This window comes from Pseudoalteromonas sp. SWXJ133, assembly GCF_015864365.1.
In the GTDB taxonomy this organism is placed as follows: domain Bacteria; phylum Pseudomonadota; class Gammaproteobacteria; order Enterobacterales; family Alteromonadaceae; genus Pseudoalteromonas; species Pseudoalteromonas arctica.
On the sequence record NZ_JADYXJ010000015.1, the window covers coordinates 1 to 57,671 of the forward strand.

At 38.0% G+C, this 57,671-nt stretch carries 53 protein-coding genes and 1 pseudogene; 26 read left to right on the top strand and 28 right to left on the bottom strand.

What is annotated here, in order from left to right; translation table 11 throughout:
- Positions 1 to 637 (top strand): IS3 family transposase (locus I6F40_RS12085; protein ID WP_197192978.1); only part of this gene is annotated, 637 nt, incomplete at its 5' end.
- 476 nt (positions 638 to 1,113) lie between these two features.
- On the opposite strand, the gene I6F40_RS12090 is transcribed toward I6F40_RS12085, so the two are convergent.
- The 7 genes from I6F40_RS12090 to I6F40_RS12120 all read right to left on the bottom strand — a co-directional run bounded on the left by I6F40_RS12090 (position 1,114) and on the right by I6F40_RS12120 (position 6,458).
- The gene (locus I6F40_RS12090; protein ID WP_197192979.1) at positions 1,114 to 1,779 is read right to left on the bottom strand and encodes a hypothetical protein; all 666 of its coding nucleotides are present in this window, start codon (positions 1,777 to 1,779) and stop codon (positions 1,114 to 1,116) included.
- 135 nt (positions 1,780 to 1,914) lie between these two features.
- On the bottom strand, positions 1,915 to 2,814 hold the full coding sequence (locus tag I6F40_RS12095) for a haloalkane dehalogenase (protein ID WP_165728953.1): 900 nt from the start codon (positions 2,812 to 2,814) through the stop codon (positions 1,915 to 1,917).
- 20 nt (positions 2,815 to 2,834) lie between these two features.
- Positions 2,835 to 3,533: a DNA alkylation repair protein gene (locus tag I6F40_RS12100; RefSeq protein ID WP_197192980.1), complete on the bottom strand. Its 699-nt coding sequence runs from the start codon at positions 3,531 to 3,533 to the stop codon at positions 2,835 to 2,837.
- 79 nt (positions 3,534 to 3,612) lie between these two features.
- The gene (locus I6F40_RS12105; protein ID WP_133011386.1) at positions 3,613 to 4,257 is read right to left on the bottom strand and encodes an SDR family oxidoreductase; all 645 of its coding nucleotides are present in this window, start codon (positions 4,255 to 4,257) and stop codon (positions 3,613 to 3,615) included.
- Positions 4,258 to 4,337: 80 nt separating this feature from the next.
- Positions 4,338 to 5,078: an SDR family oxidoreductase gene (locus I6F40_RS12110; protein WP_197192981.1), complete on the bottom strand. Its 741-nt coding sequence runs from the start codon at positions 5,076 to 5,078 to the stop codon at positions 4,338 to 4,340.
- A 10-nt stretch (positions 5,079 to 5,088) separates the two neighbouring features.
- Positions 5,089 to 6,000 (bottom strand): haloalkane dehalogenase, encoded by a 912-nt coding sequence (locus tag I6F40_RS12115; RefSeq protein ID WP_197192982.1) that lies wholly within the window; start codon positions 5,998 to 6,000, stop codon positions 5,089 to 5,091.
- A 77-nt stretch (positions 6,001 to 6,077) separates the two neighbouring features.
- Positions 6,078 to 6,458 (bottom strand): hypothetical protein, encoded by a 381-nt coding sequence (locus I6F40_RS12120; RefSeq protein WP_197192983.1) that lies wholly within the window; start codon positions 6,456 to 6,458, stop codon positions 6,078 to 6,080.
- A gap of 153 nt (positions 6,459 to 6,611) precedes the next feature.
- On the opposite strand from I6F40_RS12120, the gene I6F40_RS12125 reads away from it, so the two are divergent.
- From I6F40_RS12125 to I6F40_RS12140, 4 genes are all read left to right on the top strand, one after another.
- Positions 6,612 to 7,220, top strand: coding sequence for a TetR/AcrR family transcriptional regulator (locus I6F40_RS12125; protein WP_197192984.1), 609 nt, complete (start codon positions 6,612 to 6,614; stop codon positions 7,218 to 7,220).
- A gap of 88 nt (positions 7,221 to 7,308) precedes the next feature.
- Complete coding sequence (locus tag I6F40_RS12130) at positions 7,309 to 7,740, top strand: hypothetical protein (protein ID WP_197192985.1); 432 nt, start codon at positions 7,309 to 7,311, stop codon at positions 7,738 to 7,740.
- Positions 7,741 to 7,821: 81 nt separating this feature from the next.
- Positions 7,822 to 8,190, top strand: coding sequence for an MmcQ/YjbR family DNA-binding protein (locus tag I6F40_RS12135; protein WP_197192986.1), 369 nt, complete (start codon positions 7,822 to 7,824; stop codon positions 8,188 to 8,190).
- Positions 8,191 to 8,282: 92 nt separating this feature from the next.
- Positions 8,283 to 9,485, top strand: a complete 1,203-nt coding sequence (locus tag I6F40_RS12140; RefSeq protein ID WP_231609357.1) for a winged helix-turn-helix domain-containing protein — start codon at positions 8,283 to 8,285, stop codon at positions 9,483 to 9,485.
- A gap of 468 nt (positions 9,486 to 9,953) precedes the next feature.
- Here the strand turns inward: I6F40_RS12140 and I6F40_RS12145 are convergent, their stop codons facing one another.
- Both I6F40_RS12145 and I6F40_RS12150 read right to left on the bottom strand, forming a co-directional pair.
- The gene (locus I6F40_RS12145; RefSeq protein ID WP_197192988.1) at positions 9,954 to 11,537 is read right to left on the bottom strand and encodes a tetratricopeptide repeat-containing sulfotransferase family protein; all 1,584 of its coding nucleotides are present in this window, start codon (positions 11,535 to 11,537) and stop codon (positions 9,954 to 9,956) included.
- Positions 11,538 to 11,650: 113 nt separating this feature from the next.
- Positions 11,651 to 14,068, bottom strand: coding sequence for a TonB-dependent receptor (locus tag I6F40_RS12150; protein WP_197192989.1), 2,418 nt, complete (start codon positions 14,066 to 14,068; stop codon positions 11,651 to 11,653).
- A gap of 477 nt (positions 14,069 to 14,545) precedes the next feature.
- On the opposite strand from I6F40_RS12150, the gene I6F40_RS12155 reads away from it, so the two are divergent.
- Both I6F40_RS12155 and I6F40_RS12160 read left to right on the top strand, forming a co-directional pair.
- Positions 14,546 to 15,640 (top strand): NADH:flavin oxidoreductase/NADH oxidase, encoded by a 1,095-nt coding sequence (locus I6F40_RS12155; protein ID WP_166379578.1) that lies wholly within the window; start codon positions 14,546 to 14,548, stop codon positions 15,638 to 15,640.
- 74 nt (positions 15,641 to 15,714) lie between these two features.
- Positions 15,715 to 16,911, top strand: coding sequence for an MFS transporter (locus I6F40_RS12160; RefSeq protein WP_166379576.1), 1,197 nt, complete (start codon positions 15,715 to 15,717; stop codon positions 16,909 to 16,911).
- 82 nt (positions 16,912 to 16,993) lie between these two features.
- On the opposite strand, the gene I6F40_RS12165 is transcribed toward I6F40_RS12160, so the two are convergent.
- The 4 genes from I6F40_RS12165 to I6F40_RS12180 form a co-directional block, all read right to left on the bottom strand.
- Positions 16,994 to 17,857, bottom strand: coding sequence for an EamA family transporter (locus I6F40_RS12165; protein ID WP_024591885.1), 864 nt, complete (start codon positions 17,855 to 17,857; stop codon positions 16,994 to 16,996).
- 236 nt (positions 17,858 to 18,093) lie between these two features.
- Positions 18,094 to 18,837 (bottom strand): FadR/GntR family transcriptional regulator, encoded by a 744-nt coding sequence (locus tag I6F40_RS12170; protein ID WP_166379574.1) that lies wholly within the window; start codon positions 18,835 to 18,837, stop codon positions 18,094 to 18,096.
- A gap of 443 nt (positions 18,838 to 19,280) precedes the next feature.
- Complete coding sequence (locus I6F40_RS12175) at positions 19,281 to 20,267, bottom strand: Gfo/Idh/MocA family protein (RefSeq protein ID WP_166379572.1); 987 nt, start codon at positions 20,265 to 20,267, stop codon at positions 19,281 to 19,283.
- 40 nt (positions 20,268 to 20,307) lie between these two features.
- A complete protein-coding gene (locus tag I6F40_RS12180) occupies positions 20,308 to 21,318 on the bottom strand; it encodes an AraC family transcriptional regulator (RefSeq protein ID WP_166379570.1) in 1,011 nt (336 codons plus the stop codon).
- Positions 21,319 to 21,420: 102 nt separating this feature from the next.
- Here I6F40_RS12180 and I6F40_RS12185 point away from each other — a divergent pair, with 102 nt between their 5' ends.
- A complete protein-coding gene (locus I6F40_RS12185) occupies positions 21,421 to 23,025 on the top strand; it encodes a GMC family oxidoreductase (protein ID WP_197192990.1) in 1,605 nt (534 codons plus the stop codon).
- Between the two features lie 27 nt (positions 23,026 to 23,052).
- Here I6F40_RS12185 and I6F40_RS12190 read toward each other — a convergent pair whose 3' ends face one another.
- The 3 genes from I6F40_RS12190 to I6F40_RS12200 form a co-directional block, all read right to left on the bottom strand.
- On the bottom strand, positions 23,053 to 23,868 hold the full coding sequence (locus I6F40_RS12190; protein ID WP_166377096.1) for a class I SAM-dependent methyltransferase: 816 nt from the start codon (positions 23,866 to 23,868) through the stop codon (positions 23,053 to 23,055).
- Between the two features lie 3 nt (positions 23,869 to 23,871).
- Positions 23,872 to 24,273 (bottom strand): hypothetical protein, encoded by a 402-nt coding sequence (locus tag I6F40_RS12195; protein WP_002960599.1) that lies wholly within the window; start codon positions 24,271 to 24,273, stop codon positions 23,872 to 23,874.
- Between the two features lie 67 nt (positions 24,274 to 24,340).
- On the bottom strand, positions 24,341 to 24,760 hold the full coding sequence (locus tag I6F40_RS12200) for a DUF3429 domain-containing protein (RefSeq protein WP_166377097.1): 420 nt from the start codon (positions 24,758 to 24,760) through the stop codon (positions 24,341 to 24,343).
- A gap of 282 nt (positions 24,761 to 25,042) precedes the next feature.
- On the opposite strand from I6F40_RS12200, the gene ahpC reads away from it, so the two are divergent.
- Both ahpC and ahpF read left to right on the top strand, forming a co-directional pair.
- On the top strand, positions 25,043 to 25,612 hold the full coding sequence (gene ahpC, locus I6F40_RS12205; RefSeq protein ID WP_007581822.1) for an alkyl hydroperoxide reductase subunit C: 570 nt from the start codon (positions 25,043 to 25,045) through the stop codon (positions 25,610 to 25,612).
- Between the two features lie 154 nt (positions 25,613 to 25,766).
- Positions 25,767 to 27,341: an alkyl hydroperoxide reductase subunit F gene (gene ahpF / locus I6F40_RS12210; RefSeq protein WP_166377098.1), complete on the top strand. Its 1,575-nt coding sequence runs from the start codon at positions 25,767 to 25,769 to the stop codon at positions 27,339 to 27,341.
- A 117-nt stretch (positions 27,342 to 27,458) separates the two neighbouring features.
- Here ahpF and I6F40_RS12215 read toward each other — a convergent pair whose 3' ends face one another.
- The 4 genes from I6F40_RS12215 to I6F40_RS12230 form a co-directional block, all read right to left on the bottom strand.
- Positions 27,459 to 27,719: a hypothetical protein gene (locus I6F40_RS12215; RefSeq protein WP_166377099.1), complete on the bottom strand. Its 261-nt coding sequence runs from the start codon at positions 27,717 to 27,719 to the stop codon at positions 27,459 to 27,461.
- A gap of 40 nt (positions 27,720 to 27,759) precedes the next feature.
- On the bottom strand, positions 27,760 to 29,781 hold the full coding sequence (locus tag I6F40_RS12220; RefSeq protein WP_166377100.1) for a GAF domain-containing hybrid sensor histidine kinase/response regulator: 2,022 nt from the start codon (positions 29,779 to 29,781) through the stop codon (positions 27,760 to 27,762).
- A gap of 541 nt (positions 29,782 to 30,322) precedes the next feature.
- Positions 30,323 to 30,544, bottom strand: coding sequence for a hypothetical protein (locus tag I6F40_RS12225; RefSeq protein ID WP_007581825.1), 222 nt, complete (start codon positions 30,542 to 30,544; stop codon positions 30,323 to 30,325).
- Between the two features lie 9 nt (positions 30,545 to 30,553).
- A complete protein-coding gene (locus I6F40_RS12230) occupies positions 30,554 to 31,324 on the bottom strand; it encodes an undecaprenyl-diphosphate phosphatase (RefSeq protein WP_010555290.1) in 771 nt (256 codons plus the stop codon).
- 236 nt (positions 31,325 to 31,560) lie between these two features.
- On the opposite strand from I6F40_RS12230, the gene I6F40_RS12235 reads away from it, so the two are divergent.
- From I6F40_RS12235 to I6F40_RS12245, 3 genes are read left to right on the top strand one after another with little or no spacing between them, the layout of a single operon-like run.
- Complete coding sequence (locus tag I6F40_RS12235) at positions 31,561 to 31,848, top strand: hypothetical protein (protein WP_033026460.1); 288 nt, start codon at positions 31,561 to 31,563, stop codon at positions 31,846 to 31,848.
- Positions 31,845 to 33,440: a PepSY-associated TM helix domain-containing protein gene (locus I6F40_RS12240; RefSeq protein ID WP_197192991.1), complete on the top strand. Its 1,596-nt coding sequence runs from the start codon at positions 31,845 to 31,847 to the stop codon at positions 33,438 to 33,440. Before I6F40_RS12235 ends, I6F40_RS12240 begins: the two co-directional genes overlap by 4 nt.
- Entirely contained in the window at positions 33,437 to 33,682 is a 246-nt protein-coding gene (locus I6F40_RS12245; RefSeq protein ID WP_166377101.1) for a hypothetical protein, read from the top strand. Before I6F40_RS12240 ends, I6F40_RS12245 begins: the two co-directional genes overlap by 4 nt.
- Positions 33,683 to 33,691: 9 nt before the next feature.
- On the opposite strand, the gene I6F40_RS12250 is transcribed toward I6F40_RS12245, so the two are convergent.
- A complete protein-coding gene (locus tag I6F40_RS12250) occupies positions 33,692 to 34,528 on the bottom strand; it encodes a patatin-like phospholipase family protein (protein WP_166377102.1) in 837 nt (278 codons plus the stop codon).
- Between the two features lie 155 nt (positions 34,529 to 34,683).
- Between I6F40_RS12250 and I6F40_RS12255 the strand changes: the two genes are divergently transcribed.
- Entirely contained in the window at positions 34,684 to 35,556 is an 873-nt protein-coding gene (locus I6F40_RS12255) for an SMP-30/gluconolactonase/LRE family protein (RefSeq protein ID WP_010555294.1), read from the top strand.
- A gap of 34 nt (positions 35,557 to 35,590) precedes the next feature.
- On the opposite strand, the gene I6F40_RS12260 is transcribed toward I6F40_RS12255, so the two are convergent.
- From I6F40_RS12260 to I6F40_RS12270, 3 genes are all read right to left on the bottom strand, one after another.
- The gene (locus I6F40_RS12260) at positions 35,591 to 36,046 is read right to left on the bottom strand and encodes an NfeD family protein (RefSeq protein WP_166377103.1); all 456 of its coding nucleotides are present in this window, start codon (positions 36,044 to 36,046) and stop codon (positions 35,591 to 35,593) included.
- Between the two features lie 21 nt (positions 36,047 to 36,067).
- The gene (locus tag I6F40_RS12265) at positions 36,068 to 37,021 is read right to left on the bottom strand and encodes a slipin family protein (RefSeq protein ID WP_166377104.1); all 954 of its coding nucleotides are present in this window, start codon (positions 37,019 to 37,021) and stop codon (positions 36,068 to 36,070) included.
- Between the two features lie 129 nt (positions 37,022 to 37,150).
- On the bottom strand, positions 37,151 to 38,590 hold the full coding sequence (locus I6F40_RS12270; RefSeq protein ID WP_166377105.1) for a diguanylate cyclase domain-containing protein: 1,440 nt from the start codon (positions 38,588 to 38,590) through the stop codon (positions 37,151 to 37,153).
- Between the two features lie 218 nt (positions 38,591 to 38,808).
- On the opposite strand from I6F40_RS12270, the gene I6F40_RS12275 reads away from it, so the two are divergent.
- Positions 38,809 to 39,702 (top strand): cation diffusion facilitator family transporter, encoded by an 894-nt coding sequence (locus I6F40_RS12275; protein WP_166377106.1) that lies wholly within the window; start codon positions 38,809 to 38,811, stop codon positions 39,700 to 39,702.
- 74 nt (positions 39,703 to 39,776) lie between these two features.
- Here I6F40_RS12275 and I6F40_RS12280 read toward each other — a convergent pair whose 3' ends face one another.
- The gene (locus I6F40_RS12280; RefSeq protein WP_166377107.1) at positions 39,777 to 44,276 is read right to left on the bottom strand and encodes an EAL domain-containing protein; all 4,500 of its coding nucleotides are present in this window, start codon (positions 44,274 to 44,276) and stop codon (positions 39,777 to 39,779) included.
- A gap of 153 nt (positions 44,277 to 44,429) precedes the next feature.
- On the opposite strand from I6F40_RS12280, the gene I6F40_RS12285 reads away from it, so the two are divergent.
- From I6F40_RS12285 to I6F40_RS12295, 3 genes are all read left to right on the top strand, one after another.
- The gene (locus tag I6F40_RS12285; protein ID WP_166377108.1) at positions 44,430 to 44,981 is read left to right on the top strand and encodes a hydrolase; all 552 of its coding nucleotides are present in this window, start codon (positions 44,430 to 44,432) and stop codon (positions 44,979 to 44,981) included.
- 117 nt (positions 44,982 to 45,098) lie between these two features.
- Positions 45,099 to 46,565 (top strand): methyl-accepting chemotaxis protein, encoded by a 1,467-nt coding sequence (locus I6F40_RS12290; protein WP_197192992.1) that lies wholly within the window; start codon positions 45,099 to 45,101, stop codon positions 46,563 to 46,565.
- Entirely contained in the window at positions 46,549 to 47,073 is a 525-nt protein-coding gene (locus tag I6F40_RS12295) for a DUF6436 domain-containing protein (protein WP_166421143.1), read from the top strand. The genes I6F40_RS12290 and I6F40_RS12295 overlap by 17 nt, the downstream gene beginning before the upstream one ends.
- 61 nt (positions 47,074 to 47,134) lie before the next feature.
- Here the strand turns inward: I6F40_RS12295 and I6F40_RS12300 are convergent, their stop codons facing one another.
- A complete protein-coding gene (locus I6F40_RS12300; RefSeq protein WP_076924201.1) occupies positions 47,135 to 47,692 on the bottom strand; it encodes a TMEM165/GDT1 family protein in 558 nt (185 codons plus the stop codon).
- Positions 47,693 to 48,346: 654 nt separating this feature from the next.
- Complete coding sequence (locus tag I6F40_RS12305; protein ID WP_197192993.1) at positions 48,347 to 48,916, bottom strand: peroxiredoxin family protein; 570 nt, start codon at positions 48,914 to 48,916, stop codon at positions 48,347 to 48,349.
- A gap of 34 nt (positions 48,917 to 48,950) precedes the next feature.
- Between I6F40_RS12305 and I6F40_RS12310 the strand changes: the two genes are divergently transcribed.
- On the top strand, positions 48,951 to 49,097 hold the full coding sequence (locus I6F40_RS12310) for a hypothetical protein (protein WP_197192994.1): 147 nt from the start codon (positions 48,951 to 48,953) through the stop codon (positions 49,095 to 49,097).
- Between the two features lie 161 nt (positions 49,098 to 49,258).
- Here I6F40_RS12310 and I6F40_RS12315 read toward each other — a convergent pair whose 3' ends face one another.
- Positions 49,259 to 50,113, bottom strand: a complete 855-nt coding sequence (locus tag I6F40_RS12315) for an alpha/beta fold hydrolase (protein WP_197192995.1) — start codon at positions 50,111 to 50,113, stop codon at positions 49,259 to 49,261.
- A 274-nt stretch (positions 50,114 to 50,387) separates the two neighbouring features.
- Here I6F40_RS12315 and I6F40_RS12320 point away from each other — a divergent pair, with 274 nt between their 5' ends.
- The 7 genes and pseudogenes from I6F40_RS12320 (at position 50,388) to I6F40_RS12345 (ending at position 57,378) form a co-directional block, all read left to right on the top strand.
- Positions 50,388 to 50,972, top strand: coding sequence for a TetR/AcrR family transcriptional regulator (locus tag I6F40_RS12320; protein ID WP_197192996.1), 585 nt, complete (start codon positions 50,388 to 50,390; stop codon positions 50,970 to 50,972).
- A gap of 22 nt (positions 50,973 to 50,994) precedes the next feature.
- Positions 50,995 to 51,233 (top strand): annotated as a pseudogene (locus tag I6F40_RS19895) (transposase); the annotation flags it as partial.
- A gap of 277 nt (positions 51,234 to 51,510) precedes the next feature.
- A complete protein-coding gene (locus tag I6F40_RS12325; RefSeq protein WP_197192997.1) occupies positions 51,511 to 52,089 on the top strand; it encodes a hypothetical protein in 579 nt (192 codons plus the stop codon).
- A 322-nt stretch (positions 52,090 to 52,411) separates the two neighbouring features.
- Positions 52,412 to 54,109 carry an ATP-dependent nuclease gene (locus I6F40_RS12330; RefSeq protein ID WP_197192998.1) on the top strand — a complete coding sequence of 566 codons (1,698 nt, stop codon included), beginning with the start codon at positions 52,412 to 52,414 and terminating at the stop codon, positions 54,107 to 54,109.
- 2 nt (positions 54,110 to 54,111) lie between these two features.
- Positions 54,112 to 55,722, top strand: a complete 1,611-nt coding sequence (locus tag I6F40_RS12335; protein ID WP_197192999.1) for a UvrD-helicase domain-containing protein — start codon at positions 54,112 to 54,114, stop codon at positions 55,720 to 55,722.
- Between the two features lie 487 nt (positions 55,723 to 56,209).
- Positions 56,210 to 56,641 (top strand): hypothetical protein, encoded by a 432-nt coding sequence (locus I6F40_RS12340; protein ID WP_197193000.1) that lies wholly within the window; start codon positions 56,210 to 56,212, stop codon positions 56,639 to 56,641.
- Between the two features lie 224 nt (positions 56,642 to 56,865).
- On the top strand, positions 56,866 to 57,378 hold the full coding sequence (locus tag I6F40_RS12345) for a hypothetical protein (RefSeq protein ID WP_197193001.1): 513 nt from the start codon (positions 56,866 to 56,868) through the stop codon (positions 57,376 to 57,378).
- Positions 57,379 to 57,671: the final 293 nt, after the last annotated feature.

The window sequence follows — 57,671 nt, forward strand, 5'->3', positions numbered from 1 at the left end:
TGCTGCTAAGCTAATGGTTAAATTAAAGCTTGAAAGCTGCCAAGTACCTCAACATTCATATAAACGCGGCGGTAATGAACACCTTGAAATTCCAAACCTGCTTGATAGACAATTTGATGTTGTTGAGCCAGATACCGTGTGGTGCGGTGATGTGACGTATATTTGGGTAGGTAATCGCTGGGCTTATTTAGCCGTTGTTGTTGATTTATTTGCACGTAAAGTAGTTGGCTGGGCCATGTCGTTGTCGCCAGATACTAATTTAACGCTAAAAGCGCTTGAACTCGCGTATGAAAGCAGAGGAAAACCAACAGGACTGATGTTTCATTCAGACCAAGGTAGTCATTATACAAGTTTAAAATATCGCCAACGTTTATGGCGTTATAAAATTACGCAAAGTATGAGTAGGCGTGGAAACTGTTGGGATAATGCACCAATGGAGCGATTTTTTAGAAGCTTTAAAACGGAATGGATGCCAAAGGTTGGATATGGAAATTTTATAGATGCTAAATATAGCGTAAGTGATTACATAAATGGATATTACAACAACGTTAGGCCGCATCATTATAATGCCGGCTTAGCGCCAAATGAATCTGAGGTTAGATATCAAGATTCTAAAACTGTGGCCAAATTTTATTGACCACTACATGGCGCATTTATTGGCGGGATAACCGAAATACTATTTACGCTAGTGATATTTGCCCAATCGAAAGGACTGGTTTTTAAAACTGAATAACCCCCGATCATGATGGTAAAAATAGTGTGCTGTTGGCGGTGTTTGTCAAACTAGTTGTCGCGATCACTTCGTTATGCACTCTCCACTTTAACGGTTTCACTTTCAGGGTTTAGGTGCACTTCTTCTGGTAAATCACATTGCAAAAACGCCAGTAGATAAACCTTTTCAAAAATTTGCTTGGGAAAAGTAGTCTTTATTATAGCTAATTAATATTAGCTATAATTTTTTTGTTTTTTAGGCACTTTGGAGCGACTGTGGATTAGCTTCCTAAGGCCGAAATGGGCATAAAGCGACTTGAAAATTCATCTCTAAATGAGTAGCCAGACCTATGATTTAATTCAAATGATACTATTTTAAAATTACGTAAGTATCGTTTTTCTCTAGCCAAGTTCTAGTATTAAATTACGGAGCTTATCAGCTAGCTCAGGTGATTTAATTAAAGCACCATGACAAGGCAGTAAAATTTTAGGCGGTGAAATTTCAATAAGTTGCATTACCGCGCTGGCAAAGACTTTTCGATCTTTAATACCAAAATTAGGAAATACTTTAACCATTTTTACTATGTCACATATTGGGCCTTCAGTATGTTTTTGGCCAGCAAAGGCATCCACAACATGCCAAATATGGCCTATCTGCGCTGATTCGATGAGCCAAACCTCACCATTTTTCAAACCCCTGGGTTCTTCTAGGGTAAGTCCTTCTGGTAGTGCATTGGCTAGCGATGATAATTCTTTGAACGTTAGTCCTGTCTTGCTAGTCAAGCGTGCATGAGCACTCTCAGATGCCACCAGATGAGCTTTGGGGTAGGCTTTTGAGTACTCTACCAAACCAGCATTATGGTAGGTATTTGGGGCGAGTAGATATTGGGCTTCGCCTAATTCGATTAGGCTATCTTTAGCCTCTTCACTGAGGCCTGACACTGGACTATATAAACAAACACCACCTGTTCTCAGTTTAATAGCCGTGCATCTAAGGCTATTTTTGGTGGCGGTATATAATGTAGCAGAGCCATCGACTGCTTCAAACGTGGATAATTTAGCTGCCATCGGTACTTTCTTTGTCGTGGTCAAATTATAGTGTCAAATTATAGCGGTCAAATAAATCTGCTCATGGTTCCGTAGTCTACCCAATATAACGCTTAAGCATTTTTTCTATTTGACCACTAGCCCTATAATTAGTGTTTATTTAATAACTTTTTTATACCAATCGACAATACCTTCACCAATTTCGTGTGGATGCGACTCTTGTAGATAATGCTTTCCTTCACCTAAATCTACTGCAGTAATATTTTTCCACGTTTCAGCGATATGCTCACCTAATTCTCGATTAATAATTAGTCCTGGCTCTGCATAAAATAACAACTTAGGCACATCTGAATTTTTGTGGTATTCATTATATGAATTAACAATGTCAGTGGTAAATTTTGGGACGCCATCAAACGAAATTTGACCAGGCCACATAAGCAGTGGTTTACGGCTCTTTTCTTCCAAATAAGGCGCTCGGTAATGGTCCATTTCTTCTTGAGTTAATTCTCTGCCCGCCATCATGGGTAGCATAGCCTCAATAAAGAAGTTGTTTTTAACAATCATTTCATGCCCTTCTGCAGGGTCACGAAATTTTTTAAATAATGTTTCTGTCTCTTTAGTCGTATTTTTCCAATAAGAAACTTGAGACATAGCTTCAAAAAAAACAATCCCTTTTATATTTTCTCTATGCTGATTGGCATAGTTAAAACCTAAAGCAGAACCCCAATCTTGAATGACTATAATGATATTTTTTAAGGCTAACTTTTCAATAAACGCATCTAAATAGGTAATATGGTCTTCAAATGTATAGTCTATATCGGGCTTGTCAGACTTACCCATTCCAATAAGATCGGGAACAACTACACGACCTAACGGACTTACATGCGGAATGATGTTTCGCCATAAATAACTTGATGTAGGGTTTCCGTGTATGAGTAAAAAAGTATCTTTAGAACTTTTGTCTCCTTCATCTACATAATGCATTTTAGAATCTAATACAGCTTGAAATTTAGATTCAAAAGGAAACGCTGCTGATATTGGTTTGTTGTTTGACATATTTATTCCTTTTTAAATGTTTAAATTGAATTTTTGCGATTTAAAACTCTTGCTGCTTTTCTAATTTGCTTCAGTTTTTCCCGTTTTGTTTTATCCCATTTTTCTGTACCTGCACTATATCCATAAGCACATATTTTAGTTGCGTTTTCAAATAGAAATTCTTCCTGCTCTTTAGGGTATATATTTCCTATTTCTCTAAGTGTCCAACCCACTCCTTTTTCAACATAATAAGCGTGGTCAGAAATTAAAGGTGCTACCAAATCTATAAGTACTTGAAAAGGTAAATAGTGTTTTCTATGAGCGCTGTAATAAAGTAAACCCACTATGCTTTGTCTTCTATGCCATGGGTTTGTAGACGTATTCCATTTTTTATACATTGGCAAAATTAATGCTGCATCATATTCTACTAATTGAGCATATATTTTTGAAATGCCATCGCTTGTTTCCCATCGATTAATTTTGTCTTGCCATAATTTAATCGTTGGCCAAGCGGCCAGCATTTCATCTTTGTTTTTAATATGCTCCTCCAAGAAATACAAACAAAACATTTCTGCTCTATACACTTTTGTGTTAGTCCAGATATAACTCCATATCGCTAGTTGTTCATAAAAAGACATGTGTTTAAAAGAAAAACCTCTTTCAAAAGCTTTTCTTTGTAAAGGAACGGTTTCACCTGCTTTAGAAGTGATTGTATCTATTTCTTGAAGGTAGTTTTGCATATTATTTAAAACTCTAATATTAATAGCTTCTTTCGCTAATATATTATTTTATAGTGGTTAGCGAATCGTTGGTTATAAATTAATTGCTAGCGGTTAATGCCGAGCTAATTACTTCATTACCATGATAAAGTTCAAATATCTGGTTACTGACTTCGTCACGATTAATGTAATACTCTATTGATTTAGCGACATCTTCTCTGCTAATGAATAAATCATTCGTAGAAGTCGAACGCGTGGTTGTTATGAGCCCATTGCCTTTATCATTAGTAAGGAGTCCCGGTCTAAGAATGGTGTAATTTAGGCCACTGGATAATAGGTACTGATCGGCAAAATACTTTGCCACCAAATAGGGTTTTATTTCTGATTCAAATTCGTCAGGGTCTTGTGCGCCTAAACCACTTACCATTACAAAATGTTGTATACCTTCCTTTAAAGAATAATCAACTGCTTTTTTTGCTGCCCATAAATCTATTAGAAGTGTTTTATCGTCGCCTGTATTACCGCCAGAACCTGCACTAAATACTACTTTATCGCAGTCCTTAAAAGCGTGTTCAAAATCAGTTTCAAGATCGCCAACAACAGCCTCTACACCCATATTTTCTAACTTCTCAGCTTGTAGTTTGCTACGAACCATTGCGAGCACTGGGCGATCCTGATTGTGAAGCAACTCAACCACTATTTTACCAATCTGGCCATTAGCGCCAATAACGAGTGTTTTTTTCATTTTTTATACCTTTTAAAGCAACTGTTTCACGTTGACCTGCCAAACAAAATACAAAAAAGGCAGGATCCACTCACATTAGATTAGAAGTCTTGAATTGTTGGTCTGATAATAATTTCGTTAATATCGACATCATCTGGTTGTTCAATCGCATAGGCGACAGCTTTGGCAATAGATAAAGCTGGAATGGCGACTTTATAAATATCTTGAACAAACTTAGAGGTGGCTTCATCCGAACTACCGAATTTTAATTCAGAATCAATTAAGGCGGGTGATAATAGCGTTGTACGTATATTGCCACCCACTTCCGCTCTCAATCCTTCAGTTATCGCTTTAACCGCAAATTTTGTACCGCTATAGACAGCCGAACCCGGTGAAACTTTATGTGCAGCAACGGAAGCAAGATTAATAAAGTGACCACTATTTTGTTTGGTAAACACGGGAAGTGCAGCGGCGATACCGTAAAGTACCCCTTTGATATTAATGTCAACCATGCGATCCCATTCATTAACCTTAACCTCAGCCATTGGGGCAATCGACATCAAGCCAGCATTATTGACCATGACATCTAAGCGTCCAAAAGTCTCAATCGCCTTGTCGACAAGCATTTTAACCTGATCGGATTTGGTGACATCCATCGTGACATATTCAGCTTCGCCACCCTGAGCACGAATATCGTTTACGATAGCTGCTAGTTTTTCACTACGACGCGCACCCAATACGACTTTAGCGCCTTTTTGAGCCAGAAAACGCGCAGTTGCTTCACCTAAACCACTGCTAGCACCCGTTATAACAATCACTTTATTTTCTATATTTGTATTCATTGGATATAGCCTATTTATTATTCATTTCTAAGTGAACAAGCGCTTTTTCTGCAATTTCAACACCGTATTCCTGAACAAAGTGTCCTGCCTCTGCAATTTTTAAGGGCTCAGGGCAGCCTTTAATAAAGCTTCTTAAGTACTCCATCGGGCCTTCGCCTAAAGCTGTATCTTTCATGCCAATCGCCATGAAGCTTTGACCGTTCCAGTCTTTTGACCAAAACTCTCTTGCGCGTTTTCCGTGCTCAACACCATCCATCGTTGGCTCGACAGGCACCATGGCGGGAAAGCGTCTTACGCCTGCTTTATAGCTGTTATCTGGAAATGGCGCGTCATAAGCAACAACATCCATCACAGATACGGCTGGCCCTGCGTCACAGGCAAATAAACCACCGACAGGTATTTCAGGCATATTTGCGCAGAAATCTCGCCACTGATAAAACCCTTCAGGGGCGGTTTCACCCACCGATATTGCCGTGTTCATGACAATCAAGTTTTTAAATCGGTCTTGCATATCCATTGGGATTGTTAACCCTAGAATTCCGCCCCAATCTTGACAGACCAGCGTAATATTTTTCAGATCAAGGCGTTCAATAAATTGCATTAAACTGTCACGGTGAAAATCAAAGGTATAAACTGATTCATCAACGGGTTTATCTGAACGACCAAAGCCAAACAAATCAGGCGCAACAACACGATGACCAGCGCCCGTAAATATAGGAAGCATTTTTCTATATAAGTAGCTCCATGAAGGCTCACCGTGTAAACATAAAAAAGTGTTTTCAGATGAGGAATCACCCTCGTCGATGTAGGCCATGCGTAAAGACTCAAAACCAGCTAAATCATCAATGTAGTTAGGTTGGTAAGGAAAAGCCGGTAATACAGAGAATCTTTCTTCTGGTGTTCTTAATGCTTTAATCGTCATCGTATTTCTCCTGAAAAGTAATTAGTTTAAGTTTGCTTAAGTTAATGTTATCAATGCTAAAATTATTAATTTATAAGCTACTGGGTTTTGCCTAAAAATAGCGATTTAAAAGACAGTCCAGATATGCGCATACTGCCAATGATGTAAACAAAGGCGGTAATAAGATCCATGACTGAAATAAAGATAAATACCTTTGGAGCCAAGCCTAATGAAGCGGCATATGTAACAATGATAAAGCCGACCATTCTTACCAATCCGTTCCAAACAATAAGAGGGGCACGGGTTTTAATGTCTGAAGTAGCCCAAAGTAACGCAGCGCCCATAAGCATAAAAGATACGCCCAATACCACTGTGATAATTAACGTGTCTGCTTGAGGTGCCATCAGCGCTGAAATAATCATGCCTAGTGCGATTGGAAAGTTGAATAGCGCCGTAATTTGTACGAATTTTTTAAACATTTTTAGTTCACTTATTTTATTTTTATGAAGTGATCGCTTCAGAATTTAGTTGATTGTGAAGCGATCACTTTGTAATGTCAATAGGGCGAATTGACATTTTGAAGTGACTGCTTCAAAATAGAGTTAATTAATATTATTTTTAAGGGCCACAGAGTGAAAGCAGGACGAAAAAGAGCGTTTGATAAAGAAGTCGTTTTAGATAAAGCGATGCGGTTATTTTGGGCCAATGGATATTCAGGTACTTCTGTTGCCAATCTTTCTTCTGAGCTTGGCATTAATACGTCGAGCTTGTACGGCACGTTTGTCAATAAAGAGCAATTGTTCAAAGATGCATTGGCACATTATCAAAAACAATATGTAGAAGTTAACTACAGCCATCTAGTAGAGCCATCAAATGCAACATTAAAGGATCGGTTACAAGCTTGTTTCTATGGACTTATTGAGCTATTCACCAGCGATGAAACGCCCCGTGGATGTTTGCTTGTAAAGAGTTTTAATGAATCAGATAGTGTTGCGTTTCCAGAAGATGCGGTTGTTTATATGAAGAAATTAGGAACAGAAACTCAGCAAACATTGACAGGTTTATTCGCGTCTGGCATTGCGAAGACGGATATGCCCCAAGGCCAGACGGCTGAAAAACTGACTAACTATCTCTTATCAGTAAGTTATGGACTGGCTGTTCAAGCAAAAGTAGGTCTGGTTGAAGATGAATTAAAGTCAGTCCTTGATCATGCTTTGAATTCTATTTTTGGTTACTCTTAGTTCAATATTTCGCATTGTTTCATGCACTACAGAATCTATTTTTTAATTACCCACAGTTAACCAATAACCTAGGAAGTACAGGATATTTATGAATAGCACATTCAAATTTAAGCAATTTATCTTCGTGATGTTACTAACGAGTATTTGGATCCACGTCGCCGAGGTAGCAAGAGCTATTTTAGTCGCGTTTCCTATGATGGAGGCCTTCTATGCCGGAAAGTTAGTCGTTGGGCCAATGGCTGTCAGTAATGCATTGATATGGGGAATATGGGATACCATACTGGCGAGTACCTTGGTATTTATTTACTGGTTGTGCGCTCAAAGCTTTGGTCACAATGTAAAAACGATTGTTATATCAGCCACTGTTACTTGCATGGCAACGCTGGGGGTATTTTGGATAGGCTCTGTGAACTCAGGATTAGGAACGTGGGAAATGGCAGTTACTTTGGTCCCAATCGCATGGTTTGAAATGCTCATTGGCGCATTTTTAGCCAGTAGGTTATATGCGCGTTATCGCTAAAATATAAAGCGAGCTCATATATTTATAAGTCCATATAATGGGCTCTATAGCCAATAGACTATACAAACGAAGATCGACAAGATGAACTATAAACAATTTAATGATTTTTGCCGCGGACTATCAGCGACTACTTATGTTATCCAATGGCATAATTCTCATGTATGGAAAGTCGGCGGAAAGGTTTTTGCTATCGGCGGATTGGGAAAAGATGACAACCCAGCATTTATTTTTAAAACATCTGAACTTAACTTTCATTTTCTCAGTGAAATACCTAGCTATAAGCCTGCACCGTATTTTGCTTCTCGTGGAATGAAATGGATACAACACTACGAAAGCAACGATGATACTGATGACGACTTATCATATTACCTTAAAGAGTCTTATCGGCTTGTTTCATTAGGCCTGACAAAGAAAAAACAAAAAGAGCTCGGTTTAAACCAAACCCCTTAAAATAGGTTTAGGTTTACACGTTGCACGGATACTCGTTAATTATCTCTTAGGCAAATATGATTAAAATTAAACACCCTCAACAGCTAGCGCGTTTGCGTCGCCTTGCCCTGTCAGCACAAGGTTTGCTACAAACACAAGCTTTTGGCCGTGGTTTGGCTGGTGCGTGTAATGCGATTAACCATATAGGTTACGTACAAATTGATGCTATTTCGGTGGTAGAGCGTGCTCATCATCATATTCTTCATGCTAGAGTACCTAATTTCAAACCCGCTATGACCAATCAGTTATTACTCAATAAAGACATTTTTGAGTACTGGTCTCACGCTGCCGCTTTTTTACCGATTAAAGATTTTCGCTTCTCATTACCTTATAAACACGCGATTAAAAATGGCCAAATTCATTGGCATAAAGAGCGTGATAGCAAGCTGATGCAAGAATTATTAACACGCATACGTATCGACGGTCCGTTGCGATCTCGAGATTTAGAGTCCAATACAACAAAACGTGCGGGTTGGTGGGATTGGAAGCCTACAAAAAAAGCACTTGAACAGTTGTATATGGAAGGCGACCTGATGGTTAGTAACCGAGAAGGTTTTCAAAAAACGTATGATCTAACTGAACGGGTATTACCTTCTGAGGTAAACTTAAAAATGCCCAGTATGGATGAGTTGGCCACGCACATTGTCGATCAACAGTTCCGCTGCTTGGGGGTTACCTCACTTAAAGGCTTGACTTATTTACGTCGAGATAACGAATTGCGCAACGCAGTGAAAAACTTGGTCAATGAAAGATTAGCGCAGAACATTTTACAACAAGTGCAAATGAGTAGCGGTGAAATATTGTTAGTGGAAACCGAGGCGATTGAACGACCCCTTCCTCGTCTGAATAATCGAATGTTGATCCTTTCGCCATTCGATAATAGTGTCATTCAACGTGATCGGCTCAAGTTGCTTTTTCAATATAACTATCAACTAGAATGTTATGTTCCTGCAGTGAAACGACAGTATGGTTACTTTTGCTTACCGCTACTTTATCGCGGTGAATTTGTTGGTCGTATGGATTGTAAAGTGCATAGAAAAACGTCTCATTTAGAAATTAAATCACTACATTTTGAGCAGCATAACTTTGAGCAAGCGTTAGTTATTACAGCCTTTGTAGACGCCATTATACCATTTTGTAGTTTTCAGAAATGTGACTCCGTTTCTTTAACTGAAGTCTACCCGAAACAGTTAAATGAAAAGTTACAAAGTGCATTAAAATCTATTATTAACGTTAATATAGGACCCATAATATGAGTGCGCTGTTTGTCCTAGTTGTAAATCAACGTCTATCAAGGTTATAAGTGCAGTAACACTTTGTTCGTTTGACTCATTTACACTTTTAATCAAGCAGGATAATGGGGTCGCGTCTTGCCTTTTGCCACTTTCAGTTTATGGCACTTTCTGGCCACTCGACAACATAAACGCGGTAAGTCGTGTTGTTGCTAGTCAATTCATCATTTTTTTCGAATGACGTGGCTTCGCCACTTATCCGACCTACGTCAAAAGGTAGGTTGGTTAAGCCGAAGGCGCCACCCAACAGAATTTCAGATTTACGCCTTGAAGGTTCGCTATTGGCACTCTCTATTCACTCGACAACATAAAATATTGATAATAATTGGCCAGGTGTTTTACTGTGTCGGATGGCGCTTCGCTTATCCGACCTACACTTGCACAAGCGGGTTATTCAAGGTTCACACACCTAACTCCTAAGCTATAAAACCTTTACTCAAAACTGATATTTTGCTTTAAAAAGTAATCTTCAATTTCATCAGTATTCGGCTTAAACGCTTTCCAACGGCCAATTGCTTTATTGTTAAGTGGTTGGCGTACTTGCACCTTGCTTGCGGTAGAAACCGGTGCGGTGTTTAAGTGAAAGTCTATACACTGTTCTTGCCACTCTAGGTTACAAAAGCTGACTAACTCTTTTATTTGTGTTTCGGGCTTTGCTACTAACTCTTCGTATTTTACTAATTTTATATTGCTGTGCAGGGCGCTAAAGTGCTGCATTAGTTTGTAAAAACGGCTGTAAAATTTTGCTGTGTCGAGTAAATCGAGCGAGTACGCGTAGTAGGGGTTATTAATTGTGAATAACTGGCGATAGTTGCCAATACAGGTGTCCATTGGGTCGCGCAGCATACAAATTATTTTGGCGTTTGGCAGTGCTTTGGTTATTAAGTCGATATAAAAAAAGTTAAACGGGAGCTTATCAATAAAGTGTTTATGGCTGCCTGTTATTACGCGTGTTGCGTTTAAATAGGTTGACCCAAGCTGATTAAAATCAAGCTCGTAGGCTTTACTGAGCGTTTGAGAGTCGAGCACGTGAGGTGTTTGCGTTTGGCTTAGCTTTTTAACACTTAAGCCAAAGTCTTGTAATTCACCAGCTGATTGCACGTCGCTGTGGCTCGATATTATACGCTCAACTAATGTGGTGCCAGAGCGGGGCATGCCTAATACAAAAATAGGTTCTGCCGTTTGGTTACCTTGTACTCGCGCCTGTGTGTGCTGTTCACTTAAGCGTTTAATATGTTCAAATAACGCAGTTGAGCTTTTATGATCAAACGGCTGCACAGCACGTTTTGCTAGTTTACCTTGCTGTAACGCGTTAAAAGCCTGAGTAAACTCACCTATGTCTTGATACTCTTTTGCCAAAGCATGGCCAATATGCAGTTTTTCATCAGGGTGTGTTACTTGCTCAAATACATTTTTTAAGCGTTCAATATGATTGTTTTGTGCGGTTGCTTTAGTTAAGTCGCTTAGCGCAAAATGACTTTGATGATGAAGTGGGCTAAGCGCTATGGCATGTTCGAACGCATCTTGTGCTTTATCAAATAATCCTAAAAACTTAGCGCTTACACCGTAGTTATAATAAAACTGTGGCTGGGCTTTGTGAGCTACTTTAGCCAGTTTAATAGCGTATTCAAAATAGTTAATTGCGTGTTCGTGCAAGCCGGCTTGCGTAAGGGCTACGCCTAGGGTGTCGGCATCAAGCGGTTTTTGTATTTGTTGAATGGGTATAGTTAAGGCGGTGTGTTTTGCTTTTTGTAATTCGCCCGTTAGCGCATAACACTTTGCAAGTTGCGCGGTGTATTCAATACTTTGGCCAAGCGTTAGGGCTTTTTCGATGAGCTTAATTGCTTTGTGTATTTGCCCAACAGTTAAATTAACCATTGCTAGCAAAAAATACCCATCAGCAAAGTCGGGCTTTTGTGTAACTAACTCCACTAGGGCTTTGTGTGCTTGCTCTATTTTACCTTGGTTTAGGGACTGTATTGCGCTTTGATGAAGTTGCTTTAAATTTGGCTGCATGGTTTTAGGCAATTATTATTGTTTAGTTACGCGTTAATAAAATAAAAAGGCTCAAATAAATTTGAGCCTTAAAACAGTGTTTAAAAAGTGAGACTGTTTAAAAGTCGCTTAAATTATATTTCAAATTTGTAGTTAAATTTAACACCTACCGTAAGCGGGCGATTAATGTAATGGCCGTAGTTACGTTGTATGTCGGCGCCATTAGCTGATGTTATATCGGCATCTGAACGACGAACTGACGTAACCGCGTATTTGTTGAATAGGTTATCAACATATAGGGTAGTTGACCATACATCGGCTGTTAATTTAGCTGATATATTACTTAAGCTGTAACCTGGTAGTGTTTCGCCGTTATCACGAAGCCCTACTCTTGAAAGCACGTCGCTTTGCGCGGTTAAACCGTAGTTAATATCAAGCGTTTTGTCGTTAAACACGTCTGTTTGATAGTTTACACCCATCGAAAATTGGTTTTCGGGTGAGCCAGGTAAACGGTCGCCGTCTTCTGCGCCACCGGTGCCATCGGCGTTAAACAAAAATGGTGCGTCTGATGTTAGCTCTGCTTTTGTGTAGGCATAAGTTGCATAAACTGAAAATGAGTCAGATAAAATAGCGCGGGTTGAAATTTCTACCCCTTTTGCATTAGCGCTGCCTGCGTTTGAAATATATGTTAATTGGCCTATATCTGTAGCGCCCGTAATTTGTGCATCATCCCAATCTACGTTAAATAATGCGGCGTTAAAGTGAAGTTGGCTTCTAAACCATGTACTTTTAAAGCCTAGCTCGTAGTTTGTTGTGGTGTCGGCTTCATATAATAATTCGTCAGGTTTACCACAACCTGTTTGTTGATCCTCAACAATTGGATCTGGACAAGACACTAAACCGTTTGAACCACCAATTCTAAAGCCTTCACTTACGGTTACATAACCCATTACTGAGTCAGTGAACTGGTATTTAGCATTAAATTTAAATAAGTTACCGTTATCGCCTGCTTCGTCTTTTTCGTATGCAACGGTGATTTTGTCAGGATCTACTCCACCATACAATGTATTTGCTAGCGGGAAGTCAAAAGCCGCTTGCGACTCTATATCGTATTTGTAAAAACGGGCACCAATGGTCACATCTAATTTGTCGGTAACTTGGTAGCCAACTTCACCAAATAGTGCAGATTCAGTGACGGTACTTTTTGTAAGCTCTAAGTACTCTAATGAGTCAGGTCTTAGCTGCTCGCCACCAAAGTTATCGATAGCGAATTGGTCAAACCCAGGGGTAAACTCTCGGCTTGATGCTTCGGTTTCTGTTTTGTTGTAAAAGCCACCCACAATCCAGTTAAAGTCGCTGTCGCCTTGCGACACTAAGCGAATTTCTTGAGTAAAGGTATCTTCTTCGTCAATTTCACGGGTAAACGTTGAAAACGAAGGAAACTCTTCATAACCGTAATCAAGACGAATAAGTAAATCTGTTTGGTCGCGTTGACCGTCGGCATCAAAGCTCGAAATACCGGTTGCCGATACTAGCTCTGCAAAACCTAGGTCGGCTTTTAGTTCGAGGCTTAGTAATTGATCTTTTTTCTCGCGAGGCTCTTCAAAGCGATAAGCTGATTCGTATTTACCTATTACGTCGCTTAAACCGTTGTTTGCATTAAGGCTGTTGTAATGAACAATCGAGCGGCCTTCGCTGTCTTGGTTTTGATAAAAGTAGTTAAGCGTACCTTCAAATGATTCATTTGGTTTAAAGCGTACAGAAATATGACCTGTAGTGGTGGTTTCGCCGTTGGCGTCTTTTACATTTTTAAGGTTGTTGTTAACTGCTGAGCTGTCGCTCCAATCTGGATCAGGCAGTGATACGCCTGGCTCGCGTACTACGTAGCCGTAATCGATAAAACCTGGGTCTTCATATACGTTTAAGCTGGCGCGAACTGCAAGCTTGTCTTCAATTAGTGGAAGGTTAAATATAAAGCCGCCTTCGCCACCTAAAGAGTCACTTTCTTTTGTTTGAAATAGGTCGCCGTAAACTTCAAGCGATGTAAAATCAAGCTCAGGCTGTTTAAGCATGTAACGAATTGCACCACCTAATGTACCTGCACCATAAAGCGTGCCTTGTGGCCCAATTAATACTTCAACACGCTCAATATCTACAAGGCGCATATCTACCGAAACCGGAATTTCGTTTATATAAGTAGATACCGTGCCGCCATCTGACGATGGACCCGATGAATTTGTATTTAAACCACGAACAATAATAGGCGAGCCTGAGCGGCCACCTTGATCGGTAATTGTTAAACCAGGGACCCAGCGCGCTACGTCTGCAAGTTCGCTAATATTTTGATCTTTCATTATATCAGCGTCAAGGGCGGTAATATTTAACGGTGCGTTTTGCACAGAGCCGCTGCGTCTTGTTGCTGTTACTTCAATTACTTCGAGTGATTTGTTTTTAGCGGCAACTTCTTCTTGAGCAAGTGCGGCATTAGGCAATAAAAATACGCTAGAAACAGCGCTCGAAATAGCCAAGGTTAACAAGCTTGGTTTAAACATAAAAAGTGATCCCCAGTTCAAATGTTTTACATTAGTAAATTAAGTTAAGCAGTTTATCAGGGAGTGAAGTAGCTTGGAATATCTAAATTGAATTTTAATTCACTTTTATAGAATAAATATGGTTGGTATGTAGGGTTTTTATTTAGTTAATAGGTAATACAAGCAATAGCTTAGTGCTATTAGGTACAGTTAGGTTAAAAATCACACCCTTGTTTAAAGGTAAATAGTCATTCATTTTTTAAAGATGGCTTTATGACGCGCTCGTTAAACAAATTATTACATTAAAATTGATAGTTTATAATGTCATTAGTTATGCTTTTATCAGCACTATTAAAGTATGTTTTTATCCCCATTAAGAGTGGTAGTCGTATTTATAAGTAACTGTGTAAGTTATTGAGTGAGCGTGTTTGATTGCCGCTTCGTATACACTTTTTTGTTTTGTCCGCACTTTTTTGTGCGTGTTTTTAAGGATTAACAATGAGCCAACTATTTTCGCCTTTATCACTTGGGCAAGTAACGTTAGATAACCGTATTATTATTGCACCAATGTGCCAGTACTCAGCAAACAATGGCGCTGCTAGCGATTGGCACACTATTCATTTGGGCCAATTGAGTTTGAGTGGTGCAGGATTGCTAATTTTAGAAGCAACAGCAGTAAACCCAGAAGGGCGTATTAGCTACGGCGATTTAGGGCTTTGGAATAACGAAACCCAGCAAGCACTGGGCAAAAGCCTGAAAGCAGTAAGGCAATACAGCTCTATGCCTATTGGTATTCAGTTAGCGCATGCTGGGCGTAAAGCCTCTACAGGTAAGCCGTGGGAAGATATTGGCGCTATTGCACCTGATGACGTTAATGGCTGGCAAACCGTGGCACCTTCGGCAGTTGCGTACGACGATAGCAGCCCAGTGCCAAAAGCAATGAGCCAAGACGACATAGACTCATTAATTAAAGACTTTGTCAGTGCAGCTAAACGCGCTGATGAACTCGGCCTTGATTTAATCGAGCTACATGGTGCGCACGGTTACCTGTTACACCAGTTTTTGTCGCCACTTTCAAACAAGCGCGATGACAACTACGGTGGCAACCTAGAAAACAGAATGCGCTTATTGCTTGATGTGTTTAAAGCGGTAAGAGCGGTATTTCCTAGTGAAAAAGCGGTAGGTGTGCGTATTTCGGCAACTGATTGGGTTGAAGGCGGCTGGGATTTAGAACAATCGATAGTGCTTAGTAAAGCGCTTGATGAACTCGGCTGTGATTTTATTCATGTAAGTACTGCGGGTTTAAGTCCTGAGCAACAAATACCAGTAAAACCTAATTTTCAGGTACCGTTTGCAACAGCCATAAAAGAAGCTGTGAATATGCCTGTTATAGCGGTGGGTTTAATTACACAGGCGCAACAAGCCGAAGATATTATTAGTGAGCAGCAAGCCGATGGTGTAGCGCTGGCGCGTGGCATTTTATATAACCCGCATTGGCCGTGGCATGCAGCTGCAGAGCTTGGCGCTACAGTAACTGCACCTAAACAGTATTTACGCTCAAGCCCACATGGGCAGCCATCACCAATAAAATAAAACGAAGTTTTTTGTAAAAACCCAACCCGCGTTTGCTGGTTGGGTTTTATTATTTTTATAAAGTAGAGACACACATGACCCAACCAGGCGTTTCACCACAACCACTTAGCAATACACTCGTTACTATTATTGCTTTGTGTTGCGGTCTTATTGTTGCCAATATTTACTACGCTCAACCTATTATTGAGTTGCTTGCCCCTGAAGTTGGATTAAGTGCGCACAGTGCTAGCCTTATCGTATCGCTTACACAAATAGGCTACGCTTTGGGATTGTTTTTTTTAGTGCCATTAGCTGACTTAATTGAAAATAAGCGTTTAATGCTTATTACTTTAGCTGTGTCGTTTTTGAGTTTGGTGGGTACGGCACTTGCTGATTCACCTAATGTAATGCTTATTTTATGTTTAATGATAGGTATGAGCTCGGTTTCTGTTCAGGTGCTTATTCCGCTTGCTGCGCATTTATCGTCTGACGAGAAGCGCGGACAGGTTCTTGGCAATATTATGGCGGGTCTCTTGCTAGGTATTTTGCTGGCAAGACCTATATCGAGCTTAATAGCCGATCACTTTGGTTGGCGCGCTGTATTTTACTTTGCAGCAGGGTGTATGGTGTTTATTGCAGGCGTAATTTATTTTGCTATTCCAAGCAGGCAACCTACCCATAAAACAACGTATTTTAAGTTATTAAAATCGCTTAAACAGTTAATGATAAGCCAACCAGTGCTGCGCCAACGTTCACTTTTTCAAGCATTAATGTTTGCATCGTTCAGTTTATTTTGGACAAGCGTACCGGTTGTGCTTGCCCGTGAGTATGGTTTATCGCAATCAGAAATAGCATTGTTTGCATTAGTGGGTGCGGCAGGTGCTGTAGCAGCCCCTATTGTTGGTCGCTTGGCAGATAAGGGCTATACACATCAGGTATCGTTACTGGCCAAAGTAATTGCAGCAGTGTGCTTTTTACCAAGCTTATTTGAGCTACCTTACGGCATTATAGTATTGGCATTAACCGGTGTGTTTATTGATTTTGCTGTGCAGGCCAATATGGTATTGGGTCAACGTGCAGTGTATGCACTAGAGCCACAAAGCCGTGCGCGTTTAAACGCTATTTACATGACGAGTATATTTGTAGGTGGCGCAGTAGGCTCGCTTATTGCCAGCCCATTATATGAAGCGGGCGGGTGGACAGGTATTGCACTGGTTGCAACGGGCATGCCGCTTATTTCGTTGATTGGCTATTTGGTTACAACTAAAAAGCAAAGTAAGGCTGTGAGTTAAAAAATTACTGGATACAACACAATAAAGTCACCATGTTGCGTGGTGACTTTATTTAACTTGTTAAGGTTAGTTTAGTAGTTAATTAAGTAGCCTGTTTTTTTGCGTTTGAAAAAGAGCTACCAACAGATGCAATAATAACAAGTAAAATAGCGAGCCACTGCCATAAAGTAAGTAACTCACCCAGTATAATAAACCCTGCGAGCGAAGCTATTGCAGGCTCTAAGCTCATCATTACGCTAAACCCTTGTGAAGGCATGTTACGCAGTGCAACCATTTCAAGTGTGTAAGGCAGTGCACTTGATAAAATAGCAATACCAATACCCAGTGGGATAATTTCCCACGTAAACGCGGCGCTTTGCATAATGCCGCCGTAAGGTACTAGCACTATAGCGGCAACGGTCATACCCAATGCGACAGTGGCTCCACCAGAGCTTTGTGTGCCCGTTTTTTTACCAAATAATATATAACCTGCCCAACATGCACCGGCGCCAAGCGCAAGCGCTACACCCAATGGATCAAGGCTGTCTTGGCCGCTCATATCAGGAAGCAGAAGCAAAATACCGGCAATAGCACAGGCAACCCAAAATAAGTCACGTTTGCGGCGTGATGAAAATAAGGCAACAGCAAGCGGGCCTGTAAATTCAAGCGCAACACCAATGCCTAGTGGAATGCGTTCAATGGCGTAATAAAACAAAATGTTCATGCCGCCTAAACTTAAACCATACACAATTATAGGAATACGATTACCAGAAGTAGGTAAGTGTTTCCAAGGTTTAAACACTAAGCAAAGTATAAAGGCAGAAAAACCAAGCCTAAGGGCAGTTGTACCTTCAGGGCCAACAATAGGAAAAAGCTGTTTTGCAAATGACGCGCCCGTTTGAATGGTCATCATTGCAAGCAGTACACACACGATAGCCAGTAAATAACTTTTTGAAGATGCTTGCATTTTAATCCTTGAGTTGAGTAACTCTATCAATTAGTTAAATTGTAATGCAGGGAGTATAAAAGCTAAACCCGCCCGATATTAATGGCGGCATAGTATCTTTTTTTAAATTTATAGGTAAGTGTTTGCGACCAAAAATAGCGCAATTAAAAGTATATTAAATAGGGCAGGGTAAATAAAGTAAGAGGTAAAGTTAGCAAACAGGCGTTTGCTAACTTTAATCAGTTGGTTAAAAGGCCTTAGTGGGCACTTTTATTAACTAAGCCATCAAGCGAGTAGAGGCCTCGTTTTTCATCATTTTTGCGTTTAATTTCTTCAAGTGCACGCGATTCTACAGCGTCAAATAAAGCATTAATTAAGCGATTGAAGTGTTTGTGCATTGCAGTACGTGCAGCATTAGCATCATGGTTTTTTAGTGCAATATAAATCGCAGTATGTTCGTCCATAACGCACTCGTTATTGTTTTTACATACACTGCTATAGTCAGCAACAATTTGTGGATTTGTTAAACGTAAATCCCACAAGTTAGACACTGCAAACTCAAGTGCTTTATTACGCGTTGCTCGCGAGATTATTTCATGAAACTCGCGGTCAGCTTGCTCAACATAAAGGCCTTTTTCCATGGCAATTAATGTTTTATTTAGTTGCTCTAGTTCTTCTTCTGTAATACTTTGAGCAGCTAAAGCGGCAATTTCGCCTTCAATTAATGCACGCGCTTGAGTAAGTTCAAATGCACTGATTTCTTTTGATTTTATTGAGGCATTTTTTTGTTCTACTACGTAAACACCAGAGCCTGTTTTAACTTCAACTCTGCCACGTACTTCTAATGCGATAATAGCTTCTCTAATGGTAGGGCGACTTACATCAAACATTTCTGCAAGTTCACGTTCAGGTGGTAAACGACTCCCAGCAGAAAATTCGCCTTGATTTATTAAAGACTCAATTTTATCAACTATGCGCCAAAATAAGCGACGATTACCCATACTTTACCTTCATTACCTTAAGGAATAATGGCCTCTGGGGCCTAAAAGTCAAAACCAACTGCTAATATCAGAGGTTACCTTAAAATTCACTATTATGTCAAAATTCTAACGCGATGTTATGGTTAAAAACCACTATACACCAATGGTTGCATTCTTGTATTACCAATTTAGTTTAAAATAATGCAATTGGCCAGCTTGATTGGTAATGTTTTTGTGTGTTAGGTTAGTTTTAAGGTTATTGAATAATAAATATTGGTAATAAACCGAATTTGGGTTGTTAGTGTTAAGTTTGTTGTAGAAGTATTTGATTGCCCATGGATGGGGATCGCTATTTTTAAATGTATTTATAAAGTGTGTTTTGTAAAATGTGTAGTTGTACGAGAGCTATTTAAGCTTTCTTCTGGGCGTTAACTGTCGTTGGTTAACGCCCATATTTTATTTAATTAGTCGTTAGGGTACACAACCCCAAGTTGCTTGCGCGCTTCATCAAGAACGCTCATTACGTTACTGGCTAAAATGTGCGTATTAACGGGTGACTCAAGGATATTTTGCTTCACTAATGCCATAAAATGTTCAACTTCGTATTTCATAAAGTGCTCATTAAACGGCTGGGATATAATCTCTACCTCACCATTATTAGCAATAAACTCCACCTTTTTAAGTTGCGATACGGCTTCTATACGTATGCGTCCAAGCTCACCTTGTATTTCGGTTATGTTGTCGCCTTGCGATATTTTAGAGTAACTAATAACGGCTTGTTTATCTGCGTAGTTTAGTAATACATCGCCCGCACCATCTACACCCGTATCAAGTAATACGCCACTGGCACTTACGCTTTGCGGCGCTCCCCAAAGTGCAATTAATAAATACAGTGGGTAAATCCCTAAATCAACTAAAGCACCATTAGCAAACTCGGGCAAAAACGTATTTGGACGTTCGCCATTTTTATACTTATCGTAACGCGATGAATATTGACTGTACTGGCCAATATATTTACGTGGTGTGCCAATTTTTACCATTGCCTGTTGCAGCCGTACAAAGTTAGGCAAGTGAGTGGTCATCATGGCTTCCATGTAAAGGCGCTGATGTTTTTTTGCTGTAGTAATAATGCTTGCAAGCTCTTTAGAATTGGCTGCTGATGGTTTTTCGCCAAGGACATGTTTACCCGCTTCTAGGCACATAACGGTATATTGTTTGTGTAAGCTGTTAGGGGCGGCTATGTAGACAGCATCAACATTTTGATCTTGGCATACTTGCTCGATTGAGGTGAAAATTTTTGCTTGTGCATTTTGTGGGTGTTTGGCTAAAAACGCTTCGCCGCTTGATACTGCGCGCGAGCACACCCCATATAAATTAAAATCGTTTAACGTATTTGCAGCGGCTAACAGTGTGTCGCTAATAAAATTGGTGCCAACAATAACAAAGTTCATGCTCACTCCTTAGCTTAAATAAAAATAATAATAAGAGTGTTTAGTTTAACATTTTTTTAGTCCTATATGCTCGAGGAGAACATCCAAACCAGCGTTTAACATTAACACTTAGCGTTGCTTGCTCCTGATACCCTAAAAGCTCAGATATGGTTGATATTGTAAATTGGTTTTGCGCTAAATAGTGTGCAGCTAAAGTGCGACGAGTGGCATCTTTAAGTTTTACAAAGCTCGTATTATGTTTGATAAGTTCTCGATGCAGAGTACGCGGGTGCATACCCAGCGCAGCTGAAATAGTTTGGTTACTACATTGATAAATAGGAAGCATAGGCCTAATTAGTGCACTAACTTGGTTGGGTAATGGTTGTGTGTGTTCTTTGTTTTTTGCCAAGAAGCTTAGCGCTGCTTGTACTTTATTTAGTTCAGGGTGATCAAGCTCAAGAGTTAAATCACTTTTTGAGATTACAATACCAGCGCTGTTGCGATGCTCTATAACGTTACAACCAAAGTAAGTGTTATAGGCACGAGTATTAGTACTTAATTTTTTTGGCAAAAATATATTAATTGGTTTGCAGCGGTTATTACTCAGCTTTTTAATAACAGCCAATGCTAAACCAATAGTTAGCTCAATTACTTGGTTAATGTGCGGTAATGGTTTTAAATTAATTTCGAATGATAAAAACAAGCTTTTATCATTCTCTAAAGGGTGCGAGTTTAAGCTAAGTGCAGGGCTGTGCAAGTGAAGGTATTTAATAACCCAATTAAGTGCATCACCTAAATTAGTACTACTTTTAGCTGCTATTGCAATATGCCCTAAAATATCAAAATTTTGTCTACTTGCGAGCTTAAGGCCAAAACTAGAACAATTGAACTTACAAGCACAGTACTCTAATAGCTCAGCGTAATCTCGATAAGGTAAATATTGGTTATCGAGATTTTTAAAGTCAACGTTATTAATATTACAGTTTTGCATTATTTCATGCGGATCGCCGCCAAATTCGCTAATTAGGGTATCTATACCTTGTAATGACGTGGCTCTGATTAGGCTGCTCATGGTTAACCTCAAATAAATGATGTCTAAAAATATCAAGTTTTGTTGAGTTTTTCTATGGACTATTACTGCAAAAGCCGTTTAAAACTTTTATTAAGGTACACCATGAACAATACAACATTTGATTACATTGTGATTGGCGCAGGTAGTGGCGGCTGCGTTATGGCATCGCGATTGTCTGAGGATAAAAATGTAAGTGTGTGCTTAATTGAAGCTGGCGGCAGTGATAACAGTGTATTTGTGCAAATGCCAGCAGGCATAGCAGCGAGTGTGCCTTATGGCATAAATAGCTGGCATTACAATACCGTGCCACAAAAAGAGCTTAATAACCGGTGTGGTTTTGTGCCGCGTGGCAAAGTATTGGGTGGCTCAAGCTCTATCAATGCAATGGTTTACATAAGAGGTAATAAGTACGATTACGACCAATGGGCGGCTAATGGCAATACGGGATGGAATTTTGATAGTTTACTTCCGTACTTTATTAAAGCTGAGAACAATAAAGCGTTTATAAATAATGAGCTGCACGGCACTTACGGCCCCTTACATGTACAAGAGCTAAATAACCCAAGCGATGTAAACCAATACTTTTTAAATGCCTGTGCTGAGCAGGGCGTTAATTTAAGCGACGATATAAATGGCAAAGAGCAAAGTGGTGCACGTTTATCGCAGGTAACTCAGCACAATGGCGAGCGTTGTAGTGCAGCAAAAGCATATTTAACACCGCATTTAAACCGCCCCAATTTAACGGTATTAACCCATAGCCACGTTAATAAAATAAATATAACCAATAAGATAGCGCAAGGCGTGCAAATAGAGCGTAATAAAGAGGTTATTAATTTACGTGCTAAAAAAGAGGTAATACTTAGTGCTGGCGCTATTAATTCGCCGCAAATATTAATGCTTTCAGGTATTGGCCCAAAAGAGCAGTTAAGTGCACATAACATTAGGGTTCAGCACGTACTTGAAGGTGTTGGCGCTAATTTACAAGATCATTTAACGGTAGTGCCACTTTATAAATCAAAAACAAATAAAGGCACATTTGGTATAAGCCCGCTAGGCATTGCCAGCATTATAAAAGGCTGTGTTAACTGGTTTAGTAAACGAGAAGGGCGATTAACCAGTAACTTTGCAGAGTCGCACGCGTTTATTAAATTATTTGAAGGCTCGCCAGCGCCCGATGTGCAACTAGAGTTTGTAATTGGGCTGGTGGACGATCATAGTCGTAAATTACACACTGGGCATGGTTACAGTATACACAGCAGTATTATGCGCCCCAAAAGCCGAGGTACTATTACATTAGCTGATAACAACCCGCGTAGTGCACCGCTTATAGACCCTAATTATTTAAGCCATCCAGATGATTTAACTGTAATGCTTGCAGGCCTTAAAAAAACACTCGCTATTATGCAAAGCAAAGCTTTTGATAACATACGCGGTAAAATGCTCTATCCGCTTGATATAAATAATGATGATCAGCTAATTGAGTTTATACGCCAAACTGCAGATACCGAGTATCACCCAGTAGGGACATGTAAAATGGGGCAAGACTCAATGGCAGTGGTGGATACTAATTTGCGAGTGCATGGGGTAAGTAACTTACGCGTAGTCGATGCGTCGATTATGCCTACCATTATTACCGGCAACACAAATGCACCGGTAATTGCGATTGCTGAAAAAGCAGCTGATTTAATTAAACACGAAAAGGTGTAATTAAATAAACTGTAGTAGGGCTATTAATTAGCTATAAAACTCATTTAGCCATTGTTGCCAATCGCTTTCAAGGTGCAGCATTTGCTGATGCTTTTTAGCGTTTAGATGCTTGGTTTCGTCCTCGCTTGCCATATAAGGTCCAACGCGGCAAAGGGGGCAATGGTTAGATGTTAAGTATGCAGGTTTGGTAAGACGTGAGCTTAATTCGCTAGTATGTTTATCAATACTTTTTGGGCTGAAAACGTAAGTTATGCCGCTGGTGTCTTTTACGTGTTTGTCGCGGTCAACATTACGAATTTTATAACCTTCAAAATGGCTAATATCAAATGGGATTTGGCCTAAATAATCAGCGTTTAAGCCGTTATTTAAACTCCCTTCTATATTCCATTCTCGATAAGGTTTTACATCCTTTGAAGTGATATAACACAGCATTGGACCATTTTTATCAAGCGCGTATTCGTTAGCGTATTTAATAAATTGATGCAGCAAAGCGCGGTTTAATACGTTCATACTGGTTTGGCGCGTGTTGTTTTCAAACGCTTCACGGCCAACAAATGCAGGTATAAGCGGAAACTGAAAAATAACCACATCAAAGCTGTGCTGGTTTTTACTTAGAGCTTGCCAACACGCGGGATTTGTTACATCAAAACTATTAAGTACCTCAACGTTATGCGCTTTTAAGTTGCTAAGTGCATTGTGCTGGTATTTTTGCTCAATAGTAGTTTGGTCATCGTAAGTGGATGCAACCAAAGCTTTTGGCGATAGATGAGTGTAAATAGCGTTCGAAAAAGATAAATCGCCATCGCCTACGGTGAGTATTCGCCATTGAGGATTTAAATACATATTTTATTTAGCGTTTATGTTTGTAGCAGTATTATTTATATCGCTATTTGTTTGTGAGTCTTTTGCTAGTAAACGATGAAACGCAAGTCTGGTTTTTAACCCTTCAATTGCGATTTGTTTAATAATAAGATTAAAGGTAATTAAAATGGCAAAGGCAATATGAATAGGGCCGTGAGTAAATCCTGCATCTGTATCGTAGAGTGTTAAACCGAATAGTAAAAATAAGACGACTAAAAATATTTCGAGTAATTGACTTGAATAAAAGCTTAAACGACCTTCGCTTTTATGATCTTTTTTAATGCGTATAGCACAAAAAAATGGGATCACTTTGATTTTAAATGCAGCGTTTTTTTCTACGTAGTTTTCGCCAAGTTCGTCGAGTTGTTGGCGTAGTTGGTCAATCATGGTGTGTCCTCAAATAGCAGTGCGCGGATATTACCTTATTACCACGCAATATTTAAGTTTACAGCTGCTATTTAGGGTAAATACTCATACCAATAGTAAGGATATGACACACAAACACAACAGAGGTAAGTACAAAGCGCATTTTTTGATAATCTTTATGATAGGTTTGCCATTGCGGCGTGGCTTTTTCAAATATAAGTACTAACCAAAAACTAGCACCTAGCCAAGCCAGTGCCCACTCTACAGGTAAAAATGATAAAAATGGAACTGGGATAACAGGTAATATCGCTTTAATTGCATTGCTATAGCTTTGCTCTCCGGCGCGCCACAAGCTACCTGCCATAAATGCTAAAATGGCGATACTGTAAAAAGTAAAAAACTCTAAGTTAAGGCTATTACTGCCAAACATAAGCGGCCAACCCACACACCCTAAAAACGGGATTAAGCCTAAATAACCTAGTTGTATGTGGTTAAAAAATTTTTCCATTATGGCGTGCCTTATATTTAATGACTTATTTGAAGCGCGGCTATTGTAGCAGTATTGCGATTAGCGATCTTAATAATTCGCCAGCGTTTACAATCCAAATAATGCTTACGGTAAAAGAGATTATATAGTTCAATCCAAAAAAACGATTGTTTTAATCTAAATAATCAATTTTATTTAATTATCCATTAGCCTTATTGTATTAACCAAGCCAACGCAGAAGGTCGTTTTAGACGAGAGCGTTGATTACTTTTTAAATACATTAAATATAGATGAGGAAATACCATGAGCACTTCATTAATCAATACTAAATTACAACCATTCAATGCAACCGCTTACCACAACGGTGACTTTGTAGAATTGTCTGAAAAAGATGTTCTAGGTAAATGGTCAATCTTCTTCTTTTACCCAGCAGACTTTACATTTGTATGTCCTACTGAACTTGGTGATGTTGCAGATTATTACGCACAACTTCAAGAAATGGGCGTAGAAGTTTACTCAGTATCTACTGACACTCACTTCACTCACAAAGCATGGCACGATACGTCAGACACAATTGGTAAAATTACTTACCCAATGATTGGCGACCCAACAGGACGTATTACTCGTAGCTTTGGCGTAATGATTGAAGAAGAAGGCTTAGCACTTCGCGGTACATTTGTAATGAACCCAGAAGGCGAAATTAAAATTATTGAAACTCACGATTTAGGTATTGGCCGTAGCGCTAAAGAACTTGTTCGTAAAGTACAAGCTGCACAATACATTGCAACTCACGACGGTGAAGTTTGTCCTGCATCTTGGCAGCCAGGTGAAGACACACTTGCACCTTCACTAGACCTAGTTGGTAAAATCTAAGTATAGATTTATCCCTACTATAAGGGCAGGTAACTGCCCTTAAATCAACGAACATCCGTTTGTTGGTGCCTCCTATATCAATATACTTGTTTAAGCACATGCATTATTTGGCATGGGAGGCTTGCTGTTTAAATTTTCCTAAAAGGGTTAAGCCATGTTAGATAACAACATAAAAAATCAATTAAAAAGCCATTTTGAATCGCTTACTCAACCTGTTGAGCTGCTTATTGCCTTGGATGACAGCAAAAAATCAGCAGAAGTAGAAAGCTTAGCGAACGATTTAGCCTCACTGAGCGATAAATTTACGGTAATGAACAACCCTGATACAAGCGCGCGTCGCCCGTCAATGGTTGTACATTCACCTATTAAAAACACTCATATTACGTTTGCAGGCGTACCTATGGGCCACGAATTCACAAGTTTAGTGTTAGCTCTTTTACATACTGGCGGACACGCAAGTAAAGCTAAAAGCGAAGACATTGAACAAATACAATCGCTTACTCAAGAACTTAACTTTGAAGTATATATAAGTTTAAGTTGCCAAACGTGCCCGCAAGTAGTGCAAGCACTTAATACTATGGCAGCGACAAACAGCAATATTAAAGCGACCATGATTGATGGCGCATTATTTCAAGACGAAGTAGAAGAGCGAAATATTTTAGCTGTACCGGCTGTATATTTAAATGGCGAACCATTTAGCCAAGGTGCACTAAGCCTTACCGACATACTCAATAAAGTAGATAGCAAAGGGGCACAGCGCCAAGCTCAATCGCTAAGTAAAAAAGATAAATTTGATGTACTTGTAATTGGTGGCGGGCCTGCGGGCGCATCGGCTGCTATTTACTCAGCACGAAAAGGGTTAAATACAGGTATTGTTGCCGACAGATTTGGTGGACAAGTTGCAGATACATTAGCAATAGAAAACTTTATTTCGATTAAGGCGACTGAAGGGCCAAAATTGGTTGCCCAGCTTGAAGAACACGTTAAAGAATACGATGTAGATGTAATGCATAATCAGCGGGCAGCGGCACTTGGTTATAACAATGGCTACGAAATTACACTTGAAAATGGCGCAGTACTTAAAGCTAAGTCGCTCGTACTTGCCACTGGTGCACGCTGGCGCGAAATGAACGTACCAGGGGAGCAAGAATATCGCGGCCATGGTGTGGCATATTGCCCACATTGTGATGGCCCTTTATTTAAAGGTAAACCTGTTGCCGTAATTGGCGGTGGTAATTCAGGTATAGAAGCAGCAATCGATTTAGCTAATATTGTGCAAAGTGTTACGGTACTTGAATTTGCAGACACACTACGTGCTGATGAAGTGCTTATTCGTAAAGCTAAAAGCATGGCTAATATTACCATTATCAAAAGTGCACAAACTACCGAAGTACTTGGCGATGGTAAAAAAGTAACTGGCTTAGTGTACACAGATAGAGTGTCGGGAGAGAGCAAAGAGCTTGAACTTGCCGGTATATTTGTACAGATAGGCTTAATACCAAATACCGAATGGTTAAAGGACAGCGACCTTGAATTAAGCAAATTTGGTGAAATACTGATTGATGCTAAAGGCGCAACGTCACTACCAGGAATTTACGGCGCGGGGGATGCAACCAATACTCCGTTTAAACAAATTATTATTGCAATGGGCAGCGGTGCAACAGCAAGTTTAGGTGCATTTGATTATTTAATTCGTCACTCTGAAGAAGCTGATCAAAGCGCTGCTTAATGTAATTAGTAAAAACTCTCTTGATATAACAGCAAGGCTACACCCATAGCTGTTTGTTAACCCAAGCCGCCCTTCTCCAAAGGCGGCTTTTTTAATGCTTAAGAATTAGCACACGATTTAATCGCACCCACCGCCAGAATCACCGCCGCTACAATTTGTATGAGAATGCGATGAGTTACTGCTAGAGGAAACTGATGACTCACTGCCAGTATAAGCTGATGATCCACGTGATGGCTTAGCACTGATAAATGTAACTAACAGCAATACGCCTGATACGATAACTATTGTTATCGATGAGCTCCATTGCCCAGTGGAAACGCCTTTAAATACTGCAACAATAAGTACTGTTAGTAATATAGTTCTAATTATGTTTTTCATTTTATGTTCTTATTTTTTACCAGTGGCAGTGCAGTAAAAATTAGCTGATTTTTACGGTATGCTCAAGCGCATTAATAACCGCTTTTTCAAGTATGGGGAGTTTAAACGGTTTTGATATAAACATATCCATACCGGCTTGTTTGCAGGCAAGTTTGTCTTGTGATGAAGTATTAGCAGTTATAGCCACTATGTAGGTTTCTTCATGCGAGCAGATGTTTTCTGATCTAAGCTGCTTTGTTGCCTCAAATCCATCGAGTATGGGCATTATGCAGTCCATAAAAATAAGGTCATAATGCTTTTGGCGACATTTTAATACAGCATCTTGGCCATCAACTGCAGAGTCGGCTTTTATATTAAGTTTGCCTAAAGAAGCATGAAGTACCAACCTATTAATGTCGTTATCATCGACTACAAGCACTGATAGTTCACTGCCGTTGATATCTAACGTTGATTTAAGGCTTTCTTGTTTTTGTTCTGTCCCTTTCTCAATAGGAATATTTACTAAAAACGTAGTGCCTTTATTAGGTGTACTTTTTACCTTTATTTTTCCGCCCATATATTCAACAAGCTCTTTTACTATTGCAAGGCCAAGGCCTGTTCCACCTTTTGAATTTTTAGCATCTACTTCTTGAGAAAAAGGAGAAAATAGTGATTCTAAAAAGTTTTTACTCATTCCTCGGCCTGTATCAGACACTTCAATATTTAAACTTAGCTTATTTTTTATTTTAGAAAGGCTGGTGTTTAATGTAACTGAACCATTTTCAGTAAATTTAAGTGCATTACTCAGTAAGTTAGAAGCAATCTGGCTAAGGCGTGTGTTGTCGCTAAACGCCCAGCAGTTGTCATCAATTGTATTATTTACTTGTAGCGTTACATGCGTGTTTTTAAATAGAGGTGTATACAAAGAAGTTAAATCGGTAAAAATTGTTTTTAGTAAAAAGTCAGTAGGTTCAAGCTTTAGCTCACCATGATTAATTTTAGAAAAATCGAGCACTTCGTTAATAATACTAAGTAAAATATCGGCGCTTCTAAGTCCTATTTTAATTTTTTCAGCGCGAACTTCTTCACTGTGTTCATCAACTAATGTGGTTAGCATACCTGTAATGCCATTCAGTGGGGTTCTTAATTCGTGGCTGATTTTAGCAAATAGCATGCTTCTGTCTTCAAGTAGGCGCTCTGCTTGAGCTTGCTTTTGTTTAAGCTCTTCTCGGAGCATTACTGACTCGGTTACATCTTGGCAGGTGCCAAATAATCGAGCACATCGGCCTTCATCAAATTCGGCCTCACCAAAGGTAGCCACCCATAAGTGTTTATTTTTAGCGGTTACTACTTCTAGTTCTAAATTCCATTTTTTGCCTTTTTCTATGGCTAATTCTACCGCGCGAGTTATGCCTTCACGACTTGGACCTTCTTTATAAAACTCGATTGCAGAATTCATTTGCGGTTGAAATTGTTCATCCACTTCATGTATGAGGTAGGTTTGCTCGCTCCAGGTAATTTTATCGGAGATTAGATCAACCTCCCACGTACCTATATTTGCAACGTGTTCTAACTTTAATAAAGTATTACTATTTTTTATTAGTTGTTCTTTAGCTTGGGTGTGAGCAAATTCCGATCCAAGCCATTGTGCAAATAATTCGATGTAGTCGTAAGCATCATCGTTAAAAGCGAGGGAGTCTTTTGCGGATGAAAAGTTAACGGTGCCAAATATTTTATCACCAATTTTTATTGGCGCGCCAATATAAGACTCTAACTGAAAGTTTATATAACAGGGGTGGTTTGCAATTGCGCTTTGAGATGCTTTATGAAAGGCAAGTGCAGAGCCTGCAGCGAGCGTATGTACGCAATAGGTGCCTTGTAATTCAAACACGGTACCGGGTAAAAGTGAGTTGTCAGGGGTTTTGGCATATAAAACGGTGTAGCTGTTTTCATCTACTTTACTAATAATACCTAGTTCAAGGTCAAATACTTCTAACCCAAACACTAAGAGCTTATTAATTTTACTTTCAAAATCAAGAGATTGATTAGAAACTATATCGTGAAAACGTCGTAAAAAATTCAAAAGAAAACACCCCGTAAGCTTTTGTTCAATTTATATAATACATAGGCCAATTAGGGCATTGGTATTAGTTTAAAATCCAGTTTAGCAGTTTTAATTACTAATAACTAAAATTGATACGTATTAAATTTTATAACCTTATGTTTTTATGAACTAAGTTAGTGGTTTATTAATAGTAGTAGGGCCTGTTGACCTTTCAGGATTAAAATTTGTTCAATCTAGGGGCGATTTAATCGCGGCGCGAGGTTTGTAACCTAGTGGGCTCGATAACTGCTCCTGCGTTATTCTACTGGCTTACATCCATGTAAGAATAAGTAAAAACCGAGCAACAAAGAGTAAATTGTCCCTAGGCAGAACCCAAAGGGCAGCGCATGTTTGGCATTTATGCTGCGTTATCGCCTATTTATGGGGAATAACCACACTACATAGGCTTTGCCTTGCCTAAATACCAAACAGTCTGCTGCAAATTTAACCTCGAAAGATAAACAGGCCCTTGTATATAGCGCAGCATGCCGCCGAGCATATAATACTCAGCGGTATACTTTTAATACGTTGAATTTGGGGTATATTGCGGGTTGATATCGCCGCCTACTTCCTCTGGGTCAACATCGTTAATAAGCAGTGTTTCACGTACAGCTTCAATGTGATCAAGCACGCTTTGGTAGCGCTCGCCATATTCATACTTTGTCACCTCAATCGCTTTAGGCATGTAAGTAAAAGCTATTTTTAGGGCGTGGAGTGCTTCTTCGTTTATTTTTTCGCTCATAATATTCTCTTATGTGTAGGCTATAGTTAGTAAAATAACACCAAATACGATTCGGTAAAGACCAAAACTAACAAAAGTGAAATTTTCTAGAAAGCGTATGAATAGTTTAATAGTAAAATAAGCAACTATAAAAGATGTTAAAAAGCCAACTGCAAGGGCAGTTAGGTCATCTAAGCTAAACAGTTGGTAATGTTTAAGTAAGTCGTACCCTGAGGCTGCTGCAAGTACAGGTAAACCAAGTAAAAATGAAAATTCAGCGCTGGCTTTTCGGTTTAAACCACACAACATGGCACCAACAATAGAACTTCCAGCACGACTAGTCCCTGGAATTAACGCAAATACTTGTGCTACGCCAATCCAAAGAGCTTGTTTATAAGTAACTTGGGTTACATCGGTAGTTGTGCAGTGAGTCTCTTTATAACTGCGCTCTAATAGTAAAAAAATCACACCGCCTACAATAAACATAACACCTACTACTGGTACGCTAAACAGTGTTTTTATTACATCACTAAATATAAAACCAATAATACCCAAAGGAATAAATGCAATGGCAACTTTCACCCATAAATTGAAATGTTTAGGGCTAAACTTGTCTTTATAGTTGGCTAGTACCGCTAAAATGGCGGCAAGCTGGATAATTACTTCGAAGGCGAGGTTAGCATCTGTTGATTCAATGCCTAACCACTTTGACGCTACAATTAAGTGCCCAGTTGATGATATGGGTAAAAATTCTGTTATACCTTCAATAATACCTAAAATAATCGCGTTAATTATATCCACGGTTTACTGCTTCCTGAAAAATTAAAAAGCCCGAACTCGGCTTAACTGAAATGACGCATTACTGCGTACCTAAATTGCGAGGCGTAGCATAAAAGCTCTTAAGGCAAACCAACAGTGTTTTTAGACTTAATTTGTTTAATAAATTGCATTAAGCATTAAATGCACAATATAATGGCAATTGTTATCATTTGCATGTGCTGTTTTGTATATGTTTGGGCAAATTTACTGAGCGAATAATGAATAATAAAAAAACGTTTACAGCTACACGGCGAAGGCACTTAATTGCGTGTGTATTAGCGCTAGTTACTGCGGTAATAATGATTCCGGGTATGACAACCTATTTACCGTTTCAAATGAATGAACAAATATTACTACCTATTTTACTCTTTCCTATTATTTGGACTGCGTTGTTTATTTATGCGTATTTGGCGCAAAAAGCATGGCAACCTTTTGTAGTAATGATTGCATTGTGTGTATTACATGGTTTATTGAGTTTTTGGGCGTTAACGCAGGGGCAGGGATGAAGTCGATTACTTTAAAAAAGCTATTTTTATTACATAGCTGGGTAGGAATTATTACTGCTGTACTGCTATTTATTGTTGCATTTAGTGGGGCGTTAGCAGTTCTGTCGCGACCTGAGTTAAAAATATGGGCTAACCCAGAACTGCAATCTAGCCAACACGTTGCCAGCGCGCAAATTAACCGACTAGTAAACGAATACCATAAAAAAGTACCTAGTGAATTTGGCGAAAACATTCATGTGTTTTTACCAAGTGGGCATAACTTTCATTTGTTAACGTTGGTATTTGAATCCCACCATGGCGATGAAAATTACGACCAAGAGGTGGCCAGAGTATTTCAATTTCATCCCGATACGTTGACGCTGGAAAATACTTACTATGGGCCTAGTAAAGAGTTTTACGCCAATAAAAAAACGGATGCGCCAACTTATATAGGTGAATTTCATGCAGATTTGCATTTAGGGCGACCAATTGGGTTAATACTCACTGGGTTTTTAGGTTTAACGCTTTTAGTAAGTGCAGTGACAGGCTTGTTTATTCATCGCAAATTGATAAAAGAGCTCTTTACGTTTAGGCGAGATAAAGGGTTAGATATTGCAGTAAGCGATGCTCATAAGGTTATAGGTATTTGGGGCAGCGTATTTAACATTGTGATTGGTTTTACTGGATCATTCTTAGGGCTCGCGACCATTATTTTATTACCAGCAGCTGCGTTTGTGAGCTTTGGTGGCGATCAAGATAAGTTAATAGAAACGTTTACCGCTATTCCTGAGCCTGTAGTTAGCCACATAAAGCAATCTACAAAAATAGACACTATTTTAGAGCATGCTCATAGTCGTTACCCTGAAGCAATAATTAGGGACGTCACAATAATGGCGCATAACGATGCGAATGCGCAGGTATATTTGCGTTTGTTAGGTGGCGAGGCTGTTGCTTCTCAGTTACTGCATTATCAGGGCAATGGTGAGTTTGTGCAGTCGATGAGTAGTTTTGGTAATATTTCAGGTGTTTCGATAAAAGTAATTGAGTTGATGTTTCCGCTGCACTTTGGGAACTTTGCAGGAGTGTTTGTAAAATTACTTTGGGTATTACTTGGCTTAAGTACTGCGCTTTTACCTATTTCGGGCATGATGATGTGGCTAGCAAAGCGCACACGTGGCAGTAGCCCTTCACTGAGTATGCAGGCATATGCTCGCTGGAATCGTTTTATTATTGGCAGCTGTGGAGGTTTGGTATTAGCAAGCTTTGTACTGTTTCCTCTGCAAGTTGTACTTAATTATAGCGTTGTTGGTGTGGCGCAAAATAGCTTTTTTGGACCCGTGTTCTTTTATACGTGGTTGGCATGGGTATTCTTAAGTGTATTACCCATAGGTTATAAAAACTACTTTAAGCTGACTCTTTTACTATGCGGCGCTTCGCTTGCTTTGGTGCTGCCACTTAATATTTCACTTGGCGTTAGCAATGTTATTAACCTTAATAGCTCGCTTGTCGCGGTAGTAGATATAAGCTTTATGGTGGTGGGTATCGTGTGTATGTTTGTTGCCTTAAAAATAAAAAACACACAAAAATTACAAGTTGAGGTACAACCCGCATGAACGAGCTAATAATTATAATTGCGATGGTGAGTTTATTACTAATGATGCTCAATATACGAAAAAACACACTTACATTATTGGCTAAAACATTTTTAAGCACACTGCTATTTGGTTTAGCGCTGATATGTTTTATGGGTGTTTACGGTATTTTAGGCGGTGCAATATGCACCGTTGTAGGAGCTATGTTAGCTGGTTTACTAACCGCAGTTATTGCGGGTAAAGCACCGCAATTATTAGGTTAAAGAATGCAGTTATTTAGCTAAAAAGGCCTTAGCAGTATCAACTCCCATGTTGTAACCACTATTAAGTATTTCAAACTTTTTAGTGGTACGCCCAACTTTAAAATTAGCCGGTGGTGCAATGATATTGATTTTGCAGTCATTTGGTGGATCTATAATAAAATCGATAGACTTATTATAAAAATCAGCCCTATTTAAGGTCGTTTGAATTAATGCGGGATAGTTTTTATACATTTTTTTAGTAAGCCAAGGTGCCTTACTGGGTTTTTTACGATAGCCTAAACATTGAGACAAAATAACGGTGATTTCGCGTGCACCCATTTCGTAAGCTTTTATAACCGGAATTGAATCAGCAACACCGCCATCGGTCATCGCTATGTCATTAATAATAGGGTAGTCACGATATGCAATGGGTATAGCGCATGATGCTTTTAATTGATGCACCATATCGGCGCTGGTGGCTTTTAAATAGTGTGCTTTGCCTGATTCGATTGCCGTAGATACAATATAAAACTCGTGTGGAGTTTGCTCAAAGACCTCCGTATGAAGGCGTATTTCGCGAATTGTTTCTTGCCATAACCAATCTAAATCAAATAAATGACCACCTTTAATAAAGCGCGCTAAATTAATAAATTCAGGACGGCATGAGTAGTCAGTAATCACTTTATAATTTCGCATTGGTTGTTTGCATAAAAATGCGGCTATATTAGTTGCCCCGGCTGAAACTCCAAAATAGCGTTCAAACGGCTGATATTGATGTTTTAAAAACTCATCAAGCACACCTGCGGCAAATATACCGCGCATTGCACCGCCTTCAACGACGAGTGTGTTTTTATTATTGTTGTTCATGGCCAATCCTTTTTATGAAATTTGATGTTATCAACTCAGTCTAAAAATTACTAATGGTGTTGATAAATTAAAGCCGGGTACACATCGCGAAATTCACTGTTTTCTGGTAAGGTTTAGTATTACAAGGCTTTGTTAATAATAAAGAATAAGTATTTATGTTTGATCCTAGCGTAACCATTTTTGAAAGCACACAGAATCAGCTTGGAGAAAGCCCACTTTGGCATCCAATACTGAATACTTTTTTTTGGGTCGACATAAATAAAAAACTACTTTTAAGTAAAAATACACACAACGAAAGCCAACTAAAAATAGTTAATATGCCTGATACGCTCAGTGCAATAGCGTGGATTGATGAGCAGCACTTGTTACTCTGTACAAGTACTGGTTTATATAAATATCATATTAATTCAAACACTCGCCATCTTATCCTCAATATTGAAAATACACTGTTAAACAGGCGTTCAAACGATGGCCGCGCCGATCCATGGGGTGGTTTTTGGTTTAGTACAATGCATGTAAATGCTAAAAAAGGTGATGGTAAAATATACCGTTATTATAAACGCCAGCTTAAAGCCGTTGTAAGTGACTTGAGTATTCCAAATGGATTGTGTTTTGATAAGGCACGTTTATGTGGCTATTACTGCGACTCTTTAACGAGTTGTATTTATGTATTAGATTTGGATGAGCAAACTGGCGAACCTTGCTCTGAGCCACGTGTTTTTTATCAATTTAATAATACTGATGTTGATCCCGATGGCTGCGTAACCGACCAATTAGGTAATTTGTGGCTAGCTGTGTGGGGAATGGGGTGTGTTATGTGTTTATCCCCAGGCGGTGAGCTAATTAAAACAATAAAGCTTTGTGCAATAAAACCGACATGCACTGCATTTGGTGGTGAAAATGCTGAATTGTTACTTGTGACATCGGCATTTGATGAAGCGATTAATAATACTGTTACTGAACAAGGTGCTGTATTTCAAATCTCAGGCATAAAAAACGGGCAGTTTGAGCCGCCCGTTTTACTGTAATTTATTATACACAGTGCTTGTTTTAAAGTGATGGTTAGCTTTTAGGCTTAACCCACATAACACCCACTTCTTTTTTGGTTACTACAACCTCAGTACCTGCGATAATTGGTTGCTCACTTTTAAGCTTCCAGCTAATACCTGAATATTGATGTGTAGTTAAACCTTGCTCTGTTACATCGCTAGTAAGCACAAAAGTGAGTTCAGCAAAATCACTATTTACTTGCTTTTTATCTACGCGATTTTGCATTTGTTTTAATGGTTTCCAAAGTACAACGGCCAAACCTGCTGTTACAATTGCATTACTCCAAAGGGCGGTGGTTAATGAGTCGGGTAAAATACCAAAACTCATTAATAATCCTGTGAGGAATAACGATAATCCAAAAAACAATAAAATAAATGTAGAAAGGCCAAGTACTGCTACTTCTATTATTAAAGCAACAATACCAAGTACCATAAGTGTTTGCGGTAAATTTTGCGTAATAAAATCCATACAAACCTCTTTATTTAGTTATTAACCCAAATTCTTTTTATTTAAACTATTAATAATTGCCATACCTTGGGCAACCATTGAGCTTGCATCTGTTGCGTTATCTGGCAGTAATACAATTGATGACTCACGAGCAATCGCTTCTTTAGCTGCAATTGCTTTAGTTGCTAAGTCTAGCTGAATTGCTTTTTGACCTTGCTCTGTATCTGCAGCTTCACCTATTTTAATAAGTGCATTTGCTTGTGCTTCTGCAACTGTTGTAATAGCTGTTGCTTCACCTTCAGCGCGTAAAATTTGCTCGGCTTTGTCAGCTTCTGCAGCAAGTACTTGTGCTTGCTTTTTACCTTCAGCAACGTTGATATTTGCTTGGCGGTCACCTTCTGATTCTAAAATTTGAGCACGTTTAACACGCTCAGCTTTCATTTGTGCTTCCATCGCTTCCATAATAGAGTTAGGTGGCACAATATCTTTAATTTCGTAACGAAGTACTTGAATACCCCAAGGCTCAGATGCCTGATTTATAGCAGCAACAATGTTGGTGTTAAGTAAATCACGCTCTTCAAATGTTTTATCAAGCTCCATTTTACCGAGTTCTGAACGCATTGTTGTTTGCGAAAGTTGCACAACTGCAAACGTATAGTCGTCAACGCCATACGTTGCTTTGTACGGGTCTAGTACCCTAAAGTACAGTACGCCATCAACTATAAGTGAGATGTTATCTTTAGTGATAGCTGACTGCGATGGTACATCTTGAGCTTGTTCTTTTAAGCTACGATCAGCCGAGATTCTATCAATAAATGGAATGATAAAGTTAAGGCCGGCTTCTTTAGTTGATTGGTACTTCCCAAAACGTTCGATTAACCAGGCGCGGTTTTGTGGTACAAATTTAACGCTACTTTTTAAAAGCACGATAACAAAAACAAGTAAAAAAGCCTCAACAGTAAAAACCATATCGAGAATTTGTGTGACTGGATCCATTTAAACATTCCTTATAATAATTAAACTCTGAGTGGTTGTATTGTTTATAATTTCAGCGTGTATAGATTATCACTACAGCGAACTTTTAACCACTAAAACTCACTGTAGAGCGCCGACTTAGTCGGTTTTTTAAAAACTGGCTATTTTATTTCTGCCTGTTTCTTTTGCGTTATAAAGGGCTATGTCGGCGTTAGTTATAACTTCTTTAGATGTTGTTTTTTGATTGGGTATAAGGCTATAAAACCCAATGCTTAAAGTGAGGTATTTACTGACAGTTGAAAAGTTATGTTCAATTGCAAGTTCTGCGATTTTTTCCTGAATAAGAACAGCAAACCTTTGACAGTGATCTGTGTCGACTGCAGGTAAAATTATCGCAAATTCTTCACCACCGAAACGAGCGGCTAAATCACCTTCACGTTTACAAAGATCATACAGCGCTTTGGCAACTTGTTTTAACACTTCGTCACCTAGCTGATGCCCATAGTTATCGTTATAACGCTTAAAAAAATCAATATCACACATTATTAAACTAATGGGTTCTTTATTACGTGCGCCGCGCTTAATTTCACATTTTAAAGTTTGATCAAAACAGCGTCGGTTAGCAATGTTTGTAAGGCCATCAGTATTAACTTGTTTGTTAAGTTTATGATTGGCATTAATGAGTTGCTGCTGAGCTTGTTGTAGCTCTTTCTTGTAATTTAAATTTTTGAAAGCATTGGTAAGCATTTCACCTACTAACCTTAGGCGAATAAGGTCTAAATCAGTCCAGTTTCGCTTTTGAACAACGCAATCACAGCCTATAAAGCCAACGAGCTCTTTGTCATAACGTAGACCAATGCAAAGTACTGATTTTATTTTTTGTCGCTGAAAAATTGTTTTTTCGCTCATTGCTTGAATGGGTAACGACGTTACATCGTTAAATCTAAATAAGTGAGTACGTGCCATCAAACTAAAAAAATATGGGAGATCGCTTTTCGGAAGGTTTTGTAAGTCCTCTTTAAATGCTTGTATATCATTATTGACCCATTCGTGGGTGTTATTTATGGTTTTACCATCCTCGGCAAACTTAAAAAGATAACTTCTATCTGCGTGGCAAACGGTACCAATAGCTTTTAATGCGTAGTTGATATGCTTATCAACGTCGTCATTTTGAATATCAATTAAGTCAGTTGAGATGTTCGAAATAATATTATCAAAATCATATTGTTCATCTACATTATTATTTATTATATCGATAATAATAATAGATCTTGAGTTAGGTAATTTTGCAAATTTTACATTGAGTAGCAATTTGGATACCTGTTTTGATAAAACAAACTGGCATTGTTTATTTGCAGTGAAATAATCAAAGAATAGCTCCTCGACTAATAGCTCTTTTTTACTATGATGATTAATTAAAGTGATATGTGCAAAATCAGTTTTTTTAAAATGTGGTTGCTCTTCTAAGTCAAATAAACTCAGTGCCTGACTATTAACTTTAAATATCTTTTCATTGGCATCATAAAGTAATACACAAAACGGCAGTAACTCCAAGTTTCGCCATGTTTCATTTGATATGTTATTACTCACTCAACTCTCCATGTGTTTAAGCCACAATTAAATTGTTATCTATTATATTTTTATTGTTTTAGCTTACTAACTATTAGCACATTTTTTTTGATTTACTAAGTTTTTAGTGCGTTTGAGGGCAGTACGTATTATAATTGATACTGTATATCATTACCCTTTTCTACTCTAAGCCATCTTTGGTTTATTTGCACTTTAAGTATAGGTTATTCAAGCATTTCATGACAGAAATCACTACACACCAAGCTTCTCGTCGTCGGTTACTTATTGCGCTAGCAATTACGTGTTCGTTTATGGTAATTCAGGTTATAGGTGCTTATTATTCTAATTCGCTTGCTGTACTTGCCGATGCGGGACATTTGTTTGTTCACAATAGCTCGTTATTCATCGCACTGATTGCATCAAGTCTCGCTATTCATTTTGCTAAAACCTATAACGATGGTCATCAAAGAGCCGAGCTTTTGGGTGGTCTGGTGAACGGATTTTTATACCTAGCAATCAGTTTAATTATTTTGTATGAAGGTGGTGAGCGCTATATACACCAGCATGAAGGAAACGAGCTGGCTATTAATAGTTATTTAATGTCGGTTATTGCTGCTATTGGTTTTTTGTTTCATGGTGCTGCTGCATGGGTTTTATATAAAGGCCGCAAAGCGAGTATTAATGTTTACGCGGTATTTTTACATTCATTCTTTGATTTGATTTCTACCGTATCGACATTTGTGGCTGGTATTCTTATATATTTTACGGGCTGGGTTGTTATCGATATTTTATCGAGCATGTTAATCGCGTCTTTCGTGTTGTTTACCGGTGTTAAGGTCATTATTAGTTGTATAAAAGGTTTACGTTTAAATAAGGCCAAACTCCCTAAAGTAGCAGATATTGAGAGTGAGATTACAGATATGGAGCATGTTCACAATGTCCATAATGTCACTGTAACGCGTAAATATAAGGGTGTAGTAGTCGGAGCGCACGTTGTACTTAAACAGCATTGTACAATTGAAAAACATGATGAAGCGTGTCGTATGAAGGTAGAGCAACTGTTAGCTGAAAAATTTAATGTACGCAATAGTGTATTACAAATTGAAAGCCACGAATGCCATCACATTCACTAATACAAACTAATAGACATAAAAGCGTGTAAAACTTATTAGCACGCTTTTAATGTTTCAAATCAAATCAAATCAAATCAAATCAAATCAATGATATTGCTAAAACAATCGCTTTTACGTAAGTCTTTAGCATCCATTGGCCTTGCAAAGTAATAACCCTGCAATACATTGCATCCAATTCCAGTTAAAAAGATCATCTGTTCGCGCGTTTCTACTCCTTCTGCAATACAGTAAAGATCTAGGTTTTCGGCCAATGAAAGAATGGTCTTAATAATCGACTCATCACCTTTATCTATACCAATACTGTTTACAAAGCTTTGATCTATCTTAATAACATTAATAGGAAATTGGCTCAAATAGGTGAGTGATGAGTAACCAGTACCAAAATCGTCAAGCAGTAATTTAAACCCAGCAGCTTTTAAATTTTGTAGCTGTTTGGCTGCTTTGAGTTTATCTTCTAGTAAAATACTCTCTGTTATTTCAAGTCTTAATTGTCTTGGATGAACTTGAGAGTCCGCTAATATAGACATTAGCCGCTGTGTTATGTTTGTTTTTAAAATGTGTTTAGGCGATAAGTTTAAAGATATATAAAACAGTGGGTTTTCGCTGAGTATAGGCGCAAGCTCAATAAGTGAGCGGTACAAGGCCTGCTCAGTAAGGAGCTCTATTAAACCAGTTTCTTCTGCTACCGGTATAAAAAGTGCTGGCGATACTAACTGTCCTTGATTTTTCCAGCGCATGAGTAACTCCACGCCATTTATTGTTTTTTCTTCTATGTCGATGATAGGCTGATAGTGATTAAAAAATCGGTTGTCTTTCACTGCATCTTTTAAATCATTTTCGAGCAGTAACTTTTGTTTTATCAGCTCATTCATTTCATCGCTAAAAAACTTAAAGTCGTTTCTCCCGCCTTGTTTAGCGTGCATCATCGCAACATCGGCATTACGGATAAGTATATCGGTGGTTACAGCATCGAACGGGTATAAAGCGACGCCAATACTGGCTGAAATATTAATAGAGAAGTCTTCAATAATTACTTTATTAGCTAATTCATTACTAATTTTTCTTACGGTATCGCGAAGAGACTGAAGCGATTTTATATTTTGAATCAGCACTAAAAATTCATCACCACTTTGGCGGCCAAGTTTAGCATTTTCGCCAAGCATACCGTTTACTCTTTGGGTAATATTACACAGTAGCTTATCGCCTACTGCGTGGCCAAAAGAGTCATTAACAGGTTTAAATTTATCTAAATCAATAAATAATAATGCGCATTGTGTATTACTTTCATTGGCATGTTTAATCGCTTCTTCAATATTTTGATACATTAAACTACGATTAGGTAGATGCGTTAGAGGGTCAAAATTAGCCAAATAGCGAAGTTCGTTTTCTGCACGTTTTTGCTCGGTTAAATCTGTAATAACAACAACATAATAGCTTGCGGTATCTTTAGTTACAGCTGTGGCACTTATATGAATAGGATGCTTGTTATTCTTTGCTGTTTTTATGTAAGCATCACTTTGCCAGTTTTCAGTCGGTTTTAATTTTTTTAAAATACGAGCAAATTCTTTACATTTATTTTTACCAATCGCTTTTATGAACAATTTAGGACTAATTTTAGTGGCTGCCTGTTCATTTGAAAACGTTTCAATAAAGCTGTTATTCGCAGAAAATGGCATTAAATGCTTATCGAGTATAAGTAACCAGTCGTTTATTTGGCTAAACGCTTCACCTAAAATTTTTGCTTGTTGCTCATTAGCACGTTGCTCAGTTATGTTGGTATATATGCCAGAAACATATAAAGGCTCATTTGTTTGAGGGTTATAAATAACTTGCCCTGTATCTTGATACCACAGCCAGTGCCCTTTTTTGTGTTGTAAACGATAGGTTGCTTGCCAATTTTGCTGTTTTTTATATTTGAAATAGTTTTCCCATTGGCTTTCAAAACGACGACGATCATCTGGATGTATAAGTACTAAAAATTGGCCTATGTGCACGCGTTCAGGTAAGTCTGAGTAACCTAGCTCACTTCCTCTAAGTGTATTTACAGAATTATCTTTAAAATTATAATCCCAAACGCCGCTTTTATTATTTTTAAGCGCGAGTTCTGTTTGTTTTTGTGAATGAATAGTGGCTCTATGGGCTCGTTCAATTGCAACTTGACGGCTGCGGTATTGCCAAAAAATGAAAAACAATACGGCAAGTATTAAAATTACATAGGCGGCAATAGAAAAGGGCGATTTCCAAGGTGCGTAGGCTACGTTGATGTTGAGTGTGGCTGGTTCGCTTGTAACAACACCATCACGATTATGTGCTGATATTGTTAGTGAGTAGCTACCTGGTTGAAGCTTTGTGAAAAACACTTGATTAGATTGTAAGTCTTCATATGTAAGGGATGTTGGCCCTGAAAGAATTACCTTATAATACGCTTTGTCTATATTGGGGTAAGAAAAGCTAGAAAAACTAACCGTAAGACCCATATCCTCATAGCCAAGTTCAAGCGGTTGGCTAAGGTATTTCTGCGGATAATAATTTAGTTCTTTGGTAAAGAGATTTATATCAGTGATAGCTAAGTTATTTTTTTTAAATAACTCTTTCTCATCAAAATCTAAGGGATCAAACAGTAGAGCTCCCGCATTGCTACCAAAAATTAATTTGCCATCATTTAATGTTGTTGCTGCGATTTGTGTGAATTGGTTTATGTTCAACCCGTCTTTCACTGAATAACTCACCACATTTAGTGTATCTAGGTTTATTTGATATAAACCATTGTCGGTACTTACCCATAAAAAACCATTTTCATCAGGAAGTAACGAATAAATAGAATCAGTATTAAATGAATTTTTTAGCCCTATGAAGTGTTTTCTTTCATAAGTAACTGGGTCAACACCAAGTAAGCCTTCATGAGTTGTTGCTAACCATAAAGTATTTCGCTTTATGTCTAAGTAAAAGTTTTCTACAGTATAAAATATATCTTCTTTAGGATTAAAAGACTGAAATATCGTTGTTAAAGTTTGTGTTTTTTCGTTGTACCTAAGAAAACTTTTTGATGTACCAATAACAAATTCTTCAGGATGCGTTTTAAGAGGTTTATAGAAGGCGTAAGAAAATAAAGGATCGACTTGCTCTTTGAGTCCTTTAATAATTCTTGTTTTTCCGGTTGTTTCATTAAAAACATAAAAATTATCATCAGACATAAATGCATATGTGTCTGCAGATAATTGGGCAAAGCCAAATAAGTTGGGTTGGCTAATTACTTCTTTCTCTGTGTCTTTATTTTCAATGATTTTACCAGCTTGCTTATCGAAAAATTTGAACCCGTTAAAAGTAGCAAGCCAAAGAAATTGATCGTTTCCAATTGAAGACGCAAAAATATCAAATACCGCAGATGCTCCGTATATCGCTTTTGAGTCGGTAGAACTTAGATATACATTGCTTCTATTCGTTGCTTTGTCGTAGCGTGCAATTCCATCTTCTGTCCCTAACCATATAATATTATCTTTATCTTGATGGGTTGCATGGATCGTATTATTACCGGGTAAAAAAATGTGCTTAAAGCGTCGAGTTTTAATTGGCCAAGTAAATACCCCTTGGGTTCTAGATGCTAGCCAAAGTACGCCGGACTTATCAATCATTAGATCGTTGATTGAGTTTTCATTAATATTAAACTTACTTTTTTCGTAATTTAATATGAACTCTAATTCTTTGGTTTCGCGATGATAACTAAATAGTCCTCTTTCGGTTGCTACAAACTCACCGTAAATAGTTTTGGCATAATCCCATATATTATAATCAGGAATTAATGTTGTAACATTTGCTGCAGATATATTTTTGTTATTATCAAATGCTAATTGATACATGCCTTCAACAGTACCGACGAGTAATCCTAATTCATTATCAACACTTAAAAATTTGACATTCACATTATCTATTGTATCTTTTTCAGGAAGATGAAGAGGGACCTTTACAAGTTCTGAATTATCGATATTTGTAGTGTATAAACCATCATTTGTACCAATATATAAAATGTTTTTATATATTGTTAATGACCTAATGTAGTCACCTTTATTTGGGAGCGCTAATTTAAGTGTAAAGTGTTTACTCGTCTCATCAAATGTATATATTTGGGCATCTATAGCAAAGTAAAAAGTGTTTTTTTGCTGAGTCATAGCTGAGATTGGAGAAAACATTTTTTGTTCTTTATCTATTTGACCAGAATAGATTTTTTCGGTTTTTAAAGTAAGAGGGTCTATTATATATGCACCAGAAAGGTCTGTTGAAACGATAATCTTTCCGTCGTCGGCTTTAAATAATGCGTAAATATAATGTTTATCTAGGCCAAAACCACCATTAAAAGTTTTTACTTTATATCCGTCAAAGCGATTTAAACCCTGTTGGGTTGCTATCCATATGTAGCCAATCTCATCTTCTTGTGATTGCAAAACGTAGCTTTGCGAGAGACCTTCGTCAGTAGAAATACGTTGTAATTGTTGAGCATAGTTTTGTGATGCAAAAGTACATTGAATGCATAGTAAAAAAATAATGGTGATATGAAAAAAAATTTTACTCAAACGCACTTATAAACACTCTTCGTGGCAGATGGATTGATACGCAGCTAGATGGTAAATATAGCATAAGTTTTAATTTTCTAATTACTAATAATATACGGAAGTTATTAAATAGTAAGCTAATCTATATAGTCAGCGGTTGCTGCTTATGAGGAGAGTATAGTGGTTTTATCTAATATTGATGTAAAAAATAGCATATTATTAATTATAGACTTACAAGAGTTGCTTGCTCCTGCAATTAAAGATTTTCCGAACGTTTTAAAAAGCACATTGCAGTTAGCGCAGGCAGGTATTATTCACGGCGTACCGATCTTAATAACAGAGCAATATGTAAAAGGGTTAGGCGAAACTGATCACCAAATAAAAAACATGTTGCCCGATGCCGCGTATTTTCATAAAACTCATTTTAGTGCATGTGCAGAGCTTGGGTTTATAGAGCAATTAAAAGCCTACGACAAAAAACAAATAATAGTTGTAGGCACTGAAGCACATGTATGTGTTTTGCAAACATGCTTAGACTTAGTGCAAAGTGGTTTCGAGGTCATTATTATCCAAGATGCTATAGGCTCTCGAAATTTAGAGCATAAAAAGTTAGCAGTTGAGCAGTTACGCCAAGCTGGTGCAGTAATTTCATGTACTGAAATTGTCATTTTTCAATGGACAAAGCAAGCTGCAACACCGACGTTTAAAAAAATACTGCCTATAATAAAATAAGCTTATTCAAAGTTTGACTTTAATTATTTGAAGTTTTATTAGAATAGGTGCTCCAATTTAAGTTTTATTACGTATAATAGTGTGTGTTTAGTAACCTACAATTTATTCAAGGGTTTTATGTCTAGTGTCGCTCGGTTATTCACCATTATTTTTAGCCTTTTATTTATTGAGTCCATCGGTGTTGGTCTGTATTTTGGTACGTTAACTCAAGCTTTTATTATTGGTTTGCCACTTTGCTTACTCCCAATTTGGTTACTCAGAACGCATCCAGACAACGCTGTAACCGCACACGTAGTTGCAGCCGCTATTATGATGTTCTCCTTTTTGCACATCCAACAAACATTCGGGTTAATAGAAGTCCACTTTGAGATATTCATTTTAATGGCTGTACTTATAATGTTTGTACAGTGGCGTGTTTTTATAACGGCAATTATATTTGTTGCTGTTCATCATTTATCTTTTTATTATCTTCAAACTCAAAATACAGGTTTCTATGTATTTGATCCAGATAGACTCGCTTTTACTACAGTACTTATACATGCAGGATATGCGATTGTTGAAGTGCTAGTTGCAGGTTATATAGCTAAAACATTGCAACGCGAGCGCCGTGCAGGCTTGTCATTAAGTTATGCGACAGAGCAAATAATGGAAGACCCTGAAAATATTAAACTCTCTCTACGTGCTGATGATACTAAAAGCGATGCTGTGGTTGGATTTAATACATTGCTAGACTATATATCTGATGTTATTAAGCAAGTTCAAGCGCAATCAGAATCACTGCAAAAAAACTCGCGAGAGCTTATCGAAGTTCATGACCAGCTTGCAGATGGAGCTGTGCATCGTACACAGCAAACGGATGATATAGCAAATTCAGGCTCACAAGTTGCACATGGCTTTAAGCTTGTTGAAGAAGAAAGTGAAGCGCTTAAGAGTCAAGTCGACCATATTACTAAAACTGTCAGTAATGCATTAGAAGATGTTCATCAAACAGATTCGAAAAGTAGAGAGTTATTAACGTTACTTAATCATACAGAAGAGCAAATAAGTCATTTAGTTGCAGCTGGGGGGGTTATTTCTGGTCTTCTTAATGAAATATCGGGTATCGCTGAGCAAACAAATTTACTTGCTTTAAATGCGGCTATTGAGGCTGCCCGTGCAGGTGAACATGGACGAGGTTTTGCAGTTGTCGCATCTGAAGTGAGATCGTTGGCGAACCACAGTAAAGCAACCACCGACAAAATAGGCGTAACACTCAAAGATCTAGTTAATAATAGTAAAACGTCAACACAATCAATGAGTCAGTGTGTAAATTTTGTAGTTGATTTAACAAGTATCAGTACCGCAATGAAAGAGAATATTTCAGCAATGAGCGAGCAAATAGCCGCTGTGTCTTCAAGCTCTGACTCAGTTGCACAAGTGGTAGCTGAGCAAGCAGGTAATACTGAGTTAATAGCAAGTAGTACCGATAATATGCGACAAAATCAATACCAAGATACGCAAATAGTGCAGCAGTTAACCGCTAAAGTGCAGCTAATAGATGTAAGTATAGATGTACTAGAGCAAAGCATTGCCAAGTTTAAATAAATCTAACACTTTCGTATTTTTGCTCATATCTGCATGGCTAATTTGCGTTGTTGCAGGGTTAATTTATTTTCAATTAGAGCAGCTTAAACCATTTGATAGCTCAAAAGTTTTATTGCAAAAGCAGTGGTTTAGTAACTTTAAAAAGCAATTGGATTGGGATGACACTGGTGAGCCGACGTTAGTACTCATAACAGAAAAAAACTGCGGGTGTACTATACAGGCTAAACCGCATATTTCATCGTTAACCTCTTTTGCTGCCAATAAAGCTATGAAGGTTGTACAAGTTGAATTAACACCAAAGCTTAAACACGTTATTCCGGCAACGCCTGCCGCCGTTATTATTAATAAAAACGGTGAGTTTGTTTATGCTGGGCCGCTCTCTGAAGGATTAGCGTGTGCTCAGGGAAGTGGTTTTGTTGAAACTGTGGTCACTAATCTAGCCGCAGGTTTTAACTCAAACCTCTTAATTACACAAACCAAGGGATGTTACTGTGTAAATAATGCATAAATAACGTGCAGGAAAAACTAAAGCTCGCACTTAAATCAACAGTTGCGAGCTTTAATATTGATTAAATTGTAACTAAGCCATAAATACCTAATGACACAAACACACAAGCAGCAATAGCACGTACGGTGTTTAGCGATATTCTTTTTAGTAATGCATTACCAGCGTATATGACAGGCACGTTAGCAATTAGCATACCTAATGTGGTTCCTACCGTTACCCAAAACACAGACTGATATTGCGCGCCTAATAACACCGTCGCTATTTGTGTTTTATCACCAATTTCTGCAATAAAAAATAATACAAAAGCGACTAAAAAAGCCCCGTAGCTATCGTATTTACTACTTACAGCTTCGTCTTTGTCTGGAACTAATAGCCAAAGGCCAACAACAATAAAGCTGATGTTTACAAGCCAAGGTAAATATTCAGAAGAAAAACTATTACTTAACCACTGCCCAAACCACGCTGATAAACCATGATTGAGTAAGGTTGCGGCTAAAATACCAAGAATAAGCGCGCCTTTATTACGAAAACGGGCGGCTAACAGGAGCGATAAAAGCTGGGTTTTATCGCCTATTTCGGCAAGTGTGACAGTGACGGTTGAGGTTAAAAAAACTTCCATTATTGATTCTTACAGGCGGGAATACTAAACCAAGGCAAACAACTATCTCCCGCCATGAGGATAGTGTCTACCTAGGTCTCGCCGATAACGCTTGCTACAACATTACAAACTTACCATGCACTTGAGGTGCAATTATGTTGATAAGTTTACTCATTACTGAGCGGGCTACTCCCCTAAGAGGCGGGCATTATTCCACAAAACTCTTAAGCGGTAAATATTAAGAATAGAGCATAGTTAATTTATTTAAGAACAATAAAATTAGCTTTGGTAATTAGCCAATAGTCAGAAGATAGAAATTGGCAGGCATTCAAAAATTATTATGTATAAGGTAAATATTTAACAACTTTGATGTCTGTAAACTAATACGCATTGATTAATTTAGGTATTTTTTTGCAAAGGATGCACACAGAGAAAACGCCTACAGTTTATGCTCCGAAGAAAACACGATAATCATAAAACTTGTGTTTTCTTTCAACCATAGGCATAAGTTATGTGGTGATAAATTCAAGTAATTTAGCACCACTACCTACACCACAGGATCACCAAGGTTATTATTTAACGTTGGATAAAGGCCATGTAAGACCCTAGGTATTCTCTATCCCAATAGCAATGACTTTAGGTGCAGAGCGTTGCGTTTTGTTTTCGTCGGTCTTATTAATCTTTAGTAAAATTAGCGCTTACAGCTCCCATTACCGCATCTTCACTTGCGCGTAAACGATAATCCTCTGATTGGTCAATCCATACAATCTTGCCGCTGTCATCGATTAATATCGACGTTGGAATAGACATAGGTTTATATTTCATTTTCCAAGGCAGGGGCATTGATATACCAAACATACTAATCAGATTTTCCGACGTTGCGCCTAATGCTTTGTGATGTTCAACGCCGTATTGTCGGATGATATTTAGTTCAGGATCTGCCACCAAAGTGTGGCTAATATTATCTCGTATTTTATGCTCTTTTTGCTGTGCAATGGTATCGTTAGAAATACCAACTATTTGAATGTTATATTCATCTAGTTTAGGTTTAAGCGTCTCAAACATAACCAGTTCTGCCGAACAATAAGGGCACCATGAGCCACGGTAAAACTTCAATAATGTACGCTTACCTGCCAATGAGCTAGAGTCAAAATTTTCAGTTTTAAAGGTTAAAAGATCATCACCTACCGCTATTTTAATACCACCAATAGGTGTTTCTGCTGTAGCAAGGAAAAAAGTAAACATTGCACTGGTGGATAATACCAAAAGTGCTATCACAATGATTAAAACTGTTGAAATTAACGACGTAGGTGTTGTAAAAAGTGTACTTATCGCCCACAACGACAATAAAGAGCTAATTGCCATTGCACTCTTAAGAAACACAGGGTTCTTTGCTGCTTTATTCTGCTTTAATTTAGAGAAGTAATGTACCAATGCCGTATTTAATAAAACGAAGCTGACGATAGAAAGTAGCATATTTTTATGGTCCTAATATTATAAATAATGAGGAGTAATACTTTACTCCCCACATAAAACAATTGAAGTTATCGTCTAGTTAAGCGCTAACAACATGGTTCTTAAAATGTCCTAACTAAGTAGTAAATTTAAGTACTCTTTCTCGGCATCAATTTGCAGGAAGTGACCCGCCTGTTCGATTTTATTGACCGTCACATTTTTAAATGTATTTAAAAGAATTGAGCCAGGGCCTTCCCACGGTTGATTTGGATCTTGCATCGCCCAGATCAGGTTTACAGGAAGGTTTACATTTTTCAATGCTTCCATGTTCGCCAGCGTATCTTCATTAGTTAGGCTACGAAGAAGGTGAGCAAATTTAACACGGCCCGTTTCAGTGTTTAGTTTTGAATCAAGAAATACTGTTTCCAATACTTCATCAGTTATCTGTTGTTGATTGACAAAAGTTGCACGAACCAAAGGGGCAAGTTGTTCTGCAAGCATTCCGCTTTCTGCTGCTATCTCAAACTGCTGTGCGTTTGCCGCATCAATCAAACCTTGCATTGCAGGTACTGGCCATGTATCTGCTGTTATTGCGTTGGATATTGTTGCTTTTTGAAAGACAGCTTCATTTGCTACCATCAAACCTTGAGCGACACCACCACCAATATCATGAGCGACAAGCCAGATATCCTGCCAACCTTGCGTAATAATCCAGTCATTCAGTAAGTTTGCACTTGCTTGAATACCATACTGGCTTTTATCAGTGACAGTGGTTTCACCAAAACCAGGTAAGTCAGGCGCAACAACAAAGTATCCTTGAGCTGATAACGCTTCAATAACTTTAGTCCAAAGTAGTGCATTCGCCGGAATACCATGAATTAATAACGCGACAGGGTTACCTACCTTGCCAGCTTGAAGTACAGAAAGGTCAGCACCATTTACTTGATATGATACTCGGTTGATTACGTCTGATTTAAATGCTGTCATTTTTTCTCCAATTAGTTATTTAAACTTAGTAAAAGATAAGTTGATTGTCTCTCGTTGATGAAGTGAACTATAAGCTAGCTTGAACGAGTGTTCAAGCATTATCTTGAGCGATCGTTCAAATGAGTCTTAACTAATCAGCTATTTTATTGATTTTATGGGTTTTACTATGGGGTAATTTATTTTCTTTGACCTAATATATGTTTCTCTTATTTACTCTGAGATGATAAAAAAATATACTTGAACGTATGTTCAATTTGAAGTTAAAGAGTCTGAGATGTTAAAAAAATCAAAATTTGATCGCCAAGAAGTAATAAACAAAGCCACAAATCTGTTTTGGAAAAAGGGTTTTCATGCGACATCAATGCGTAACTTACAAGATGAAATAGATATGCGTCCAGCTAGCATTTACGCTACCTTCGGCAGTAAAGAGGGATTATTTAAAGAAGTATTAAGAAATTATACCGACATAGGGCTGGCAACAATTAAACAGTGTCAAAATGAGCATGGCTCGTTATTAGAATCACTGAAAGCTTTAGTTAAATCACAAGTGATGCCAACACAAGATAACTCAACTAATACAGTGTGCATGCTGGTAAAAACAGTAAACGAATTAACTGAAGAATCGCAAGAGTTAGTGGATATCACTAAAGCACATCTAATGGAATTTTTAGCAGCATTTGTGCTTATATTAAATAAAGCAAAAGCAATGGGTGAACTAGATGAAAGCAAAGATGTTCAAGAAATAGCAAATTATTTGCAGATCCAAATGACCGGCTTACGCACTCACGCTAAAATAATTACTGATAAAAATGAGCTAGATGAGATGATAAATTCCATGTTTAAACACTATCCTTTTTAAACCATGTGATTGTTTATTATGTTATTTAAAAGACTGTAAAACGTGTCCGCTGCAAAAGTAATATATGCTAAAGCTGCCCATTGAAGCAGGGCGACAGGTGTAGTTTATAAATAATGAATCACAAAAAAAAGCTGAGCTATATAGACAAAATGAAAGTAAAAATAGACAGCCCAATCGGGCGGCGACCGCTGTTTATTAAAGAATGGCATGAATAAATTGACCTTACGCGAGCAAACGAAAGTTAATGCCCTCAGTGCATAATGAGGTAATTGAATTGCCTTGTTCATAATATATAAAAACTGCAAAATACGATGCATTAAGAAGGGTAAGCCCTTTTACCCTAAATAAAAGCCACTCAAACACCCGTAATCCCTTATAAAACGCCAATTAAAACAATATCAAACACTTGTTTATATACTCCGTAAGAGTACAGGAATCGATTGAATCAAAATAGGAACTCAGCTATGGTTTGTTTATCAATAAAAAAAATAAAAAACGAGTTAATCTACAGGCTCGTTATATTTTCAAGGATCGTCATATGCCTGAAAAAATAGAGTCAACAATTATTAATGACCGCTATATTAGTTCAATTGGAATAAATTTATTAAATGAAGCCTCAGACTCTCTCCCTGGTCACGCATTCAAAAAAATAGTACCTGCTATGGCATTCTTTTGTTTTGCTTTAGAGTCACGATTAAATACATATGGAAGTCATGTTTTTGAAGGTGGTGAGTTTCAAAGGTACACAAACTCGACATTGATTGGAAAGCTAGATTGGCTATTTAGTCGAATAAAAGTTGAAGTAACAGATGAAATTAATGATATACGTAATGATGTCGTTCAAATGATAGCATTCAGAAACTCATTGGTTCATTCAAAACCAATTAGCTTTCATGAAGAAAGGGAGTTAATCGGCTTAGAGAATTTCAACAAAAAATATATTATCCCGAAAAGACCTGACAATGACTTTATGGCCAGTTATTCAATAGAGTACGCAGAACAATTTCTAAATGCCGTGCGCATATTAGAACTTATTTGGATTCATTACTCAGATAAATACTTTCCAGACTACGATCCTAATAGAACTATTGGAGCTTCAACAGCGAAAATAGTTTAAGTGCATAGTAAACCTAACAGAGTCTAAGGATACGACCTTCCGCTCATGGCACTTTTGCGAAGTTCAGCTGTGAGTGATAACCGGATACTGAAAAAGTTAAATTTATTCCTGCTTTTTTGAGTAGGAGCCTAATTTTGTCCGATAACATTATAAACCACCAAAATGGTGTCCGATAACATTATAAACCACCAAAATGGTGTCCGATAACATTATAAACCACCAAAATGGTGTTCGATAAGCTGTTACACGTCATTTGCAGATACACAGCAAGTTTCAAGGTAGTAACTAGGTTAGCTCTGCCATTGTCTATAAGGAAAGAGAATTGAAAATAAGTAAGGTGCATTTAGAAGGATTTAGAAATTTTTCCAATTCGAATATTAACTTTAACAAAAACACTTTAATTATTGGCGCCAACGATGTGGGGAAAAGCAATTTACTCCATGCATTAAGAATACTATTAGACAAAAGCTTATCTGAAGTGGATATCGAGCCAAGTGAGCTTGATTTTCATATTAATCCGACCGGTGTTAGCGACGAAATATCAATTACCGTTAAGTTTTCAGATATCACCGAAGACGCTGTTATCTCGGTTCTTAAGGGAAGCGTTAGTGAAAATAATGAAACCTTTTTACGATATACCGCAGTACATAGCAGCCTAAGCTATAAGCTATTTGTTGGTCCTTCAGTTGATGATCTACAAGAAATCAACAGTCGTTTTTATCTAAAACACATGCACTTAAAATATATTGAGTCTCAACGTGATTTAGAAAGATTCATCCGCAAAGAAAAGCGGCAGCTGTTAAAAATTGCTCAAGAGTCACTTTCTGACGATGAGAAGCAAGAAGATCATGATTTACTTGGTGAGATCAGCAGTGACTTAGAAAACCTCAATGATAAAGTGTCTCAATTGGTTTATGTAGATAAAGCAATGAATAACGTTAATGACGAACTAAAGAAGTTGGCTCATCATTATGCTAATTATGAGGTGCAACTTGACACGGGTGCAATTCAGGTAAATGACTTTATAGAAAAGCTACAGCTTGGTGCTAATACCAATGGCTCTAATGTGATGCTCGGTGGAGATGGGCGAAATAATCAAATACTGTTAGCTTTATGGAAAGCAAAAAGTGCACAAGAACATGATTTAGAAAACGAAGTTATCTTCTATGTTATCGAAGAACCAGAAGCACATTTGCACCCTCATCAACAGAGAAAGTTGGCTACTTATTTAATTGAGGAGTTGCCCGGTCAAACGATTATTTCTTCCCACTCACCACAGATAACTGTGAATTTTTCGCCTGACTCTATCATACGGTTACTTCCCCAAAATTCATCAACGGTAGCTGCTAGTGAGGGGTGCTCAGATTGTATTGAGTCAGGTTGGGAAGATATGAGTTACAGAATGAGTATTTTGCCAGCTGAAGCATTTTTTTCTGACGGTATATTCTTAGTCGAGGGGCCATCTGAAATGCTCTTTTATCAGTCACTATCTAAAGCCTTGAGTATTGACCTTGATTTTGAGAACTTGTCAATCCTTTCCGTCGACGGTATTTCTTTTAAAGTATTCATATCTATACTCGATGCGCTTCAAATTCCATGGATAATGAGAACCGATAACGATGTTTCAAAGATATCAGGTAAAAATGAATGGCAGCATGCAGGCATTAATCGTTGTTTAAGTCTTATAGGAGAAGACCCATTCGATAGAGGTAATACCGAGTTTTCCCCTCGAGATACTGTGGACAATGGAGAGTGGCAAACAGCTTCTGATCTGCTGAATGACCAAGGAATATTTTTATCTAAAGTTGATTTAGAAACTGATTTAGTTGAAGAACTATCTGATGAAGTACAAACAGCGGTTGGAAAATCTGACGATGATTCCGCAATCAAGTACCTTCAAGGAAAAAAAGCGCTAAGGATGAGAAATTTGCTTAAATCTATTTCAAGAGATCTTCATAAGCTGAATAGAGGTGAATTAGCAAAACCATTGCACAAACTAGTAGAAATGAGAAGGTCTTAGTAATGAGCACTTTTAATCCAACACTGCAGCAGCAGGCCGCGATTGACTGTGAAGATAGCATTGTCATTACAGCTTGCCCTGGTAGCGGAAAAACCACCGTGATGAAGGAAAAAATTCGAGGGATTACACCGAATCTATCTAGTCATAAAGGTGTAATTGCTATTACTTTTACGAAAAAAGCGAGTGAGGAGCTTAAGAAGCGCTGCAAAGAGAATGCTCACGACACAAAACTTAGCTTTTTCGGCACAATAGATAGCTTTTGCTTGAAAGAATTGATACTGCCATTTTTAGGTCGAATATGGGATGACAAACCGTCTGATTGTAAGATAGTTAAAAAACTAGACTCTCATCAGCAACTTTACCTATCCGGAGGATACAATTCACCGACTTGTGATGAACTTAGTTCTGATGCTGGTTTTAAAGCATTATACGATGCAGGTATATTGTGGATGAGTAGTTTTGCTGCATTGTCATTATTAATTCTTAACAACTCGGTTACCGCACGGCGCTATATAAGAGCACGTTACTCGCATGTTTTTATCGATGAATACCAAGACTCGTCTCAAGCTCAGCATGAACTATTCATAAAAATAAAAGAGCTTGGATTAATCGCAACGGCAGTTGGAGACATTGACCAGTCGATATATCAATTCAGGGGAAGTCAGCCAGAATTCTTACTAGCCTTAACCCAAGACAAAGCTAACTTTCAGCACTTTGAACTCGACTTAAACCATAGGTGCCACCCATCAATTGTTAATTATGCTTCCCGTGTTCTTGATTCTGAATACAAATTGATAGCTCATGAAGATGATATTTATGTGTTTCGGCGTCTTATTAATGGAAGCTTAAAAAATGCTGCAGAACATGTTTCACCATGGATAGACGATTGGTTAGAAAAAAGCACAATTAAAAATGCATCTGATGTAGCTATCCTAGCTAAGAAGGAAATATCGTTAAGAGAATTTGCAACTGGTTTAAACCATAATCACCGACTATATACTGACAGCCCCCTTAATGACATAGGAACTGAATGTGCTGACGTTTATTCAGATTTGCTATTATATAAGTACGGAGCTATTCCAACCGCTCAGGACGTAATAGAAAAGTATTTCTTTCAACTGCCAGCGAGAAATATGGCAAACATACGAAGACAGTTAAAGGGTATCCGAGCAGAAGCTATATTAGAGGCTTTCATTGAGAAGAGTAACGACTTACTTGAATTAATCGGGTTTGATGAATTTGAAGAAGAAAATGATGCTGTGAGACTTATCTGGAGCAAAGATACATGGGTTAAGTTGTTCAAGCCAATAGCTAAAGATGAAGTTCAGTTAATGACACTTCATAAATCTAAAGGCCTAGAATTCAAAATAATATTGCATTTAGATATGGAGGAGTGGTCTTTTCCACATAGAATTCCGGGTGTTAACTGGGATGACATTAACTACCCAAGCCTAGCCGAAGATACTAATCTGCATTATGTTGGGGTTACGAGGGCTGAGTTATGCTGCATTTTAATTCGTACATCGTTACGCAGAAACGCGCAAGGAAACTACGGAAACTCAAGGCCATCTTATTTTCTAGGTTTACCTCAACTTGAAGGGTTATACCGATGAATCACTTAGAAAGATTGAAAAAAGTAAATAGCTTATTGTTAGCAATCTAAATTACGTGTAATAAGTCAAAGCACTCTACCACTACAGGACACCGTGAACGGTGCCGGTGTTTGAAGCGTTACCAATGTCTGCAGTTGGCGAAGGCTGCCGCGAGCGCATTGATGTTGCTCTTTACACTTTTTGGTAATGATTCAAAGTAAATGTTTGGTTGAATCATTCCTGCCCCATGTCTTGTTTCGCATGACTGAAGCTTTCGTATATATTTGCCTGTTGACTTAATTTTAGTAATGCTGAAAAGTATCTTTCGGTGCAAAAGAACAAACTTTGAATTCGTGCTATTTTAATTACTTGTTTACAAAGGTAATTATTGGTGAAATTATCAGGGTATGTACCATACTCCGTTTCGGTGTGTTATGTACCACCAAAATGGTGTTCAATAAGCTGCTAGCTACTAAGTTAGTCAGAGTTTCATGTACAAGGACATGTGATGAAAATTAAAATTACTCAGTTGCAACTTGAACTCAATATTTCAGTAACAGAATGTTCTACCAAGCCCTTTGAAATAGGGATGGGAGATACTTCATGGCGCTTAACAGAAGAAAGCAAGATTGTATTAAAAAGCAATAAGAGTTTTTCTATCAGTTTTAATGCAATAGATAAAACAATCACTTTAAGTGAAATTACATTGAATTTAGCTCTAACAGATTTAGAAACGTATTTGATATGTACCTGTATAGCCGCTTGTGATACTTACTTCGATGATCTATCTGAAATTGATACTGAATATTCTTCAACAGTAGAAGTTAATGAAGAAATAATACGATTACATGCTATGTACTTAGAAGAAATGGAAGGTAATGACTTTAACGCGCTTTATACCTTAATGACGGATGAAGATAAATATCTAGATATGGCATAAAAAATAACTATACGAATTTAAAGCGGGACTGCTAACAGTTTGCTCGGTTTCACTTTATTTTTGCAAGCAATTATAAGTCCCTTAAACAGCCTGTTTTGTGGTCTCAATATGCATTATCTAATGCTTTAAAAACAACGCTTAGAGTTAATTATAGAAACTCTTTTTTAATTAGGTTTGGCTGTTGGAGTTATTATTCAGTCTCGTTAGGCATCAAAAGGATTCGAATGCGTACAAGTATTTTTAAAAAAGTATTTATCCGATCAAATAAGTCTATTGGCTTAATTAAATGGATAAAGTTAACTTTGCTAGAAAGCTATCTTGGCGAGCAGCTTTTAGAAATGTTATTAGCTTTTTCTTCATACACAGAAGGTACTGATTTAGATGCTTTTTTACCTGCGGGGTCCAATGGGTACAAAACTGAAAATTTAGATGACTTTATTGCTGCAACTTATATTAATTCAAAATTACGTAATCAAATTGTTGATCTGCTTAAAATAAAGTATCTTGAGCATTATGGTGTCCTAAGCACAGAACCAAATAATGATAATGGTAACCCTGAATATAAACTAAATTCAGAAAAACTATATCTACTTACTGAGTTAAAATTATCATACAACACTATTTGGATCACATTGAATTTAATCACAGACGTGTTGGTATATATTTTATCTGGCGATCTAGCTACAGCTCTTGCTACCGGTGCAATAATTGAGTTCGTTCGGCGATTCAAGTTTTAATGCCTAATAAATCAGTTAAAGCTAGACTGTGAAAAGTTACCTAGGACTCACTTCGCACTTTAGCGAACAATTATCGCGCTATTGTGCGTTACCAATGTCCGCCCATGGCACTCTCCAGTCACTCGACAACATAAGATATTGATAATAAGCGACAAGGTATTTTACTGTGTCGGATGGCGCTTCGCTTATCCGACTTACACTGGCACAAACCGGAAATCACCCATCCATAAATTCCGTATTTATACATTAAGGTTTTTAAAGCCTTAATGTAATTAACTTTCAACCATTCAACT

Excerpts from the sequence above, each read along its gene's own strand:
- I6F40_RS12275 (WP_166377106.1), top strand. The coding sequence starts at position 38,809 with ATGACAGAAATCACTACACACCAAGCTTCTCGTCGTCGGTTACTTATT.
- I6F40_RS12110 (WP_197192981.1), bottom strand. The coding sequence starts at position 5,078 with ATGAATACAAATATAGAAAATAAAGTGATTGTTATAACGGGTGCTAGC.
- I6F40_RS12300 (WP_076924201.1), bottom strand. The coding sequence starts at position 47,692 with ATGGAAGTTTTTTTAACCTCAACCGTCACTGTCACACTTGCCGAAATA.
- I6F40_RS12170 (WP_166379574.1), bottom strand. The coding sequence starts at position 18,837 with ATGGGTAATCGTCGCTTATTTTGGCGCATAGTTGATAAAATTGAGTCT.
- I6F40_RS12095 (WP_165728953.1), bottom strand. The coding sequence starts at position 2,814 with ATGTCAAACAACAAACCAATATCAGCAGCGTTTCCTTTTGAATCTAAA.
- I6F40_RS12290 (WP_197192992.1), top strand. The coding sequence starts at position 45,099 with ATGTCTAGTGTCGCTCGGTTATTCACCATTATTTTTAGCCTTTTATTT.
- I6F40_RS12255 (WP_010555294.1), top strand. The coding sequence starts at position 34,684 with ATGTTTGATCCTAGCGTAACCATTTTTGAAAGCACACAGAATCAGCTT.
- I6F40_RS12235 (WP_033026460.1), top strand. The coding sequence starts at position 31,561 with ATGAATAATAAAAAAACGTTTACAGCTACACGGCGAAGGCACTTAATT.
- I6F40_RS12340 (WP_197193000.1), top strand. The coding sequence starts at position 56,210 with ATGAAAATTAAAATTACTCAGTTGCAACTTGAACTCAATATTTCAGTA.
- I6F40_RS12160 (WP_166379576.1), top strand. The coding sequence starts at position 15,715 with ATGACCCAACCAGGCGTTTCACCACAACCACTTAGCAATACACTCGTT.
- I6F40_RS12335 (WP_197192999.1), top strand. The coding sequence starts at position 54,112 with ATGAGCACTTTTAATCCAACACTGCAGCAGCAGGCCGCGATTGACTGT.
- I6F40_RS12195 (WP_002960599.1), bottom strand. The coding sequence starts at position 24,273 with ATGATTGACCAACTACGCCAACAACTCGACGAACTTGGCGAAAACTAC.
- I6F40_RS12240 (WP_197192991.1), top strand. The coding sequence starts at position 31,845 with ATGAAGTCGATTACTTTAAAAAAGCTATTTTTATTACATAGCTGGGTA.
- I6F40_RS12155 (WP_166379578.1), top strand. The coding sequence starts at position 14,546 with ATGAGCCAACTATTTTCGCCTTTATCACTTGGGCAAGTAACGTTAGAT.
- I6F40_RS12090 (WP_197192979.1), bottom strand. The coding sequence starts at position 1,779 with ATGGCAGCTAAATTATCCACGTTTGAAGCAGTCGATGGCTCTGCTACA.
- I6F40_RS12185 (WP_197192990.1), top strand. The coding sequence starts at position 21,421 with ATGAACAATACAACATTTGATTACATTGTGATTGGCGCAGGTAGTGGC.
- I6F40_RS12150 (WP_197192989.1), bottom strand. The coding sequence starts at position 14,068 with ATGTTTAAACCAAGCTTGTTAACCTTGGCTATTTCGAGCGCTGTTTCT.
- I6F40_RS12225 (WP_007581825.1), bottom strand. The coding sequence starts at position 30,544 with ATGAGCGAAAAAATAAACGAAGAAGCACTCCACGCCCTAAAAATAGCT.
- I6F40_RS12215 (WP_166377099.1), bottom strand. The coding sequence starts at position 27,719 with ATGAAAAACATAATTAGAACTATATTACTAACAGTACTTATTGTTGCA.
- I6F40_RS12200 (WP_166377097.1), bottom strand. The coding sequence starts at position 24,760 with ATGGAAAAATTTTTTAACCACATACAACTAGGTTATTTAGGCTTAATC.
- I6F40_RS12260 (WP_166377103.1), bottom strand. The coding sequence starts at position 36,046 with ATGGATTTTATTACGCAAAATTTACCGCAAACACTTATGGTACTTGGT.
- I6F40_RS12245 (WP_166377101.1), top strand. The coding sequence starts at position 33,437 with ATGAACGAGCTAATAATTATAATTGCGATGGTGAGTTTATTACTAATG.
- I6F40_RS12145 (WP_197192988.1), bottom strand. The coding sequence starts at position 11,537 with ATGCAGCCAAATTTAAAGCAACTTCATCAAAGCGCAATACAGTCCCTA.
- I6F40_RS12115 (WP_197192982.1), bottom strand. The coding sequence starts at position 6,000 with ATGACGATTAAAGCATTAAGAACACCAGAAGAAAGATTCTCTGTATTA.
- I6F40_RS12250 (WP_166377102.1), bottom strand. The coding sequence starts at position 34,528 with ATGAACAACAATAATAAAAACACACTCGTCGTTGAAGGCGGTGCAATG.
- I6F40_RS12320 (WP_197192996.1), top strand. The coding sequence starts at position 50,388 with ATGTTAAAAAAATCAAAATTTGATCGCCAAGAAGTAATAAACAAAGCC.
- I6F40_RS12120 (WP_197192983.1), bottom strand. The coding sequence starts at position 6,458 with ATGTTTAAAAAATTCGTACAAATTACGGCGCTATTCAACTTTCCAATC.
- I6F40_RS12105 (WP_133011386.1), bottom strand. The coding sequence starts at position 4,257 with ATGAAAAAAACACTCGTTATTGGCGCTAATGGCCAGATTGGTAAAATA.
- I6F40_RS12180 (WP_166379570.1), bottom strand. The coding sequence starts at position 21,318 with ATGAGCAGCCTAATCAGAGCCACGTCATTACAAGGTATAGATACCCTA.
- ahpC (WP_007581822.1), top strand. The coding sequence starts at position 25,043 with ATGAGCACTTCATTAATCAATACTAAATTACAACCATTCAATGCAACC.
- I6F40_RS12100 (WP_197192980.1), bottom strand. The coding sequence starts at position 3,533 with ATGCAAAACTACCTTCAAGAAATAGATACAATCACTTCTAAAGCAGGT.
- I6F40_RS12315 (WP_197192995.1), bottom strand. The coding sequence starts at position 50,113 with ATGACAGCATTTAAATCAGACGTAATCAACCGAGTATCATATCAAGTA.
- I6F40_RS12265 (WP_166377104.1), bottom strand. The coding sequence starts at position 37,021 with ATGGATCCAGTCACACAAATTCTCGATATGGTTTTTACTGTTGAGGCT.
- I6F40_RS12130 (WP_197192985.1), top strand. The coding sequence starts at position 7,309 with ATGAATAGCACATTCAAATTTAAGCAATTTATCTTCGTGATGTTACTA.
- I6F40_RS12135 (WP_197192986.1), top strand. The coding sequence starts at position 7,822 with ATGAACTATAAACAATTTAATGATTTTTGCCGCGGACTATCAGCGACT.
- I6F40_RS12325 (WP_197192997.1), top strand. The coding sequence starts at position 51,511 with ATGCCTGAAAAAATAGAGTCAACAATTATTAATGACCGCTATATTAGT.
- ahpF (WP_166377098.1), top strand. The coding sequence starts at position 25,767 with ATGTTAGATAACAACATAAAAAATCAATTAAAAAGCCATTTTGAATCG.
- I6F40_RS12345 (WP_197193001.1), top strand. The coding sequence starts at position 56,866 with ATGCGTACAAGTATTTTTAAAAAAGTATTTATCCGATCAAATAAGTCT.
- I6F40_RS12305 (WP_197192993.1), bottom strand. The coding sequence starts at position 48,916 with ATGTTTACTTTTTTCCTTGCTACAGCAGAAACACCTATTGGTGGTATT.
- I6F40_RS12165 (WP_024591885.1), bottom strand. The coding sequence starts at position 17,857 with ATGCAAGCATCTTCAAAAAGTTATTTACTGGCTATCGTGTGTGTACTG.
- I6F40_RS12310 (WP_197192994.1), top strand. The coding sequence starts at position 48,951 with ATGATTAAAACTGTTGAAATTAACGACGTAGGTGTTGTAAAAAGTGTA.
- I6F40_RS12175 (WP_166379572.1), bottom strand. The coding sequence starts at position 20,267 with ATGAACTTTGTTATTGTTGGCACCAATTTTATTAGCGACACACTGTTA.
- I6F40_RS12190 (WP_166377096.1), bottom strand. The coding sequence starts at position 23,868 with ATGTATTTAAATCCTCAATGGCGAATACTCACCGTAGGCGATGGCGAT.